At 43.5% G+C, this 57,671-nt stretch carries 53 protein-coding genes and 1 pseudogene (2 of these 54 running past the window's edge); 13 read left to right on the top strand and 41 right to left on the bottom strand.

Features of this window, described 5'->3' with window-relative positions; genetic code table 11:
• The 3 genes from kduD to AC4EHJ_RS11965 all read right to left on the bottom strand — a co-directional run.
• Nucleotides 1-356, bottom strand: partial view of a 2-dehydro-3-deoxy-D-gluconate 5-dehydrogenase KduD gene (gene kduD / locus AC4EHJ_RS11975; protein ID WP_490975855.1) — the start only. 400 nt of this gene lie to the left of the window's left edge; 356 of the gene's 756 nt are visible here — the first part of the coding sequence; its start codon is at nucleotides 354-356; its stop codon lies off the left edge, out of view.
• Between the two features lie 249 nt (nucleotides 357-605).
• The gene (locus AC4EHJ_RS11970) at nucleotides 606-2,561 is read right to left on the bottom strand and encodes a phospholipase D-like domain-containing protein (RefSeq protein ID WP_490975854.1); all 1,956 of its coding nucleotides are present in this window, start codon (nucleotides 2,559-2,561) and stop codon (nucleotides 606-608) included.
• Nucleotides 2,562-2,966: 405 nt separating this feature from the next.
• Nucleotides 2,967-3,953 (bottom strand): aldo/keto reductase, encoded by a 987-nt coding sequence (locus AC4EHJ_RS11965; RefSeq protein WP_490975853.1) that lies wholly within the window; start codon nucleotides 3,951-3,953, stop codon nucleotides 2,967-2,969.
• Nucleotides 3,954-4,229: 276 nt separating this feature from the next.
• Here AC4EHJ_RS11965 and arr point away from each other — a divergent pair, with 276 nt between their 5' ends.
• On the top strand, nucleotides 4,230-4,646 hold the full coding sequence (arr, locus tag AC4EHJ_RS11960) for an NAD(+)--rifampin ADP-ribosyltransferase (RefSeq protein WP_490975852.1): 417 nt from the start codon (nucleotides 4,230-4,232) through the stop codon (nucleotides 4,644-4,646).
• Nucleotides 4,647-4,755: 109 nt separating this feature from the next.
• On the opposite strand, the gene AC4EHJ_RS11955 is transcribed toward arr, so the two are convergent.
• From AC4EHJ_RS11955 to AC4EHJ_RS11935, 5 genes are all read right to left on the bottom strand, one after another.
• Complete coding sequence (locus AC4EHJ_RS11955) at nucleotides 4,756-5,268, bottom strand: isoprenylcysteine carboxyl methyltransferase family protein (RefSeq protein WP_490975851.1); 513 nt, start codon at nucleotides 5,266-5,268, stop codon at nucleotides 4,756-4,758.
• Complete coding sequence (locus tag AC4EHJ_RS11950; protein WP_490975850.1) at nucleotides 5,265-6,335, bottom strand: type III polyketide synthase; 1,071 nt, start codon at nucleotides 6,333-6,335, stop codon at nucleotides 5,265-5,267. Before AC4EHJ_RS11950 ends, AC4EHJ_RS11955 begins: the two co-directional genes overlap by 4 nt.
• Before the next feature lie 64 nt (nucleotides 6,336-6,399).
• Entirely contained in the window at nucleotides 6,400-7,116 is a 717-nt protein-coding gene (locus AC4EHJ_RS11945) for a type 1 glutamine amidotransferase domain-containing protein (RefSeq protein WP_490975849.1), read from the bottom strand.
• A 278-nt stretch (nucleotides 7,117-7,394) separates the two neighbouring features.
• Complete coding sequence (locus AC4EHJ_RS11940) at nucleotides 7,395-7,784, bottom strand: MazG nucleotide pyrophosphohydrolase domain-containing protein (RefSeq protein ID WP_490975848.1); 390 nt, start codon at nucleotides 7,782-7,784, stop codon at nucleotides 7,395-7,397.
• Nucleotides 7,781-8,284 (bottom strand): Lrp/AsnC family transcriptional regulator, encoded by a 504-nt coding sequence (locus AC4EHJ_RS11935; protein ID WP_490975847.1) that lies wholly within the window; start codon nucleotides 8,282-8,284, stop codon nucleotides 7,781-7,783. Before AC4EHJ_RS11935 ends, AC4EHJ_RS11940 begins: the two co-directional genes overlap by 4 nt.
• A gap of 217 nt (nucleotides 8,285-8,501) precedes the next feature.
• Here AC4EHJ_RS11935 and AC4EHJ_RS11930 point away from each other — a divergent pair, with 217 nt between their 5' ends.
• On the top strand, nucleotides 8,502-9,431 hold the full coding sequence (locus AC4EHJ_RS11930) for a DMT family transporter (protein WP_490975846.1): 930 nt from the start codon (nucleotides 8,502-8,504) through the stop codon (nucleotides 9,429-9,431).
• A 135-nt stretch (nucleotides 9,432-9,566) separates the two neighbouring features.
• On the opposite strand, the gene AC4EHJ_RS11925 is transcribed toward AC4EHJ_RS11930, so the two are convergent.
• A complete protein-coding gene (locus tag AC4EHJ_RS11925; protein WP_490975845.1) occupies nucleotides 9,567-10,886 on the bottom strand; it encodes a short-chain fatty acid transporter in 1,320 nt (439 codons plus the stop codon).
• A gap of 283 nt (nucleotides 10,887-11,169) precedes the next feature.
• On the opposite strand from AC4EHJ_RS11925, the gene AC4EHJ_RS11920 reads away from it, so the two are divergent.
• On the top strand, nucleotides 11,170-11,904 hold the full coding sequence (locus tag AC4EHJ_RS11920) for a sulfite exporter TauE/SafE family protein (RefSeq protein ID WP_490975844.1): 735 nt from the start codon (nucleotides 11,170-11,172) through the stop codon (nucleotides 11,902-11,904).
• Between the two features lie 247 nt (nucleotides 11,905-12,151).
• On the opposite strand, the gene AC4EHJ_RS11915 is transcribed toward AC4EHJ_RS11920, so the two are convergent.
• The 9 genes from AC4EHJ_RS11915 to AC4EHJ_RS11875 all read right to left on the bottom strand — a co-directional run bounded on the left by AC4EHJ_RS11915 (nucleotide 12,152) and on the right by AC4EHJ_RS11875 (nucleotide 23,225).
• Nucleotides 12,152-12,721, bottom strand: coding sequence for a hypothetical protein (locus AC4EHJ_RS11915; RefSeq protein WP_490975843.1), 570 nt, complete (start codon nucleotides 12,719-12,721; stop codon nucleotides 12,152-12,154).
• 74 nt (nucleotides 12,722-12,795) lie between these two features.
• Nucleotides 12,796-13,830, bottom strand: a complete 1,035-nt coding sequence (locus AC4EHJ_RS11910; RefSeq protein WP_490975842.1) for a zinc-binding alcohol dehydrogenase family protein — start codon at nucleotides 13,828-13,830, stop codon at nucleotides 12,796-12,798.
• A gap of 253 nt (nucleotides 13,831-14,083) precedes the next feature.
• Complete coding sequence (locus tag AC4EHJ_RS11905) at nucleotides 14,084-14,572, bottom strand: DUF1648 domain-containing protein (protein ID WP_490975841.1); 489 nt, start codon at nucleotides 14,570-14,572, stop codon at nucleotides 14,084-14,086.
• Between the two features lie 103 nt (nucleotides 14,573-14,675).
• The gene (locus AC4EHJ_RS11900) at nucleotides 14,676-15,452 is read right to left on the bottom strand and encodes an ABC transporter permease (RefSeq protein WP_490975840.1); all 777 of its coding nucleotides are present in this window, start codon (nucleotides 15,450-15,452) and stop codon (nucleotides 14,676-14,678) included.
• Between the two features lie 3 nt (nucleotides 15,453-15,455).
• The gene (locus AC4EHJ_RS11895) at nucleotides 15,456-16,373 is read right to left on the bottom strand and encodes an ABC transporter ATP-binding protein (protein WP_490975839.1); all 918 of its coding nucleotides are present in this window, start codon (nucleotides 16,371-16,373) and stop codon (nucleotides 15,456-15,458) included.
• Nucleotides 16,374-16,570: 197 nt separating this feature from the next.
• Nucleotides 16,571-19,786: a M36 family metallopeptidase gene (locus AC4EHJ_RS11890; RefSeq protein ID WP_490975838.1), complete on the bottom strand. Its 3,216-nt coding sequence runs from the start codon at nucleotides 19,784-19,786 to the stop codon at nucleotides 16,571-16,573.
• 410 nt (nucleotides 19,787-20,196) lie between these two features.
• Nucleotides 20,197-21,468, bottom strand: coding sequence for a serine/threonine transporter SstT (gene sstT / locus AC4EHJ_RS11885; protein ID WP_490975837.1), 1,272 nt, complete (start codon nucleotides 21,466-21,468; stop codon nucleotides 20,197-20,199).
• 644 nt (nucleotides 21,469-22,112) lie between these two features.
• A complete protein-coding gene (locus tag AC4EHJ_RS11880) occupies nucleotides 22,113-22,481 on the bottom strand; it encodes a YciI family protein (RefSeq protein WP_490975836.1) in 369 nt (122 codons plus the stop codon).
• Nucleotides 22,482-22,796: 315 nt separating this feature from the next.
• The gene (locus tag AC4EHJ_RS11875) at nucleotides 22,797-23,225 is read right to left on the bottom strand and encodes an OsmC family protein (protein WP_490975835.1); all 429 of its coding nucleotides are present in this window, start codon (nucleotides 23,223-23,225) and stop codon (nucleotides 22,797-22,799) included.
• 208 nt (nucleotides 23,226-23,433) lie between these two features.
• Between AC4EHJ_RS11875 and AC4EHJ_RS11870 the strand changes: the two genes are divergently transcribed.
• Entirely contained in the window at nucleotides 23,434-23,631 is a 198-nt protein-coding gene (locus AC4EHJ_RS11870; protein ID WP_490975834.1) for a hypothetical protein, read from the top strand.
• A gap of 194 nt (nucleotides 23,632-23,825) precedes the next feature.
• Here the strand turns inward: AC4EHJ_RS11870 and AC4EHJ_RS11865 are convergent, their stop codons facing one another.
• Nucleotides 23,826-24,797, bottom strand: coding sequence for an NAD(P)-dependent alcohol dehydrogenase (locus AC4EHJ_RS11865; RefSeq protein WP_490975833.1), 972 nt, complete (start codon nucleotides 24,795-24,797; stop codon nucleotides 23,826-23,828).
• Between the two features lie 188 nt (nucleotides 24,798-24,985).
• Between AC4EHJ_RS11865 and AC4EHJ_RS11860 the strand changes: the two genes are divergently transcribed.
• Together AC4EHJ_RS11860 and AC4EHJ_RS11855 are read left to right on the top strand one after the other, a co-directional pair.
• Entirely contained in the window at nucleotides 24,986-26,647 is a 1,662-nt protein-coding gene (locus tag AC4EHJ_RS11860) for a DUF2207 domain-containing protein (protein WP_490975832.1), read from the top strand.
• A gap of 280 nt (nucleotides 26,648-26,927) precedes the next feature.
• The gene (locus AC4EHJ_RS11855) at nucleotides 26,928-27,569 is read left to right on the top strand and encodes a peptidoglycan-binding domain-containing protein (protein WP_490975831.1); all 642 of its coding nucleotides are present in this window, start codon (nucleotides 26,928-26,930) and stop codon (nucleotides 27,567-27,569) included.
• Nucleotides 27,570-27,814: 245 nt separating this feature from the next.
• Here the strand turns inward: AC4EHJ_RS11855 and AC4EHJ_RS11850 are convergent, their stop codons facing one another.
• From AC4EHJ_RS11850 to AC4EHJ_RS11830, 5 genes and pseudogenes are all read right to left on the bottom strand, one after another.
• Nucleotides 27,815-28,624, bottom strand: a complete 810-nt coding sequence (locus AC4EHJ_RS11850; RefSeq protein WP_490975830.1) for a TspO-related membrane protein — start codon at nucleotides 28,622-28,624, stop codon at nucleotides 27,815-27,817.
• Between the two features lie 84 nt (nucleotides 28,625-28,708).
• Nucleotides 28,709-30,979: an excinuclease ABC subunit UvrA gene (locus tag AC4EHJ_RS11845; protein WP_490975829.1), complete on the bottom strand. Its 2,271-nt coding sequence runs from the start codon at nucleotides 30,977-30,979 to the stop codon at nucleotides 28,709-28,711.
• 268 nt (nucleotides 30,980-31,247) lie between these two features.
• Nucleotides 31,248-32,090, bottom strand: a complete 843-nt coding sequence (locus AC4EHJ_RS11840; RefSeq protein WP_490975828.1) for an aldo/keto reductase — start codon at nucleotides 32,088-32,090, stop codon at nucleotides 31,248-31,250.
• A 289-nt stretch (nucleotides 32,091-32,379) separates the two neighbouring features.
• A complete protein-coding gene (locus tag AC4EHJ_RS11835) occupies nucleotides 32,380-32,889 on the bottom strand; it encodes a YfiT family bacillithiol transferase (RefSeq protein WP_490975827.1) in 510 nt (169 codons plus the stop codon).
• A gap of 153 nt (nucleotides 32,890-33,042) precedes the next feature.
• Nucleotides 33,043-33,339: pseudogene (locus tag AC4EHJ_RS11830) on the bottom strand (VWA domain-containing protein); the annotation flags it as partial.
• Between the two features lie 120 nt (nucleotides 33,340-33,459).
• Between AC4EHJ_RS11830 and pnuC the strand changes: the two are divergent.
• From pnuC to AC4EHJ_RS11815, 3 genes are all read left to right on the top strand, one after another.
• Nucleotides 33,460-34,197: a nicotinamide riboside transporter PnuC gene (gene pnuC, locus AC4EHJ_RS11825; protein WP_490975826.1), complete on the top strand. Its 738-nt coding sequence runs from the start codon at nucleotides 33,460-33,462 to the stop codon at nucleotides 34,195-34,197.
• Nucleotides 34,198-35,250 (top strand): multifunctional transcriptional regulator/nicotinamide-nucleotide adenylyltransferase/ribosylnicotinamide kinase NadR, encoded by a 1,053-nt coding sequence (gene nadR / locus AC4EHJ_RS11820; RefSeq protein ID WP_490975825.1) that lies wholly within the window; start codon nucleotides 34,198-34,200, stop codon nucleotides 35,248-35,250.
• 833 nt (nucleotides 35,251-36,083) lie between these two features.
• Nucleotides 36,084-36,938, top strand: coding sequence for a DNA/RNA non-specific endonuclease (locus AC4EHJ_RS11815; RefSeq protein WP_490976019.1), 855 nt, complete (start codon nucleotides 36,084-36,086; stop codon nucleotides 36,936-36,938).
• 195 nt (nucleotides 36,939-37,133) lie between these two features.
• Here AC4EHJ_RS11815 and AC4EHJ_RS11810 read toward each other — a convergent pair whose 3' ends face one another.
• Together AC4EHJ_RS11810 and AC4EHJ_RS11805 are read right to left on the bottom strand one after the other, a co-directional pair.
• The gene (locus tag AC4EHJ_RS11810) at nucleotides 37,134-37,928 is read right to left on the bottom strand and encodes a hypothetical protein (RefSeq protein ID WP_490975824.1); all 795 of its coding nucleotides are present in this window, start codon (nucleotides 37,926-37,928) and stop codon (nucleotides 37,134-37,136) included.
• Between the two features lie 420 nt (nucleotides 37,929-38,348).
• Entirely contained in the window at nucleotides 38,349-38,930 is a 582-nt protein-coding gene (locus AC4EHJ_RS11805; protein ID WP_490975823.1) for a TetR/AcrR family transcriptional regulator, read from the bottom strand.
• Nucleotides 38,931-39,082: 152 nt separating this feature from the next.
• Here AC4EHJ_RS11805 and AC4EHJ_RS11800 point away from each other — a divergent pair, with 152 nt between their 5' ends.
• Nucleotides 39,083-40,012: a DsbA family protein gene (locus tag AC4EHJ_RS11800; protein ID WP_490975822.1), complete on the top strand. Its 930-nt coding sequence runs from the start codon at nucleotides 39,083-39,085 to the stop codon at nucleotides 40,010-40,012.
• A gap of 252 nt (nucleotides 40,013-40,264) precedes the next feature.
• On the opposite strand, the gene AC4EHJ_RS11795 is transcribed toward AC4EHJ_RS11800, so the two are convergent.
• Nucleotides 40,265-40,720 (bottom strand): hypothetical protein, encoded by a 456-nt coding sequence (locus AC4EHJ_RS11795; RefSeq protein WP_490975821.1) that lies wholly within the window; start codon nucleotides 40,718-40,720, stop codon nucleotides 40,265-40,267.
• Between the two features lie 168 nt (nucleotides 40,721-40,888).
• On the bottom strand, nucleotides 40,889-41,563 hold the full coding sequence (locus AC4EHJ_RS11790) for a metallophosphoesterase family protein (RefSeq protein ID WP_490975820.1): 675 nt from the start codon (nucleotides 41,561-41,563) through the stop codon (nucleotides 40,889-40,891).
• Between the two features lie 516 nt (nucleotides 41,564-42,079).
• Here AC4EHJ_RS11790 and AC4EHJ_RS11785 point away from each other — a divergent pair.
• Complete coding sequence (locus AC4EHJ_RS11785) at nucleotides 42,080-42,268, top strand: hypothetical protein (protein ID WP_490975819.1); 189 nt, start codon at nucleotides 42,080-42,082, stop codon at nucleotides 42,266-42,268.
• Between the two features lie 613 nt (nucleotides 42,269-42,881).
• On the opposite strand, the gene AC4EHJ_RS11780 is transcribed toward AC4EHJ_RS11785, so the two are convergent.
• From AC4EHJ_RS11780 to AC4EHJ_RS11750, 7 genes are all read right to left on the bottom strand, one after another.
• A complete protein-coding gene (locus tag AC4EHJ_RS11780) occupies nucleotides 42,882-43,031 on the bottom strand; it encodes a hypothetical protein (protein ID WP_490975818.1) in 150 nt (49 codons plus the stop codon).
• Complete coding sequence (locus AC4EHJ_RS11775) at nucleotides 43,028-43,360, bottom strand: hypothetical protein (RefSeq protein WP_490975817.1); 333 nt, start codon at nucleotides 43,358-43,360, stop codon at nucleotides 43,028-43,030. The genes AC4EHJ_RS11780 and AC4EHJ_RS11775 overlap by 4 nt, the downstream gene beginning before the upstream one ends.
• Nucleotides 43,361-43,689: 329 nt before the next feature.
• Entirely contained in the window at nucleotides 43,690-44,757 is a 1,068-nt protein-coding gene (locus AC4EHJ_RS11770) for a hypothetical protein (RefSeq protein ID WP_490975816.1), read from the bottom strand.
• A 114-nt stretch (nucleotides 44,758-44,871) separates the two neighbouring features.
• Entirely contained in the window at nucleotides 44,872-47,724 is a 2,853-nt protein-coding gene (locus tag AC4EHJ_RS11765; protein WP_490975815.1) for a TrlF family AAA-like ATPase, read from the bottom strand.
• A gap of 105 nt (nucleotides 47,725-47,829) precedes the next feature.
• On the bottom strand, nucleotides 47,830-48,093 hold the full coding sequence (locus AC4EHJ_RS11760; protein WP_490976018.1) for a DNA/RNA helicase domain-containing protein: 264 nt from the start codon (nucleotides 48,091-48,093) through the stop codon (nucleotides 47,830-47,832).
• Nucleotides 48,094-48,340: 247 nt separating this feature from the next.
• Nucleotides 48,341-49,951, bottom strand: a complete 1,611-nt coding sequence (locus AC4EHJ_RS11755) for a DUF2075 domain-containing protein (RefSeq protein ID WP_490975814.1) — start codon at nucleotides 49,949-49,951, stop codon at nucleotides 48,341-48,343.
• Between the two features lie 1,026 nt (nucleotides 49,952-50,977).
• Nucleotides 50,978-51,727, bottom strand: a complete 750-nt coding sequence (locus tag AC4EHJ_RS11750) for a hypothetical protein (protein ID WP_490975813.1) — start codon at nucleotides 51,725-51,727, stop codon at nucleotides 50,978-50,980.
• 360 nt (nucleotides 51,728-52,087) lie between these two features.
• Here AC4EHJ_RS11750 and AC4EHJ_RS11745 point away from each other — a divergent pair, with 360 nt between their 5' ends.
• Nucleotides 52,088-52,453 carry a DUF5412 domain-containing protein gene (locus AC4EHJ_RS11745; protein WP_490975812.1) on the top strand — a complete coding sequence of 122 codons (366 nt, stop codon included), beginning with the start codon at nucleotides 52,088-52,090 and terminating at the stop codon, nucleotides 52,451-52,453.
• 19 nt (nucleotides 52,454-52,472) lie between these two features.
• Entirely contained in the window at nucleotides 52,473-52,799 is a 327-nt protein-coding gene (locus tag AC4EHJ_RS11740) for a hypothetical protein (protein ID WP_490975811.1), read from the top strand.
• 284 nt (nucleotides 52,800-53,083) lie between these two features.
• Here AC4EHJ_RS11740 and AC4EHJ_RS11735 read toward each other — a convergent pair whose 3' ends face one another.
• The 6 genes from AC4EHJ_RS11735 to phnL all read right to left on the bottom strand — a co-directional run.
• Nucleotides 53,084-53,932, bottom strand: coding sequence for an ABC transporter permease subunit (locus AC4EHJ_RS11735; RefSeq protein ID WP_490975810.1), 849 nt, complete (start codon nucleotides 53,930-53,932; stop codon nucleotides 53,084-53,086).
• Complete coding sequence (gene phnE / locus AC4EHJ_RS11730) at nucleotides 53,932-54,720, bottom strand: phosphonate ABC transporter, permease protein PhnE (protein ID WP_490975809.1); 789 nt, start codon at nucleotides 54,718-54,720, stop codon at nucleotides 53,932-53,934. The genes AC4EHJ_RS11735 and phnE overlap by 1 nt, the downstream gene beginning before the upstream one ends.
• Before the next feature lie 13 nt (nucleotides 54,721-54,733).
• The gene (phnC, locus tag AC4EHJ_RS11725) at nucleotides 54,734-55,507 is read right to left on the bottom strand and encodes a phosphonate ABC transporter ATP-binding protein (RefSeq protein WP_490975808.1); all 774 of its coding nucleotides are present in this window, start codon (nucleotides 55,505-55,507) and stop codon (nucleotides 54,734-54,736) included.
• Nucleotides 55,508-55,599: 92 nt separating this feature from the next.
• Complete coding sequence (locus tag AC4EHJ_RS11720) at nucleotides 55,600-56,643, bottom strand: PhnD/SsuA/transferrin family substrate-binding protein (protein ID WP_490975807.1); 1,044 nt, start codon at nucleotides 56,641-56,643, stop codon at nucleotides 55,600-55,602.
• Nucleotides 56,644-56,742: 99 nt separating this feature from the next.
• Nucleotides 56,743-57,570, bottom strand: coding sequence for a PHP domain-containing protein (locus tag AC4EHJ_RS11715; RefSeq protein WP_490975806.1), 828 nt, complete (start codon nucleotides 57,568-57,570; stop codon nucleotides 56,743-56,745).
• A protein-coding gene (gene phnL, locus AC4EHJ_RS11710; protein ID WP_490975805.1) for a phosphonate C-P lyase system protein PhnL crosses the window boundary here: on the bottom strand, nucleotides 57,567-57,671 show its end. 612 nt of this gene lie beyond the right edge of the window; 105 of the gene's 717 nt are visible here — the last part of the coding sequence; the start codon falls outside the window, past its right edge — the gene reads right to left on this strand; it ends in the stop codon at nucleotides 57,567-57,569. The genes AC4EHJ_RS11715 and phnL overlap by 4 nt, the downstream gene beginning before the upstream one ends.

The raw sequence follows: 57,671 nt of genomic DNA, 5'->3' as shown, positions 1-57,671 counted from the left end.
ACAGCTTTTAAATTCACGTCGATCACCGCATCCCAATCCTCTTCAGGAAAATCGACTGCAGAATGCCGTTTTTGAATTCCAGCGTTGTTCACCAGAATATCAACTGACCCCATTTGTTCATTAATTATAGGCAGGATCACGCGGACATCGTTCAAATTCGTGAGATCACATTTGAAAATCTCACATTTCACACCCAGCGCTTCAATCTCTTTTTTTGTTTCTTCATTGTCTGAACGCTGAATGATCGCTATGTTTGCTCCCGCCTCCGCTAGTCCAACCGCAATTCCCTTTCCAATGCCTCTTGAACCGCCTGTCACTACGGCAACTTTATCTTTTAAATTGAATAAGCCAGTCAAACCCTCACTCCTCAGATGAATAAAATAGTCATTTCACAGAAACTGTTTGTTCCGCTCCTCCGGACTCAACCCGATTTTCATTTAGTAAAGGGTATCATACAAGAACGCCTAAATATAGGTAGTTTCCATTTTAATACAGCGATGACCGCATGAAAAAAACCGTTCAAAGAAAAGATGGCTTTCTTTGAACGGCGTTGCTTATTCAGCATTCTGCAGCATGGTTTCAGCACCGGGGACGCGGCATTGGACCTAGTTTACTGCTCCGCCAGCCAGTGCGTATCTGACGTTAAACTCCTGCAAAAATTGGTTTGTAATGGCTGCGTCATGGATAAACAGCAGGTTTTCGTCATTGATGTTATTGCCGTTATTGCTCCAGTTTGTGGATCCTACAATAACAGTCGGGTCACTGTTTGTGTCAGCATCGATCAACATCGTTTTGCTGTGAAGTTTGCGGGACTCATTGGCCTGGTAAACGGGTGCAGGATTGGCCCAGCGGGTATTCGGATTGTCTTCGCTGACCTGTGAAGCGGTGCGGCCCGTCATATCCACACTTGCAGACCACCATTGGTTCCAGAAACTTTGATCAAATACCCCTTTAATATCAAAGCCCGTTAACGTGCCTTCCAGGTCATTATAAGACCCTTCCCATAAATTTTTCAATTCATCGACCAGACCCTGATCGCTCCAGGCAAAAATGGTGAAGTAAGTATTTACATCGGCTGATGTTTTAACAAGTTCTCTCATTTTACCGACTGCATCATCACCTGCAGAAAAGTAAATTTCAACGATTTTTCCGTTCACGTCGACTTGGTGTGTCGTATTATCAATTTTTCGGGTGTTGAAGTTCGCAGCGGCTATGTCAGGCGATAGGGCAGAACTGCCCCACATTTCATTAAATTCAACTTCGAAGACATCAGCCATTACAGGCCAATTGATTTCGACTACATGCTGCTGGTTGCCGTCTAAAACGCCTTGTTCCATATTGGTTTCAGTGCCGTACAAGCCGGTTACTGTGAAGTTCCAGCTTCCTGTAAATACCCAGCGGTCATCAATGACTGCAAATTTGTTGTGCATTTGTGTTCCGGGGCTATAGTAGGCATCGGTGCTTTTTTCTTCAGCTTCCACAAACAAATGGCCGGATACGTCACCGCTTCCCACTGCCACGGTTTGAAGCGGGAAATCTTCCGGTGTGGCAGGCAAGCCGAAGTCCGCTCTTGCTGCACTGTCTTCTACAGCAAACATTGGAGAATCAGAGAATACATAAATATCATCCGCTGTTCCAACTTTTCCATCCTGTCCCCTTACCATTTTTTCCACTTGCAGCCGCATCGTTTTGAAACGCTCCGCATAATTCGGATCGGTTGCATCTTTGGCATCCGCGATGACACGCACATCAATGCCTTCAGCCGCTTTTGCGATCAACGCATCCACAATGCCTGGCAGATTGATTTCGTATGTTGCAAAATCGATGCTTGTCGTCGCCTGATTCAGGCGGTTGATCAGCCGGGTTTCCAGATTCACGTTATAGTTTGCTTCATTTCCTGAACTTGCGTATGTAGTATCGGCACATTTGTTAAAGTACACATTAATTGCACCTTCCGCTTCCGAAACGTTATTCAACTGTTCCGTTTTATCGGTGCAGCCTTTCACTTTTGAGTTAACTGCACGCGGAGTGCCGTTTCCTCCATCGTAAGTTTTGGCAGAATCAACCCAGTTAGTGGCTTCAGTGCCGGCCACAAGCGGATCGACTCTTTCCATTGTTGCCTTTGATATATTATCTCCTGCATACCAAGCATCTGCACTGTCTATTAAAGCACCGGCAGAATCTCTCAGTTCAAGTGCCTCATCGTTATTTTCCAGAGAGCCTGTATAAATCAGGTCAGCAGCAATCCCTGCGACGGAGCTGTCACTGGTTCTTTCCAATAAATAATAGCCGCCTGCCGCAATAGTGCCGGAGAGGCTGATTGCGGGGCTGTTATCAGTGGCGCGCAAAGTCCATCCGTTCACATCTACCACTGAATTCGTCGTATTATGTAATTCAATCCATTCGCTATTGTAGCTGTAGCTTGTACCCATCCAGGCAATTTCGTTAATGGCTATCGTGCTTGTCGTTGCTGCGTGTGCTGTTTGCCCTGTTTCAATACCAGGTGCCATAAAAGAAATAATAAGTGCAAAAACCATTGAAAGCCGTGCTGTATTCCTCATCTTCCCAACCCCTTTTCCATTTTCCCAAGGCTATTCAAGCCCTCTATTATTGTATATCTGTTTTATTAATTTAGTATTAATATTTAACAATAATTTCATTTTAATTTTATGTTTTACCTATTTTTAACATAAATAAGGTAATAGGCACTGAAAAGCAAGCACTTGATAAAATTCCAGTGATTGCTTTTTAAAACACATGTAATTAAAGCCATATGATTTTAGCGGTTTCGCATTTAAGAGTTCCGATCGCTGGAAGCACCACAATTCTCAAACAATTCAAAAGCATGAATAAAACAAAAAGCCGCTCAAAGGAAAGTTGAATTCCTTTGAGCGACGATTTAAGTAGAATAACTTTGGTTCTGATATTAAAAACGGAAATTTTTCCCACCTAATTCCCATAAAAGCTTACTTTCTTGGCAAAATAGCCTTGGAAGAAATGAGACCATTCTCCACGAGCTCTTGCCAAAAAGCAGCCGGAATCGTTGCAGTCATTGCCTCCAAATCTTCTTTGATGCGGTCAGGCCGTGTCGAACCAGTCACGACGGCTTTCACCGCAGGGTGCGCGGTTGAAAACTGGAGCGCTGCATCTTTCAAGTTCACACCATGATTGCGCGCAACATGAGTGAACTGCTCCACTTTCCTTTTGATTTCCGGCGTGATTTCTTTGTAATCGAAAAAGTCTCCGCCCAATAAGGCACCCGAGTTGAACGCTGAACCGATTACGAGTCCGCCGTCTTTCTCTAGTGCCAGCGGCATCATGCGTTCAAGGGCTCGTTCGTGCTGAAGAAGCGTATATTGTGTCGCAGACAAGCTCAAATCCGGATGTGCCTGTTCGAGCTCAAGCGCCACTTCAATCGGCGTCGTCGTGTTAACGCCAAGCCCCCATGCTTTAATTACCCCTTCATCCCGGAGCCGGTCCAAGACTTTAAAGGCACCATTGCGCGCTTCAACGAACTTCGTAATCCATTCATCTCCCAAAAAGTCCGGTGAAATATCATGGACAAAGACCATATCCAGGCGGTCCATTTTCAGGCGCTTCAGGCTGTCTTCAATCGACTTGAGCGTGCCATCTTCGGTATAATCCGTCAGAATTTTATTCTTACGGCCATACGCAAACAGCCCTTCTTTTTCCTCTTCTTCGTCAAGCACGATCCGGCCGACTTTCGAACTCAGCAAATAGTCATCGCACTTATACGAAGACAAGATTTCGCCTAGCCGACTTTCAGCCAATCCCGCACCATAAAACGGCGCCGTATCAAAATACCGGATCCCTTCGTCCCACGCTGTCTGGATTGTCTCCATCGCTTCCTTTTCAGGAACGTCCCGGAACATATTGCCCAGCGGCGCCGTGCCCAGGCCAAGTTTGTTCTCTATCGTCACATCGTGTTTCATGGATGAACACCTCTTTTGAATTTTTTTAATAAAAACACATACAATTATCTACCCGCTGTGAAATTGGATAAACGATGGAAGTTGGATCAAAGACTTTCTTAAACGCAAAAAAGCCTGATTCCCCCGGTCAATAAAAGGGAAATCAGGCTTTCATAATAGATAAATCGTTCTCTCTACCTCCATTATACCCCGAATAAAAAATAATTTGCAGTCTACTTTTCCCGAAATCCCTTCACTATACTGGTACTACACCCATAACACAGGAGGCAGATCCGTATGAATGACAAAAAAGATGTCTTAGATCAAGGCCCTTTCTTCCACGGCACAAAAGCCCAATTGAAGATCGGCGATTTTTTGGAAGCTCAGAACCTCTCCAATTACCAGGACAAAAAATCGAATTATATCTACTTCACGGCAACCTTAGAAGCGGCTAAATGGGGTGCTGAATTAGCTGCATCCGATGCCAAAGAACGCATTTACATCGTCGAACCCCAGAGCGATTTCGAGAATGATCCGAACTTGACCGACAAACGGTTTCCCGGAAACCCGACGCGCTCTTACCGGTCCAAGTCGCCTTTGAAGATAGTTGCGGAATTGGGCGCCTGGGAACGGCATTCCGAGGAAGAAATCAATCATATGCTTGGCTCTTTAAAAGCGCTGCGTGACCAGGGCAAGGCGATTATCCTGGATTAGTTTTTTAAAAAAAAGAACACGCCTGATTCTCTTCCCGTTAAAGAAGAAACGCCAACGTTGAAATCGATTGATTTCAACGTTGGCGTTTTTCATGATTAAGTTACAACTCTCAATCCTCTAATTCACGCAAAGCCTTTTCTTCCGCAGGAATCCGCACGAGAAGAAGCAGCAGTGCGTTGGCGATTGAAAAAACAATCGCGGTGCGCCATGCCCCGAAAATCAGAGGCAGCGCCGCAATTTCCATTGCCACGACAATATAATTGGGATGCGGAATCCAACGGTACGGCCCGCTATTCACTTTCTTGACCCCAGGCAGCACCAAGATTTTGGTGTTCCAGAAACGCCCCAATGAAGCCAAAGCCCAGACGCGAAGAATTTGGGCGACGATAAAGACTACGAGGAAAAACAGCCAGCCGCGTCCGTAACTTGGTTCCCATATCTCCACTTCCACGATCAAGGAAACGAAAAACAACACATGCAGCAGGACAATCCATTTATAATGTCCTGCTCCGGCTTCAATCGCCCCTTGCTGCTTCATCAAACGCTCGTTTGACCGCGCATAAGCCACTTCCAGCAGCCGCTGTAAAATTACAAATCCAACTAATAGGTAAAAGAACGTCATTGCGCTGTTTCTCCCCACTCAAGCCAAACCATCTCGGAACTGAAACCAGGGCCAAGGGCAGTGAGCAGCCCTTCTTCCCCGCTTTCCGGCTGTTTTTCCATGAAGTCTTTTAACACGTACAACACAGTCGGAGAAGACATATTGCCATACTGGGCAAGGACCCTTCTTGAGATCTCCGTTTTGTCCGTGGACATGCTTAGCGATGTTTCGTAGGCGGCCAGCACTTTCTTGCCTCCGGGATGGGCGATGAAATGGATGATGTCTTCCGGCGTTTTCCCCAGCTTGCCCAAAAACAAGTCGACGTTCGGCTTTAGCCATTTTTCAATAATTTTCGGGATATCCCGCGAAAAGACAACTTGCAACCCTTCATCTTTCACGTCCCAGCCCATGACGTCCTCTGAATCCGGCATGAGCGTCGATTGGCTATCTTTTATATGAAAACCGGCATGCGGTGCTTGCACATTCACGCCCGTCACCAAAGCGCAGGCCGCGCCGTCAGCGAACAACGACGTTCCGATTAAATTGCTTTTCGATAAATCCGAGCGCTGAAACGTCAAGCTGCATAATTCCAGGCACAGCACGAGCACTTTGGCATCGGGATAGGCCTTGCAATAATCATGTGCGCGGCTGATGCCTGAAGCGCCCCCGGCACAGCCGAGCCCCCACAACGGCATGCGTTTGATATGGGTCGGCATCCGCAGCTCGTTCATGATGCGGACATCAATTGTCGGCGTGGCCATGCCGGAACTCGACACAAAGAAAAACGCATCGATTTCTTCCTTGCCTACATCCGATTCCGCCAAACAGCGCTTAACGGCACGGCTGCCCATGCGAACGGCTTCTTCCACATACAAGCGGTTTCGTTCTTCAAGCCCGCGCTCTTTTTTAAACCAATCTAGCGGCGCGGCAATATAACGCCCTTCAATCTCGCCGTTGCCAAACACCCGCAGCAACCGTTCGATGTCGGTGAAATGTTCCCCGAACAAATCCCGGACCACACTGACGGTTTCCTGTTGATCCACATAATATGGCGCATTTTCAGTGACTACCTTTCGAATAAACGACACAGGCTCTTCCCCTCCTTATGTTCTAGGCTAAAAAGCCACCCTATCCAAAGGATGGCCAGCTCCATTAATCAACACTTTTCAGTTTCCACTCATTCTTCATCCATTGCCATTGTTCCTTCAATTTTAACGCGACCCCTTTGGCCGAAGCCGGATTTTGCCCCGTGATCAGCCGGCCAGACAGGACCACACATTGCGATAACGGCACAGCTGCCTGTTTATACAAAGCTCCCCGCTCCCGCAGCTTTTCTTCAAGTGAAAAGGGAATATCTTTAAACAGCCGCATCATTTTTTCTTCCCGGTTTGAAAACCCGGTTACGACATGGCCGGCCAATAGATACCTGCCGTCAGCCAGACGGACATTCGGCAAAGCGCTCTGGCCGTGGCAGACCGCTGAAACAATGCCGCCATTTTCATAAATCTTTCGGGTCAATTCCTGCAGTCCTTTGTTGTCCGGAAAATCCCACATCGTGCCATGCCCGCCAGCAAAATAAATGGCTGCGTAATCATCGGCATCCACTTCCTCAGGCACAAGCGGCTTTTTCAACCGGTCCATCATCTCGTCATTCATGTAATAGGCACGGGTTTTTTTATCCGTCAGCACCGCCATGACACTTCTCGGGTCAAGAGGCACCCGATGTTTTGACGTGCTGACGATATCGATATCAAAATCATCCTTTATTTCATGATAAAAATCCGTTAACTCCCGAAGCCATAACCCTGTTTTTTTGCCTCTTGTCCCGAGTGCGGCGTGATTTGTCACGACAATCAGTATTTTATCCAAGATGCGTTCCTCCCATGGATTCAATCTCTTTTTTATAGGTATTCCCCGCCTCTTGGGTTTTAGTCCTTTAGGATGTTTTAAGGAGCATCACAATTCGTAAGCATAAAAGCACCACTTCGTAGAATTGCGATGCAACAGGCGCCACGAATGGCGAAAACGGATAAAAGCTGCTACAAAAAAAGAAAGAACAAGGCGCACATACCTCGTTCTTTCTTTTTTCCTTGGCAGTCAGTTTCACGCGGAAACAAGTGCCTTGATAAGAATCTATTTTATTCTAATCACGTCCGGATTTCTCTCCGGACAGCATCTTTATTCTTGCGATTTTTCACTTCTTCCATCTTTGCATAAAAACTATCTTCCATCTCGATTTCAAAAAAATTGGCGAACTTCATCATATAGGCGAGGCAGTCGGCAAGCTCTTTCCCTATATCTTCCTTGACCATTTGGGATGCCAGTCGAAATGCTTCTCCTTCGTCCATTCCTTCTTCCACGTAGCGCTGCGTCAGATTGAAGGCTTTGCGCAATTCCTCAGCCACCTCGGCGACTTCCGTCGTCAGCAGCATATAACTATTCAACAGCGATGCCCGGCTTTCAGGAAAACTGTTTCCATTGATGCTCCAGCCCATTTCCTGCTGGTATTGTTTTGTAAATGCCTGCAACTCTTTCATCTTGCACCCCCGTTATTTTCTATTGCTTTCCCAATCGGCAGCACAGTCGAATATTTGACTTCCCGCAGCGCCAAGTTGGTCTGGATTTTACTAATGCCCAGTTTGTTCAACTTCCGAATAAACAGCTGCAAATCCTGGCGGTTTCGGTTGGCGACCTTTAGCAGATAATCATATTCCCCGGTGATGCATTGGCATTCCAACACTTCCGGCATTTTTTTCAACGCCTGTTCCAATTTATCCAATTCCTCTGCCTGATGGAGATCCGTAGTGATGAAGATAAAACACAATAAATCGAATCCCAGCTTTTCTGGGTTTAAAATCGCGACTTGCTGATTGATATAGCCTTCGTTTTCGAGACGCTTTATTCTTGTATGAATAGCTGGGGACGATAAGTTCACCCGCTTCGCTATTTCAGTATGGCTCAACTCCGCTTGCTTTTGCAGAATATCCAAAATCCGGACATCCACACCATCCAAAACTTTGCTTACGACCTTTTCCAACGTGCCCACCCCTTTTAATGTTTTTGTCCAAGGCTACAATCAATAATGAAAACCGAATAAAATTTCCTAGAAATAGATTTTTCTTTAAATTATTCTGAATTTCCTTTGTTTCACCGAATAATACTCATAATTATACCTTAAAATGTTAAAGTTATTAATAACTAATTCAAACAATCCGCTGACATGTTCTGAAGATAAAGCACGGAAAGGAGCCGTTATGCGTTATTTGTATTTTTTATTATTGCTATTGGTAAGCTTAATGTGGGCAGGGAATTTTGTCGTTGGGAAATGGCTGGTGGGCCATGCTTCTCCCATGACTTTGACCAGCCTGCGGTGGATGATTGCGGTGCTTTTCTTGATTCCCATGGTATGGGCGACTGAGAAAAAGATCCTGCCTCCGCGCAAAGCGCTTGTCCCATTATTTCTTATGGGTATTACCGGCGTCGTGCTGTTCAACATTCTGCAATTCATCGCGCTGAACCACACGTCAGCTACGAACATCGGGCTGATCTCTACACTGAACATGATTTCCATCGCCATCTTTTCAGCCATTTTGCTGAAAGAAAAAATCCAGCCGCTGCAGAAAGCCGCGATGGCCCTTTCACTTTTCGGCGTGATTCTCGTATTGTCAAAAGGAAGCAGCGATTTGCTTTTGTCTATGCAATTCAATAAAGGCGATTTATTTATGCTGGCTGCGGTTTGCAGTTGGGGCATCTATTCTGTCTGCGGCAGATGGGCAATGGCCTCAGTTTCGCCGATGATGGCCACTCTGTATTCCGGCGTATTCGGCATTGCTGTCCTACTGCCATTCAATTTCGCTGACTTTACAGTGACTAATATTAATCCTTCATTTATCTATTCTATTTTATATACGGGGCTAATTTCCACAGTGGTTTGTTTTGTCCTTTGGAATCTCGGCGTCCAGAAATTGGGCGCGACGACATCGGGGCTGTTCCTCAATTTCAACCCGATATTCACAGCCGTTTTGGCCTTCATTTTATTGGGCGAAAAAATGTCTGGCATCCAAGTTCTTGGGAGTGCCCTGGTGATCACCGGCTGTTATTTCTTCAGTTATTTCAAGACGAAAAAATTACTCCGGAAAAATGTTGCAGACAGAACAAATTCTCTATCAAGCCAGGCTCGTTAGAGGGCAATGAAAATTTCTTTTAGGGTTAGCGTTAAGGAATTCCGATTCAAGAAATTCTCCTCCTCGGAACACTTTACTCATCAAAATAAAAACGGCCTTGCCCATTCATTGGGCAAGGCCGTTTTTAGCTTTCATTTACAATAACAACAACCCAAGCCCAATCACAACGCCACTGACAAACAACACGATCAAACAAAAGCCCATGATGTCTTTCGCTTTAAGCCCTGCAATTGCCAGTGCCGGCAATGCCCAGAAAGGCTGAATCATATTCGTCCAGGCATCTCCCCATGCAACCGCCATTGCAACTTTCGCTGTATCGCTGCCGAGCATTTCCGCAGCTTCAAGCATGATCGGTCCTTGCACGGCCCATTGTCCGCCACCTGAAGGGACGAAGAAGTTGACGAGCCCTGCACTTAAAAATGCGAAAAGCGGGAACGTCTCTGCCGTTGAGATGCTAACGAACGCATCCGATAAGACAGCTGCCAAACCGGACGCCGTCATCATCCCCATGATTCCCGCATAAAACGGGAATTGGATGATGATGCCGCCTGCTCCTTTGACCGCTTCTTGTACCGCGATCAAATACTTCCGAGGCGTCCCGTGGAATAAAATCCCGAGGAACAAGAACATGAAGTTAACCAAGTCGAGCGTTAGCGCAAAACCATTTTGAATGAAATAATAAGCAACGAATGAAATACCGAGTACTCCGATGATAGCAGACAAGATCCAGCTGTTTTCCAAGCGCTCTGCCGGTGTCATATCAGCATTAGCTTTTTGTTCCTCAACTTCTGGTTCCATAAGCACTTTCGGATCCACAACAACGGTCTCTTCTTTTTTCGGCATCATCAAACGGTTTAATAATGGAAGAATGATGACTAATGCCGCAACGATAATCAGGTTATAGCTGGCAAAAATCGTTTCACTTGTTGGGATAATGCCGATTTGCTCCATGAATGGATGGCCGTCTGTCGCAATCGACAGCGGAATCGAACCCGAGAATCCGGCATGCCAAATCAGGAATCCTGAGTAAGCGCTTGCAATTAGCAGGCGATAATCGACATGCTCAACGCGTTTCGCCAATTCTTTCGCGAACAACGCACCAATAACCAACCCGAATCCCCAGTTGATCCAGCTTGCTGCTAGAGAAACCAATGTGACCCAGATAATCGCGCTGCCTGGCGTCTTTGCAAAACTCGCAAGTTTGCCTAGCCCCTTTTTGAAAATCGGGCTGCTGGCCAACACGAATCCGGTAACCAGCACAAGTACCATTTGCATCGAGAACGCTAACAGCGCCCAGAATCCTTCACCCCAAAACGACACCATTTCAACTGGTGACGAACCCGTCAATCCTAAGCCCATTCCGAAAACCACCAAGGTCAAGATGATGACGAATAAAAACGGATCCGGTAAAAATCGTTCCATTAAATTATTGGAAAAACGTATAATTCCTTTCAACTTCTAACTCCCCCTTTAGCCTAAATTTACAGTTCACTCTTAATGCTACCGCATTTCCCCTCTAAAATGCATAAAAATTGAAAAAACTTAAGGATTATTGGGATTTTTTATGTTGGGATTGATTTAGAATGGACTGAAATTTTGTAAAATCCAAGCCTCCCTTTTTCTATAGAAGAAAATAACCAGATAGGTGATTGGTTTTCCTTATGGACTTGTATAAAATACATTGAATTTATTTATGCTATTAATAGCGTTATAGTGAAAATGAAAAGAGGTGACAGGCATGGAATTTATCATGATGTTTTTTATCGGCCTTTGCGCAACAACGCTGGGAACGCTTGCGGGAGGCGGCGGGTTGATCAGCTTGCCTGCTATGCTGTTGCTGGGGATGCCGGTCCATTCCGCAATCGGCGCCAGCAAAGTTTCCAATACTTTTAGTTCGTTTTCGAGTTTCTTTTACCTTATCAAGAAAAAGAAAATCACCTTGAAAGAATCCGTTTGGATCGTTCCGGTCAGCCTCCTGGGCGGCGTGACCGGCGGTTTAATTGCATCGAACATTCCCGAGGAGCATATGTATGTCGTCGTCAGCGTCCTGCTGGTATTCGCTTTTATCACTTCGTTTATCGGGAAAAAGGGCTTTGCCGGGAAAGGTCCGCTGAAAATGAGCAAGAAAAGCATTGCGGGCTTATACAGCATTGGCATTTATGACGGGCTTTTCGGCCCCGGCCAAGGAACGCTGATGCTCTTTTTGTTCAGTTCCTTGAACATCGCCTATATACGCGCCGTCGGCTTTGTGCGTCTCGCGACTTTCTCCAGCTGCTTCGGTGCCGCCGTCACCTATATTGCAGCCGGCGACATCATTTGGCCGCTGACAATCGCGCTCTTATTGGGTTCCGTGACAGGTGCTCAGACCGGTGTGCGCATCGCTGAGAAGCTGAAGCCGGATTATGTAAAACCTATTTTGCGGGCAGTGACAGTGCTGCTTATCATTCAGATTGTCTCTGCCCGATTCCTTTAGAATAGATTTTTTTGTCCATCGTAATTTTTCCATTCCCTGGGAACCCCTCCCTTCTCAAACCGTTCATAAGCATGAGTAAAACAAAACGCCGCCCAAAGGAAAGTCAGCTCCCTTTGAGCGGCGAATAGATGCATGATAAATTGTATTGTAGTGATTTCCAAACCCATCGCTCTTCAGGTTTTTATGTGCCAAGGCCTCCCTGTTGCTAAGCGCTGCTGGTTGGCCCAGTTTCATAACACTGCTCCTTTTAATCAGCGTCGTGGTTAACTGCAAAGCTAAAAACAAGCTTTATAACATATAAGGCAAGCAGCGTATTTAAAGCGAAATGAGATTCAGCTATTACAAGTAAGAAACAAGTTCCTATTAGAGCCATTGCCATTCCAGCAGTGCGCTGAATCCCTTTTCCTTTAAGTTTTGTAATGATCAATGCAGCCGTTATAGTTAAAACCCACACGATTACAGCCAATAGAAAATTGCCAAGCAGCCATCCTAATAGCAGGGGTTGGACATGTATTGCTATAAAAATTAATCTGGCTCTCTGATTTGCTTGATAATATTCATTTGTAGCTTTCGTCACATTGGCTACAACTCCACCGGTGATGTCTGCTGTTAAAATGATTAGTAATATCTTTTTCCAAACCGTAAGCTCATACCATTCGTTATAGGTATGTACTAACAATAAAGATGAGAGAACGAGGCAACAGAGTAAAACAATGGTCAATTCAACCTTTGTGGTTCTCTTTCCAAACAATTCATGCAGAAATTTAGGCATTTGCAGAGATGTATATGAACCTGGACTCCGTTTCATTAAATTCATCAGAGCTCCTTCTGCCTTCAATTTACTACCTTATTTAACCGCCATTCCTTTTCCGGAACGGCGGTTAGATAAGGTTATTCGAAAGGCCCTTCCAGCACGATCTTGCCGATCGTCTTGCTTGTCAGAAGATGGGCGTATGCTCTTTTTAAATTCTCCACAGAAATCGGGGTAAAGTGTTGGGTCATGGTCGAACGGATTTTTCCTTCATCCACCCAATCCGCCAATTTGTTCAGCAGAAGATGCTGCTGCACCATGTCCGCCGTCTGGAAAAGAGAGCGGGTGTACATGAGCTCATAGGCGAAAGTGACACTTTTGCCAAACAGCGCCATGTCGAGCGGCTTGAATGCCGGCAGAATCGAGCAGATTTTCCCTTGAGGCAAAATCACTTTTGCCATTTCGGCCATATGGTCATCCACATTAGTCAGGCAGAAGATGTATTGCACGCCCCCTATGCCCAAACTTTCCAGCTGAGGCCCAAATGCTTCATGATGATTGATGGTGTGATCCGCCCCACGGTCTTTGGCCCAATCGATTGTCTCGGGACGGGAAGCGGTGCCGATTACCGTCAGGCCGGCCAGTTTGGCGATTTGTACAGCAATGGAACCCACGCCTCCCGCTGCTCCGATGATCAAGATCGTCTTGCCTGCATTCTCCGTTGCGTCTTTTGAGATACCCAGACGCTCAAAAAGCGCTTCGTAGGCGGTAATGCTGGTCAAGGGCAATGCCGCTGCTTGAGGAAAACCAAGGCTTTTTGGCTTTCTCCCTACGATCCGTTCATCCACCAAATGAAATTCACTTTGGCCGCCTGGCCGATTGCTGGTACCGGCGTAAAATACTTCGTCCCCTGCTTTAAACAGTGAACATCCTTCCCCTGTTGCCACAACCACGCCTGCTACATCACGGCCAACGACAGTTAGGGACTCATCGTCTTCCTTTTTTCCGTCGCGCGTCCGAAGATCCGACGGGTTAATGGATATCGCTTTTACTTCAACGAGAAGATCGCGTCCCGTCGGTGTCGGCTTATCCTGCTCCACCAGTTTAAAGTCCATTGCTTCCTCTTTTGAACCCGGTTGGTAAAACCCGAATGTCTTCATTGTTTCTGAACTCATTTTGCATCGCCTCTCCTTCAATTTCTGAATTGCCAATCATGTATGATTTCCATTTTACACATCCTGCCAAAAGCATTCAAAAATAACGGGCCGCTCTCCATTATTGAGCAGCCCGCTTTATTAGCTTGTTTTAATTGGGGGCAGCCATAGATATACAACTAGCCTGTCTAAAATTTATGGAGGAACTTCTTCCACTGATTTTCTCTTTTCATATTCATTTTCCTAGGACGCGCCAAAAAGAAGTTTCCCCCCTTTACATTCTCAACATCCTGAACATAAACACGAACATCGAGCCTAGGATCACCAATAGATAAACCGGAAGAAATGCTCCGCCTAAACCTTCTGCCGCTCCTCGTGCTATTTGAATCGTTAAATAAGTGAGCATGCTAAAAAACAGCACTATTTCATTTTTAAGGACATTCAGCATCAATCTGCCATTTTTATATTGCCTCTCTATATTGTCCGCTCTCAAATTAAGATAGTTGAATATATGCGGATATTTCTCCAGTACCGTGATAAGAAACCAAAGCCCTCCACCTACACTCGGCAAGATAATCAGCTCCATTTTACTGCCCCATCGATCCGCTTCCCCAGCAGCATTAAAATGGCCGGGTACCCGATCTGGCAGGTTCCCAAATTGGGCAGCCAAATAAATAAGAGCCAGTATGTAAAAAGTGATGCCGACTGCATCAAAAACGGTTTCAAATCGGGTTTTGGGAATATGGATTTTAGGTTGCTTCATAGGAAACTCCCTCCTCTCCCCTTATCCTAAGGCATTTGATAGCTGATTGCCTCTTGCGTGGACGGCGCCTCTTCATGTAGGACGCGCCGCAAACCTCTCTTATTCATTGCTGATCGGCAAAAAGCCACCAGGCCACCGTTGCTGCAAAACCGGCAATAGCCATCAGAAGGACAAGGATAAAACTGATCCATTCCAAGCCTCCTGTTCCCGCCATGCCGCTAAAAAGTGCCGGAACCGTCCACGGAAAATAAGCGCCGTAGCCGATGGCTGCAATGATCTGCGCGATGACCACCATAAAAATGACAAAGCCGATTGGCGCTAAAAACCCTTTGCCGAAACACGCAAAAAAGGCGACTGGCGGGCTTAACGCCAAGGTCAATAAAGTAGTTGCGGCTAGGAGGTAAACGCCTTCCCTGGCTGCTGCCGCGGACCACTCTGGCAAGCCGACGAACATGCCTATCAAACCGCCAACGACAATGACATACAAACTTAACAGCAAACACGTTAAAAAAATGGCGATAAACTTGGCAAGGACGATAAAGCTTCGTCGAACCGGCAAGGCCAGCAGATCTTTGATCGTCCGATCGGCGTATTCCCTGCCGAACACCCAGCTGGTGACAAAGCCGAAAACGATCAGTCCGCCGACCGCAATGATTTGGGCGAGCAAGCTGAAATATGCTGGCCATGTCGCTTCTCCCAGAATCTGCGCTTTGTCTCCGAGCAGCCCGGTCGTTCGGGCAAGCTCCGGATCTTTCAGTACAAACATGAAAAATCCTCCCATTAACGGCGCTACTGTAAAGATCGCTAGTGTAATCCAAACCATTTTCGACTTCCTGATTTTTATGCTTTCCGCTTGCAGCGCCGCTATGAAATAGCCCATTGGTTACCCTCCTTCCCTTTGGATAACTCTCAAAAAATAGGCTTCCAGCGATTCCACTTCGACACTCAAATATACAGGCGGAAATCCCAGTTCCACGAGCTTGCCCGACACAATCTCCGGCTGGTCAAGCAAGGTTTTTTCTCCGATTTCAATGAGCCCGTCCGGATTCACACGGCATGAAATCCCCTGTTCCGCCAGAGCAATGGCCGCAGCGCTATTGTGCCGTGTATCAGCAAGCAGCTTCCGTTCGATCAGGCTATTCAAATTGTCCGTTTCAAACTGTTCGACCAAGCGGCCGTGGTGAATGATGCCGATTTTATCAGCAATCAGCACCACTTCGCTGAGCAGGTGGCTCGACAGAAAAATGCTTACGCCTTTATTGGCAGCCAAGTCCCGCAGCAATTTTCGGACCTCCACAATGCCTGCAGGATCGAGGCCGTTTACCGGCTCGTCCAAAATAAGAATTTCCGGCTGGTGCAGCAGCGCTTTGGCAATCCCGAGGCGCTGTGCATTTCCAAGTGACAGATGCTTGGCTTTCCGTTTCGCATATGGGACCAATTGCAGCTCGCCGATGATTCGATTGACGGCGCCAGGTTCTTTAATCTGACGCAAACGGCGGAATAAATCCAGGTTCTCTTCAACCGTCAGTTCCGGGTAGGCATAAGGCGTCTCCACCAGATAGCCGACCTTTTCCCACACCTTATAATTCGAGAGCCTGATTTTTTTTCCGAATAGCCTACACGACCCTTCAGTCGGCTTGATCATGCCAAGCATCATGCGGATGGTGGTCGTTTTCCCAGAGCCATTCAGCCCGATGAACCCGTAAATCTCTCCCTTCTTCAATTCCAGCGAAAGATCTTCCACAGCCTGCACGTCTTTATACCGTTTCGATAATTTTTCAATTGCAATGACCGTGTCCATCTTCACCCTCTCCTTTATCTCTAATTATTCGATGAAGATTTCGGAAAACCTTTTCGCACAAAAACTCGCTTTTATGATTCCTTGCATGAAATCTTCCGCTCCTACGGCACACCACAACTCTCCTAGACTTTATGAATATGCGTAAAATAAAAAGCCCCTTCAAAATCTTGATTTGAAGGGGCTTTTCTGAACTTGCCTTAATATGGGCTGACTGCTGTAAATGTGAAAGGTACGTTCGCACCACTGTACAATCCAACATAGACATAAGCAGTGCCGCCAGGAATGACTCCCGTTTCGTCAGCACCTGAAGTGGCTACCGACCCGATGACTTCAAAGTTTTTATTGTAGAAGTACACATCGTAGTCAAAGGCGCTTTCCGATGAACCTGTCAGGTTGAACGTATGAATCCCATCTCCGTATGGTGAAGGCAGGGAAACAACGTAACCGTCGACGCCTTGTGTGCTTGGCGTTGGATTTTGTGTTGCCACAAATTCATTTTCTGTAACCGCAAGCGTCGCGCTAACTCCGGCTAAACTGCCAATGCCGGTTCCAGCATTGCCCGCTGCCACTGTACCTGCAGCAACAAACGGCTCTTCGGGCTCCAGGACAAGGGGTTCGATTTTCGTTCGGCCTGGTCCGAATGCTTGAAGTTCAGCAACTTGGATATAGCCAGAAGCATTATTTTGTGCATTTTCTGCAACCAGTTTAAGGTATTTCGCTTGGACCGGTGCGGCCAACTCATACTCTTTGTAATGCAAGTCAGGTGATGCCGGGCGAGGTTTGGCGGCAGTGAATTCACTGTCGACAATCTCTGTCCAGTTTTCTCCATCGACTGAAGAAAGTACCGTAAAGTCTTTGAGCGTAGCGAATCGCCCTTTGGAAATGTCTTTAAACGCACTGACATTTACCGTAGAGATTTCTACTGGCTGATCCGTTGCTAAATCGACCACGAATTCAGCTCCTGTAAAGCCTTCTTCCTGTAACTCAGATGCATAGACGCTCGCTTCTGTATCATCAATAGCCATTTTCACCGGATTGCTGTCTGACTCACTCGACACATTCGCAATGCTTGCACCATTAAAAGAAGAAGCAACGTTCGGCTCCAATGAAATCTTAAAGGCTTTGTTTTCCCCTGCCGCCACTTGGACATCTTTCAGCGTGCGTGAACCAAAGCCTTTTGCCTGAATCGTGATGTCGTAAGTGCCAGCAAGCATTGGGACGCCAAATGCACCTTTTTCCGCTGTTGTACGGACGGCACTTGTGCGCGCTTCATACTCGCCGACGATGATGCGAACATCTTCAACCGGTTTGTTGGTGCTGGCATTGATGATTTTTCCGGCAAATAAACCGTTTTTCTCTTGCGTAGGGTGGTTGTAGCCAGGCGTCGGATCCGTATCGTTTCCGCCATCTGAAGCTGCCTCCGTCCCTAAGCCGCGACTCGCAAATGCGGACCACAGCACGTCGTAATGTTTGCCGCCGAACCGTTCCGTATCGGCTGCAAGGATGGCGTCTCTCATATCCACCATCGACGGATTCGGCGCCGAAATCGGCATCGCGTCAATGACCAATTGCTCCACTACTTTTTCACCCGCTTCTTTGCCAAGCGACGCGAGCAGGTCTTCTCTTACTTTCCAAAGGATCGCTGCCCAAATCTCACCGTCTGCGTGCACTTCAGGGCCGATGATATCAAAGCCGACATCGCCGTATTGCAACGGGCTGTCTTCCAGCGCCCAGCTGCGAATTCCGCGTTCTTCGTTCCCTGTTACATAAGCACCCACAACGGCTTTGTCCTGCAAGCCATTTTTGATCAGGTAATGCATCGCGAACCAGTCGCCCCATGCCTCACCCATCGAGCCTGCTTGGTGGCTGCCAAGTGCTTCTCCGCCAGCAACCAAGCGAGTTGACAATGCGTGGGAATATTCATGGTAGATAATCCCCGCATCGTAATCTCCGTCTGCGTATTCGCCTTCAAATGCACCTGCAATCGGCTCCCAGAGGAACATGCCGCTCCATGCTGGAAGTCCGTCTGGAAGGGTTAGCATATAGGCGTTATCGCGGCCTGTATACGTCGGTTCCCCTCCGGAAAGCGCCCCTGCTTGAACCAATCCCATAATGGCATCGCCATCCGATCCGCCTTTTCCAAAGTTCGTTGTTTGAAGATTGCCTGCGCCTTCAACCCATCCGAGCTTATAGAAATAATCATGGAATAAATTATGATGGTAAAACAAGTTGGTCGTTGCGCTGTTTGCATCTTGCGCGTAGGAAGGCGGCAGCGTTTGCCCTTTGGATTTTTGCCAAGCATTCAGGAATGGGTATTTAAATTGCCCTAATGGATTGACTGGCCGAATCGCTTGGTCGGCTGGTGCAAGGAAGTTGCTCCAATTTGCAAACGAACTCGCATTGTTCCCGAATGTCGTGACGCCCAGTTCACTTGTCGGCAGCAGCCAGCCGTTCGGTGAAGCGGCCGCGTCCCCTTTAAATGATTTATTGACCAAGGCGCCGCCTTTGCTTGCATTCGGATAGTTTTCAAATACCGCACCTTCCGGATTCAAGTGCTGGACAAGCGAACGTTCGTATAGCCGTTCCCCCGTTTTTGCATCGATGATGACTTCCGCACCTTCTTGAAGTTCCTCAATGTACAGAACGCGGTAGACCGGCCGGATTTCATCACCTTTGGCAAACACGGCTTTTTTCACGTATTGCTTCGTTGGCAGAACATCCGCTCCGTCAAACACTTGCCAGCCATTTGCTTGCTTCAATGTTTTTGGCGTATACGACAAACTCGGCTGCTCCAAAGAGACGACTTTCTTCAATGCATCCGCTTCGGATAAAGCAAAATCATTGGTAAAGGATGCTGCTTTCGACAGATTGCCCGTGACCGATAAAATCTGTCCATTTTTATTGACAGACACAATTACACGGCCGCCGAAAATCGACTCGATCCCGTCAAATGATTGCTGGAACGTAACGGGCTGCAGCCCTGTTCCAGGCATTTTATAATTTCGAATAACCTGCAGCGAGTCGATGTCCTTCGCCGTTAATCCGAATACTTCTGCATTCGATTTTAACCAGCCGCGCGCAATCGTTTCCGCTGATCCTGAAGCGGGAGCCGTTAAATAGCCTTTATCTTTGAAGATGGACGAAGGAGTTCCAAACATCTTGTTCCACTGAACTTTGGCACCGCTTCCAATGGAATCGATTAAGTTATTTGCCGCAAGCAATTGTTCGCCTGTGGGGATGACACCATTCAGCACATTCCGCGCATCATACAATTGTTCATGTTCGTGGCTTTCCAAAACATTTGTTGAAGCGATTGGACCTGTCACTTTCATGGCGCTTGCGTTGTAAGGCATAAACAACGAACTTGCTAATACGGCTGAACCCAATACGGAAAACACTTTTTCCTTCTTCATATTACATCCCCATTCCTTAGTATGATCTTGAACCTCTGTACTTGTTCTTCACTATAAGTTAAAGTCCTACCGAATAGTTGATAAACACTCAGGAAGCAGTAGTAAAATTCATACAAGGTAGTAGACAGGGATAGACCATTGGCATTAGATTTTCGAGAAAGAAAAAAACCGTTAATCTCGGTTGGGAGATAAACGGTTTTTTTGGATTTTAGAAATCGAAAAGCCAGTTTGGATATTGATTAATCTCGAAACTGGCTTTTTCCATTCTCAGCATTCTACAAATAAAGACAAACACAGAACCCAGGATCACCACTAGAAAAAAATCAGGATTCTAGCAGCCTAAAGATGAGTTTTTATATATCTCAGATCGCTTCCGATCTATATGGAGAGTCAAAAACCAGGTAAATAATTTAGCTTTTCACCAAGTCTTCAGCAGGTTTATTGGTATCAAAAGCTTTCTCGGCACCAATGCTCCCACTTTCTTTAAGACGCTTCTTGTATTCAGCAGTAGCTGTGAAAAGCACGTCTGTTGAAGAGTTCAAAGAAGTTTCAAATGAATCCTGCAATACGCCGATGATAAAGCCTACACCGACTACTTGCATTGCCACATCATTAGGGATCCCGAACAAGCTGCACGCCAGCGGGATCAATAGCAGTGAACCACCAGCAACGCCAGAAGCGCCGCAAGCACATACAGCTGCCAAAACGCTGAGGATGATGGCTGTCGGGATATCCACTTGGATGCCGAGTGTATGGACCGCAGCAAGCGTCAGAACAGAAATCGTAACCGCTGCTCCGGCCATATTGACTGTAGCTCCTAATGGAATCGATACCGAATACGTATCTTTATCCAAGCCCAGCTTTTCACATAAGGTCATATTGACCGGAATATTTGCTGCAGAGCTGCGTGTGAAGAATGCCGTAATACCGCTTTCCCGCAAGCACTTAAAAACAAGTGGATATGGGTTCTGGCGAATGTTTATAAATACGATGAGCGGATTGACCACAAGAGCCACAAAAAGCATACATCCGATCAAAAGTGCCAACAGCTTTCCATAACCCAATAGCGATGAAAGTCCGTTTGTCGTAATCGACTCGATAACAAGGCCCATGATGCCGAGCGGCGCGAACTTGATGACCCAGCCGACCATCTTGGCAACAGCATCGGAGAAATTCGTGATCAACGTTTTTGTTGTATCCGAAGCAGCCCGTAATGCCAATCCAAGAACAATCGCCCAAGCTAAAATACCGATATAGTTCGCATTAACAAGCGCGTTGACCGGATTATCAACAACATTCAAGACTAAGGTTTTTATCACTTCAATTGCATTGCCAGGAGCAGTCAGATCTTCAACTCCTTGAGTAAGCGTTATGCTTACTGGGAAAATAAAGCTGGCAATGACCGCGACCAATCCTGCTAAAAATGTTCCCATTAGGTATAGGAAGACGATGGATTTCATATTTGTTTGCTGGCCGCTTTTATGCTGAGCGATCGATGCCATGACCAAGAACAGCACCAAGACAGGAGCAATCGCTTTTAATGCACCTACAAATAATGCGCCAAAAATGGTTAAAGATTTAGCTGCTTCCGGAATCGCAACAGCCAAGATAACCCCTAAAACCAAGCCGATCAATATTTGTTTTACAATACTTATTCGATTCCACTTTTTCAATAATTTCATATCCATTCCCCCTGCTGATTTCTTCTCATGCTGCAATTCAACCGCTGTTCTGCACCCCTTTGCTGTAACAACCAACTTTCTATAACAGCGGCTATTTTTCAATCTATTCCTATTCTATACAAAGAGATGAACGAATAAAACAAATTTTTTATAAAATCAAATTCTTAATCCATTAGAACCTCTACCAAGATGATAAAGACCGACCATATTGACTGCTCTCTGCTTAAATTATCCTATGTGAATGATGGTTTCATTCATAGGCTAATAAGCTTGCACAAGATCTTGTGAGGCGTTGTCAGTAAACTTGTTGTTGCATCCTATGGGGTAAGCACACCATAATGAATAATTTCTTTTCTTCATATAAATACAATCGCCATTCCTTATTTTATGGAGAGTGGCATCTAGTGTAGACCGCTTTCTGGCATACCGAAAATTGTGTTCAGCACAGGATCGCAATTTCTTCAACTAGCTTAAATAAAACAAAAAACCGTTCAGTGGAATGCTGATTTCCACTGAACGGTGACGCATGAGGTATAAGTTAGCGTGTAGTGTCAATATCGTTTAGAATTTTTTATTTTCCAAGGACGCGTCTTTTATGCTGCACCAAGTGAAGCGTACGCCTTAAGCGGAATCGGTTCGGAACTTTACTCCTCCAGCGGCCCTTCGAACACCTGATGCAATTCAACTTCCCCTTCGCCATGCCCGATCGGATCCGGCATCCGCATTGCCCATTCGATAGCCGCTTCCCTCGATTCGACATCAATCAAGATGAACCCGGAAATGGTTTCTTTCGGATTGGCAAAGGGACCTTCTGTAACTATGGGTTTTTCACCAGGCTCTGCATACGAAAGGCGAAGTGCTTTCGAACTGGGATAAAGTCCTTTTGCCATCACCCGAACGCCTGCCTCGACCAACTCCTCGTTATACTTCGACATGGCTTCCATCCCTTCCAAGCTGGGGAGCGTTCCGGCTTCCGAAGTGGGTGATGCTTTGACAACCAACATAAACAGCATGATGTTCCCTCCTTTCCGAGGCGATCGCCTCGCAGTTTTTACTCTTCCTTTATAAAATTCAAGACAACTGGCCCCTATTCCTTTTTCCGCTTAAGTTTTCAGCTCAACTTAGACACCTGCTCTTCTTGCCAGTTTTTCCTACAAAAACGGTCAAAAGAACGTTATATTTATTAGGAAGCTTTAAAAAGCGGGATATCCATTGATTTTTTACTAATAAAATTAATAGCGCGGGATTCTCAATTTAGAGAATCCCGCGCTATTTGTTTATCATAGCCCTGCTGCTTTCACCGCTAGCACCTGCCTTAACTTGCAAGTTTATGCCTCCACTGTTTCAATCGGCTCATCATTCAATGCATAGTGGTAGCTAAGGGTTGAATTCAAGGAATGCGTGACCGAACAATAGGTCTCCCTGGATAATTTAATGGCCCGCACGACTTTATCTTTAGGGAGATCCCCTTTCAGATGATAGGTGATGGCGATATCCGTAAAGCGTTTCGGGTGTTCCGTTGCACGCCTTCCCTCGATATCAATGAAAAATTCCTCCACGGTCAAACGCATCTTACTCAGAACCATCACGATGTCCATTCCTGTACACACGGCCGCTGCGTGCAAAAGGAGTTCAGTCGGCCGTGGCCCGCTATTAGCCCCGCCGCTTTCAGCGTCGGCATCCAAAACCACCCGATGCCCCGATTCCGTCAATCCGTTAAAAGCCATACCGCCATCCCAGTCCAACCTTGCTTTCATCCAAATCACCCTTTCTTCTTTCTCTTAGTATATCCCTCTCTCTGGAGTGCTAACCTTTCCACACTAAATGGCCTGTTCTTCATCAGGCATTTTTTGCGACTCAATTAGGAAGGTCTTATCAGCACAGTGGCGCTCTTTATTCCCTGCCAGCGTTTATCTCTATTGCCTCCGGGAATACAAATAAAAACAGCTAAGAGAGGGGTATTTTATGAGCCAGGACAAGCCATCTACCAAAGAAACAAACATTGAAAAAATGAACGAACTCCTTGAAGAGAAGAACAAGGAAACCTCAGAACAGCAAAATTCCAATTCACAAGAACAAAAGAACCAATCGTTAAAAGACCAGACGCGCACCCCAGGTGAAAATAATAAACTAATAAACAGCAACAATAACCGAACTCCCTGATCTTTCATTTAGATTAGGTTGAAAAAATTCATTTGAGCAGCAAGTTCCGTTTCTTGCAGCAAAACATAAAAAATAAACAGGACGACTACCAAATTGCATCTTGATTTGGTAGTCGTTATTCATTTTAAATGTTAATGGTACAAAAAGGGAGCATGAGACGCTTTAAGAAGTGGATTATACAACTCGGCAATTTTTCATTGATGGCTGATGGCGACATTGCCTTTTTTCGATCCACTCTCTACATAATGGTGCGCTTCACGCAGCTGCTCAAAAGGGAAGATCCGATCAACGACCGGCTTGATCTTGCCAGCTGCCAACAAGTTGCTGAGATAGCGTAAATCATCGGCTTTATAGTCCGTCGCTCCAGCTATAATTTTCCGGCCGCCTGTCATTGTCGGCAAAAACCTCCGGAACAGTTGGGCCGGGCTCGGATTTCCCATCAAATAGAAGCCTTTTCGTTTCACGGATTTGAGGGTTTTCGAAAATGGGCTTTTCCCCGCAATATCGAAGATCACATCATAGGTTTCGCCAGTTGCGGTAAAGTCTTCCTGCTGGTAATCAATTACTTTGTCCGCTCCAATGGATAAAAGCATGTCCAGCTTTTCGCCGCTGTCGATGGCCGTCACTTCAGCTCCCCAATTTTTGGCGAGCTGAACGGCTATCACGCCTATGCTTCCGCCGGCTCCGATGATCAGAACTTTTTGGCCGGGTTGGATTCTGGCTTTCCTGAGAAAAAACAGGGTATTCATTCCCCCTGTCGGGATGGTGGCGGCTTCTTCAAAACTAATCCCTTCCGGCATACGGGCGATCGCATAGCTGCTCGGAAGACAGAGAAAGTCGGCATATGCGCCAAGCTTCAATTCAGTCGCGCCGAAAACACGGTCTCCTTTCTTGAACTGCGTCCCTTCCGTTCCCAGGGCTTCAACTTCTCCCGCAAATTCCTGCCCCAATACGCTCAGCCTAGGTTTCCGCAAACCGAAAAACAGCCGCAGTGGAATCCACAGCAACACCGGAAATTGGAAGCTCCGCATCTCGCAATCCCCTGCTGTTACGGTAGATGCTTGAACTTTTATCCCAATTTCATTGGCTTTCGGCACCGGCTTCTCCAGCTGTTGAAGCTCCAAAACTTCCGGAGGCCCATAACGTGTGCAGACCATTGCTTTCATTTCCTGTCCCCCCTCTTGTTTTGAAAATATGGATTTTAGCTTACCTCATAAAAACTTCTCTTTCCTCTTCCTACGGATAAACGCCTAAATGGTTTCAGAAACCATCCCCGCCTCACCTTCCCACTACCATTCTCTTAATGAAACCTTTTCAAACGCCGTCCGTATTGTTATGCAAGAGGTGATGGATCATGGGAAGCAAAAAAATCCTTCCGTATTTGCTGGCTGTTGTGTTGGTCGTGCTCGTTCCGACGCAGGTCTACGCGGTGGACTTTGACATTACGGAAGTCCGGATCGATGCGCAGTTAAATGAAGACGGCACTGCGGATGTCACGGAACAATTCACGTATGAATTCGAAGATGATTTCAACGGCATCACGCGCGGTCTGATTGCCAAAAAAGGCACGGCGATCGAGAACTTCTCCGCTGTGGAAAACGGCAAAGCGTTGAAAGTTGAAATGGAAGACGGCGTTTACCAGATTTACCGCTCGGGTGAAGACGACGAAACGATTGAGATCGAATTGAATTACGAAATTACCAACGCTGTGGAAAAATTTGAAGACGGCGCGCAATTTTACTGGGCGTTCTTTGATGAAAGCAACGAAAGCGAATACGGCGACATGACAATTTCCATCACACCGCCCGTTACGGCCAACAATGTTGAGGCATTGGGCTACGGGGAAGCATTTGGGACGGAACGCATCACAGATGACGGCACTGCGGTTTTCGAACTTGGCTCTGTGCCTGACGGCGAAAACGCCAATGTCCGCGCGATTTTTGCACCTAAGCTGTTCCCGGATGCTGCTGTAGTCGGTGGAACGATTCGTAATGACCTAGCCGAAGACCGCGAAGAACAGGAAAATGAAGCGGCGGTATTTGCGCAAAATCAGCAAACCGCGCGCGTTATTGCGATTCCAGCGATTGCGGTTCTTGGTGCCTTGCTGCTGGGTGGAATTTTGCTGTCGTGGATGCGCGCTTCTCGGCGCAAGCGACAAATCCGCAATTACCCGTATGAATTTTTCGTCCCAAAAGAATCGATGAGCATTCCTGCACTGCTTCATTTCACCAACTCGGCGTTCCTGTCGCCGAACGCTATCTCGGCAGCAATCCTGGAGCTCATGCGAAAAGGCAATATCAAGCAACTCTCAGAAGATCAGTTCGAGTTGATCAATCGAAAAACCGACCTCGCCCATGAAGAAACCTTGATTGGCTTATTATTCGACCGTATCGGCGACGGCCGTGAATTCACGCTGGGGCAAGTGGAACAATACACGGAAAATGTCGAAAATCATTTAGCGTATAACGAAGCGATCGCCGAATGGAATAAAGGCATCACCGCCGAAGTAAAAGCGAAAAACTTTTACGAAAAGCATCCGGTGCTGCGCTGGACAGCTGGCATCATGAGCATGCTGTTTATCGGCCTCGCCATTTATACCGGAGTCAACGTGCTTTTCCCTGCCATGGCAGCATCCATCGTTTTGGCGATGCTCGCGTTCGGCTTTGCCATCGGCTATGCGCCGATCGCATTTGACGGGCTCGAAATCCGCCATCACTGGCGTCAATTAAAAGCGGCGATGCAAAACTTGCCTGAAAGCCAGTGGCACGCTCTGACTTCAGACGAACAGCAGCGTGCTTATGCCTACCTGCTTGGCAGCGATCCGAAAACCGCCGAACGGAAAGCGGCAGCGTTCATGTCCGCGAATACGGCAGATGACTCCAGCATTGTTATGAATCCGGTGTTCATGACGGCAATCTTCGTGTCAGCGGGTTCGACTACTGCCAGCGCAAGCGGCAGCTCGGTTGGTTCTGGTGCAGGAGTCGGCGGTGGTGGCGGTGGATCTGGGGCGTTTTAAAGAGAGCGGCGGAAAAACACTTTGAGTCGATCGCTGCGGACCACACATTTCCCTTAACAATTTATAAGTTTGAATAAAAAATAGCCGTTCCAAGGAATATTGATTTCCTCGGAGCGGCTATTTTTATGATGTAAATTGGAGGGCGTTATCAAATTCCATTAGAACTGTTTCTATCCTTGGGAAGCGATTTTAATAATTTTTTGAACGGCTGAATTGTCGTTTTATTTATTAATAGGAGGGGGTAAATAAGAGGCAACTAAACATTCTGGAGGGAACAGGCATGAAGAAGAAATGGATTCCAATGTTTCTGGCATTCGGGTTATTGGTTGCATCTCCCCTCTCTTTTCAACCGGTGGAAGCCACAAGCCATGCATCTGCAGTTAACCAGGACAAGCTGCCAGCCAACCTTGAGAATCTAATGAACATCGCACCGGAACATCAGTTTATTCTGCGCGAAGGAAGTGCGCGCATTGAAGTGGAACTTCTCCAATGGACATTAAATCAGTACGGACTAAAAACAGCGATTGATGGAATCTTTGGACCTGAGACCCAAAAAAATGTTCGGCAATACCAAGCGGACAAAGGCTTGAAAGTCGATGGCGTTGTAGGCACGTATACATGGGTGGCACTATACGGGGAGCATAAAAAACCTTTAGATCAAGAAGGAAAACTGCCGGCCAACCTCAGGAATTTAATGAATATTGCACCGGAACATCAGTTTATACTGCGTGAAGGAAGTGCGCGCATTGAAGTGAAACTTCTCCAATGGACATTAAATGAGCTTGGACTAAAAACAGCAGTTGATGGAATCTTTGGACCTGAAACCAAAAGAAATGTCCGGCAATACCAGGCAGACAAAGGCTTGAAAGTCGATGGCATTGTAGGCACGTATACATGGGCGGCCATATACGGAGAATATTAGAAAACGGTACTTCCATCGCATCGTTCATGAAGGAAATACATTTAATTGTGCACTGTGTACCCAAAATAAGACCTGCCCACCCAAAAATCGGGTGGGCATTGTCATTTTCAATTAGTCTCGCTTCCTAGGGAGCGACACAATTCCCGAATAATTTATAAGCTTGAATAAACCAAATAGCCGCTCCAAGGAATGTTGATCTCCTCGGAGCGGCTATATATGTGCCTGCTTATATTTAGTGAACGCTTTTAAAACGTATGCCTTGGAAAAAGTGCCTTTCCATTTTTAATAAATCTCCATACCGCTGCGATCAAGAATATGACAATACCAGCAATCAGAACCCCTTGAATGGCCGTCGACAACTCTGGGTTCACCTCTCCGCTCGTATACGAAGCGTAGATCCCGAAGAACGCCCATGCCAAAGGAAGCGGGAAGGCAGCGTTTTTGTACTTCGACAAGTAAACGAGCACAAACGCGATGGCAACTCCTAATATGATCAGCGTCCAGATCGAATAGGAAATGCCGAAACCGCTCCATTCCAGCTGCACCAAAAGCAATCCAGTGTTGACGACGGTCGCAATGGTCACCCACGCAGCGTAGAGCGTAAAGCTGATTCCTGCTAAGGTCGAAGGAACTTCGAACCGGTGGGTATAGATTTTTCCGATGATGAGGAACAATGAGAACAGCAGGCCGATGATCAAAATCGTAGAGATGCCCAACCATTCATAAGAGAATGCGACGATCCAGGCCATGTTGAACAGCGAGCTCAGGATAAACCATGGCGAGATTAACAGGATCAAGCGGCTGACGTTCGCATCTTTTCGTTTGATGAACAGATAGACCAGCGTAACCAGCACAAGCGTATAGATCAGTCCCCAAATCGAAAACGTAAACGGCGCCGGGGAAATCAGCGTCATGTATCGGTCAGAGATGTCTTTCTGGCTATTCCCAGCGAAAAATCCGGAAGAGCCGAGGTAATTGACGCCGAGCGTCAGAAAATAAGCAATCAGATTTAAGACGGTAAATAATTTTGCTTTCTTCAATGTGTTTTCATCCATAGTGAACTCCTCCTCCCGATAAATTTTTTCTTTTCCTTCACAAGAAATTGATCAACTCCAACTTCGCAGTACCTATTCACTTAATTACCCCTTGATCCCTTTTCTTAGCCACTTCGCCGTCAATGTTTCCGACCCCAGCATGCTTTCCGGTGTCCCTTCAAACAAGACTTCTCCGCCCTTTTTCCCGCCGCCTGGACCCATTTCGATTACCCAGTCGCTCGCGGCGATAAAGTTCAGATTGTGTTCGATGAGGATGACTGAATTCCCTTTGTCTACGAGGCCTTGGAAGACGTCCAATAAATGAGCGTTGTCTTTCGTGTGCAGACCCAACGACGGTTCATCCAACAAATAGATTTGCCCTTCTTTTTTCAGGTGGCTGGCAAGCTTTAGGCGCTGCACTTCTCCTCCGCTCAACGAACTTGTCGTCTGCCCTAATGTCAGGTAGCCCAAGCCTACATCTTTTAAGGTATCAACTTTTTTGACGATTTTCGGCATTTTTAAATAATGATTGGTTTCGTCGATCGACAGTTCCAAAATTTCCACGACATTTTTTCCTAAGTGGCGGTGGGACAGGGCTTCGTCTGAATACCGCGTCCCTCTACAGGCTTCACACGTGACGGTCACGGGATCCGCAAAAGCGACATCCGGCGTAGTGACGCCTTTGCCCTCACAGACCGGGCAGGCTCCCGATGAATTAAAGCTGAACAAGCCCACCGGCTGTCCTGTTTCTTTTGAAAGAATCGACCGAATGTCATCCATAATCCCCATATAAGTAGCGAGTGTCGAACGGCTGGAAGTTCCGATGCTGCCCTGGCCCACTGAAATGGTTTCAGGATAGTTGTCGGTAAATGCGTCGAACATTAACGAACTCTTGCCGGAACCTGAAACACCGCATACCGAGACAAGGACATTCTTCGGAATGTCCACACTTACATTTTTCAAGTTATTGGCCGAAGCATTTTTGATTGAGAAACTGTGTTCTGCCTGTCGCGGGGTTTTATTCACGCTGACCTTATGATCCAAATCGGTGATGGCTGAAGCCCTCTTTAACCCTGCCTGTGCGCCTTGATACACCACTTCACCGCCGGTCACGCCCGCGCCCGGACCCATTTCAATGATTTCATCTGCCGTTTTGATGACGGCTAAATTGTGTTCGATGACAACGACAGTATTATAATTGTCTCTTAAATTTTTCAACATGTGCGTCAACATGTCGATTTCTTCCGGATGAAGCCCTGCACTCGGTTCATCGAAAATATACGTGATGTTGTTTAGGCTGCTGCCCAAGTGACGGGCGATTTTCACGCGCTGCGCTTCGCCGCCCGACAGCGTGCCCACTTTTCGCGCCAGACTCAAATAGCCCAAGCCCAGATCCACCAGCTGTTTGACATTCGGGAAGGCCTGTTGAGCGATGGATGTACCGACCGGGTCTTTTATGTTCGCCAGTTCCCCCAACAAATCCGTCATTTCCAAGTGGTCGTATTGGGCGATATTGAGCCCGTTGATTTTGCATTCCAGTACTTTCGGGTTCAATCCTGAACCTTCGCAGGTCGGACACGGTGTATTTGTGGTCATCGCCAGCACATCATCCTGGGACGTTATTTTCAGTTTCGTGAGGTCCCGGTTAATGTACAGGCGAATAAACCTGGGAAGGATACCGTCCCATTCAATGTCCCTGTTGCCTACTTTGTAATAATAAGTGCTAAATGCCCGCTCTCCTTCCGGCGGCCCGTAGACCAGAAGATTATATTTTTCTTCCGTAAAATCTTTGATGGGGAGATCGGGTTCGAACAATCCGCCGTCCACCATCCATCTGCCCTGCCAGCCGGGCGGCGCAAGCGGCTTGAATCGCACTGCAGAGTCCCGTAGTGACTTCGTGTGATCGATGAGTTTGTGGATATCCGGCGCCACGATTTCTCCGAAGCCGCTGCATACCGGACAGTTGCCGAAAGAACTTTCACTCGAAAATTCGGTAGCTGAGCCGATTGGCGGACTGCCGATCCGTGAAAACAACAGCCGGATCAACGGGTCGATATCCATATAAGTGCCGACGGTCGAGCGCGAATTACTCCGCACCGGTTTCTGTTCCACGACGACGACCGGGCTTAAGTGCTGCATCAAGTCGGCATGCGGCCTTTCGTACCTAGGCATCTGATGCCGGATATACAGCGGGTAATTCAACGTCATTTGCCTTCTGCTTTCTGTCGCTAAGGTATCAAATACCACTGAGCTTTTCCCTGAACCTGACAGGCCGGTAAACACATTGATTTTTTCTTTCGGGATATTTAAATCGATATTCTTCAAATTATTTTCGCGGAGCCCCCGCAAAATGATTTCATCTCGTTTATGTGCCATGTTGATATGCTCCTTTTCCAATTAAATCAAGGAATTGTCCTATTAGTAAATGGGTTCCCTGTTTTGGACCCACTCACACAAATGGTTATCACGATTTTCCCCTGGGTCCCACCCAATTAATAAAAATGAATAAACGAAAAAAGACCCATCCGCAATCAAGTGATAACGGATGTGTCTTCGTATGGAATCTAAATTGTCGTGTATTGGCAGCAATGCTGTTCACACAAGGCCTTCACTTACTTGGAATATTGTGCAGCCAGTGTTTATTTTAAAACTCCTCATGAGTAGCTGGATCCATATCAAACAGTCTGCCATCTGGGCGCGACATGCCTGCAATCGCAGTCATTTCCGTTTCGCTTAAGGCAAAATCAAAAATATCTATGTTTTCACGCTGCCGCTGCGGAGAAGTGGAGCGCGGAATCGACACAGAGCCGATTTGGTATTGCCAGCGCAGCACAACTTGCGGAACTGTCTTGTTATGGGCCTCGGCAATTTTGCTGATCGTTTCATTCGACAGAATATCTGCCGCCCTGGCGATTGGGCTCCACGATTGTGTTTGGATCTTGTGTTCTGCGTGCACTCTCCGCTGTTCTTCCTGGTTAAAGAACGGATGCAATTCCACTTGGTTCAGACTCGGCGTCACCTCGGTCTCCTTCACAATGCGCTCTAGATGCTCAGGCAGGAAGTTACTCACGCCAATCGACCGGACGAGCCCCCATTTCTTCGCATCAATCAGTGCCTGCCAAGCTTCTACATAGAGGTCTTGTTTCGGAATCGGCCAGTGGATCACGTATAGGTCGAAATAATCCAAATTGGAACGGTACAGCGATTCCTGAATCGCCACCAACGCTTTTTCGTAAGTATGATAACGGCCGGGCAGTTTAGAGGTAATCCACAGCTCTTCACGGGAAATGCCGCTGCGCTTGATGCCTTCCCCAACCGCTCCTTCGTTCTCATAATTATATGCCGTATCAATCAGCCGATACCCGGCATTGATCCCACTGCTGACTGCGTTCGCCCCTGCATTGCCCCACAGTCCATATGTACCGAGTCCGGTAACCGGCAAGGTGGTTCCGTCGTTCAAGGTCACTTCTGGTATCGTTTTTTCCATTCATTGTCACTCCTCTCATATCTATTTTCAGATTACTCTTACATCATCGCAAACTCAACCTATTCGTCCCTTGAAATCCATGCCGCCATCTCCAGTAGAACAGAATTGGCTTTAAATGAAATTCCTGCTGCCCCGTACATTCCAGAGTTTGCACTTTCGAAATCAGTCTTGTGCAAGGCGTAATTGCGACTCTTCAGCTTTACCGATGAAACATAAATAGGAATCCGCTCCATTGCTGAATGGGGCGGATTCCTTTTGTGTACTTATTACTTAAATTACATTTAACGGCTTAATTTCCCAAGGCAATCTTGATATGTTCCAAATGATGCTCTTCATGCCAGCACAGTTTCGCCAGTTTCGTGGCGACGCTGATTTCACCGTTCGTTTCATGGGTGAAGACGCGTCCCAACTCCTCGTCCGTTACCTGTTGTCCAAGTGCGACAATCCGTTCGTTCAAGCCCTCCAGCATTCGGATTGAACTTTCCACCGGCAGTTCGTTGTCCGGAAGCGCAGCCCATTTTTCTTGATCAAAAGGAGGAACGGTCGGATTGTCATCCGTTAAAGCCAGTTTCAGGCGCTGGTACATATTCAATTGCGAATCCGCAATATGATGCACAAGCTGACGGACTGTCCAGCTGCCTTCCCTGTACTTCTTGTTCAGTTGCTCCTCGTTCAATCCATCGACCACTTCCCTCAGACGTGTGGTATAGCTTTCGATTTTCCCGAGCCATTCCTGAACATGCTCAGCTTTTACGTTTTCTGGAACCTGTAATTGTCCAATAGGAAATTTCACATCCATTTTTCCAACCTCTTTTCCTTATCCGTATTTTTGGGCTATCGCATCCACGCTCAATATACCAATGAGGTGAAGTTTTGTAAACTGGAAGGCCGCGTGCTTAAACCGCGATTGTCGATTGCAGAAGCTTTCATTTATAAGACTGATATCACTTCTTTACTTCAAAATACGCTTTTCTTTCGCTTCCTTCAGCCACATCGGAAATTCATTTAACAGCTGATCGTATAATTCTTCATCTGATACTTGGCTGATGTCATCGAGATGGGAAAAGTTCGCGTTGTCGACCACGCGCCCGTCCATTGTATCGAGTCTTCGCCACACATCAAAATTTGAGTCGCCAATCCCGATAAACTGCCAAAAAATCGGCTGATCCGATGATTCCACGATGAATTTCTTGATGCCCGATTTGCATCCGCCATCATTGATGAAGACAAGAAACACCGGCTCGTCGCTCAATTGCCAGATAAACAACTTTTCCATTTCCGGACTCGCTTGTTTCTTCCTATGATATTTTTGTATAATTGGAAATATATTTCAAAAAGAAACGCGATTTAAAAATTGGAGGATAAAATTATGGCCATCTTCGCCGCTGAATCAAAATCACAGCGATTCTTGAAAGATTGGAGCCTGTTCGAAAAAGCCTGGCTCCTCATTTTCACAGCGATTAATATTTATTTGTTTATTGCTTGGGATGACACGCTCCTTGGCCTTATCAGTTCTCTCACTGGCATGCTGTGTGTTGTTTTGGTGGCAAAAGGCAAGATCAGCAATTATTACTTCGGCATCATCCAGACTTCTACTTATGCCTATATTTCTTTCACTTACGGGTTATATGGAGAAGCGATGCTTAACGGACTTTTCTACTTCCCTGTTCAATTTATCGGATTATACTTATGGCGCCGCAACACGATCAAGAATAAAGACAGTGTCCAAGGCGAAGACGTGGTTGTTAAAACGATGAACCTGCGTTCTTGGCTCTACACCGTAATTGCCATCATCATCGGGACGATTCTGTATGCGATCCTGCTTCAGGCAATCGGCGGCCGCTCTGTCGGCCTTGATTCTGCTACAAATGTATTATCAGTCACCGCTCAGATTTTCATGCTGAAACGCTTTGCTGAGCAATGGCTAGTCTGGATTCTGGTGAACATCCTTTCCATCATTCTTTGGATCGTTACGCTGGATGCAACAGCAGGCAACGACTATACCTTGGTTGTAATGTGGACCGCTTTCCTTGTGAACTCAATTTATGGATACTACAATTGGAGAAAAATGGCCCAAAAACAAGCGTTAACAGAGGAGATTATTTAAATGGTGATAGGGAAAGTTGGAATGTACGGCGGCAAGTTTTTGATTATTCACCAAGGGCATGTGAGTGCCATGATCCGTGCCAGTACGATGGTAGAGGAACTGCATGTCATCCTTACTCACGACGAGGAGTATGAACGCGAATTTTACTTTAATGGCACTACTATGAAGCCTATACCCTTCCATCAGCGGCTCCGCTGGTGGAACGAACTCACGAAAGACCTTCCTCATGTCAAAGTTCATGCCATTGCTGAAAAGCAGACTGGTGAATTTTATGACTGGGAGAAGGGCTCCATTGCCATTAAGGCAGCAATCGAAAAAGAAATCGATACAGTGTTTAGTTCTGAACACGCATATGGCGAACATTTTGAGAAACTTTATCCTAAAGCGAAGCACGTTGTTCTGGATGCAGAACGCCGGACCTATCCGATCTCGGCTACGCAAATACGAGAAGAAGGCACCATGAAACACTGGGCGATTATCCCACACGTGGTCCAGCCTTACTTCGTTCGCACGGTTGTCGTAGTTGGAACGGAAAGCGCCGGGAAATCGACGTTGGTTAAAAATCTCGCGAACTTGTATAACACAAGTTATGTAGAGGAATATGGGCGCAAGTTTTATGAAAACATCGGGGCCGAAATCACCATCGAATCAGATTTCCCGAAGATTGCTTTCGAGCACAAATACCATGAAGAAGAACAAGCGAAGCGCGCCAATAAGCTGCTGTTTATTGATACCGAAGCAAATGTCACCCAGTATTTCTCCTGGGCCTATCTAGGTTTCGAGCAACCTGTCTTAACTCAAATAGCGGCCCTTCAAAACTATGATTTGTGGCTCTTCCTGGAGCCTGATGTGAAATGGATAGATGACGGCACTCGGTCATTCGGCGAACAGAAGATTCGAGAACGCAACAACGACTATTTAAAAGCCATACTTGACCGCCAAAATATCTCTTACCATTCGATCAGCGGAAACTACTACGAACGTCTGGAGCAGGCGATCAAGCTCGTTGACGAAGTTTTGGAAGAAAAACTTTTCAGCATTGCAACAGAATAAATAATTTCCATTTTCTATTCATCAATAACCGAAATCCCTAGTACGCATTTTAAAAATGTAAATAAAAACGACCAGCAAATTACGGACTAATTTGCTGGTCGTTTTTAAATTCCAATCCCAAGAATGAATAAAAAGAAAAAACCATACTGCGGATGCTGAGGCATCCGGCGTGGCAATATGAAGTATAGGTTGTAATGTCTTGTTAAAATCGTTAAGAATTTTTTATACAAAGTAACGATTTTCTAGAATTGATTTTATTATAACGAATGTAAAAATTAATTAATAAATAAAACTAAATATTTCCAAACAAAAAATTATCATACCCTAGCATTTTCCTTCTAAATCGTGGTATATTCATCTTTAGAAAGTAGCAATATAGATCTAGAAAGAGAGAAATCAGGGGGAAATATTAAATGGATGTCGTATTTATTTTATTGATGCTGGTTGCCTTACTGGCTTTTGCTGCGAGCATCGTCATGTTACTCGTCAGCGCTTTGTTCAAAAAAGGACTGACTGTCAAGCAAGCTGGCCTTGCGATTGGTCTTTCATTCGCAGTAATAATTGGTTCCGGTATTGGAGTCGCCTCTACAGCAGAAGATGTTGAAACTGCAGCTGGCGTCGAAAGTGAACAGCTGGAAGCTCAGAAAGAAAAAGCGGACGAGGAAAAAGCTGAAGAACAGCGTATTGCCGAGCAAGAAGCTGAGAAACAGGCAGCGGAAGAACAGAAAAAAGAAGAAGCTCGCCTAGCAGCTGAGAAAGAAGCCGATGAAATAGCGGCGCAAGAAGAGAAAAAAGAAGAAGCTCGTCTGGCAGCTGAGAAAGAAGCCGATGAAATAGCGGCGGCTGAGAAGCTTGCAAGAGAAAAAGAAGCACAGGAAATGGCAGCTAAAGAGCAAGCAGAAAAAGAAGCAGCCCGACTAAATAATGAACTGTTCGCCGGATACAAACCCTTCGAAGTTGATGGCGGTGATTTGTCTGGATATCGTGAAGCCAACATCGTCGTTGATATTGGGTATGGGGACCGTGAATATTGGGCCTTTACGAATGAACACGGCCAACTGGAACGTGTCATTGCTGCCGAAATCATTGTACAGGATGATGATAACGAACCTGTATTATCGACCGGCCGATATTACTCAGATGAGGCAAAGGTTCCCGGCGTCGAAAGTGACGTTTTAGATGAAGGGCATGTCATTGCTGATTCTCTCGGAGGGGTATCGAATGCCTATAATATTACCCCGCAGGAAATCACGCTCAACCGGCATGGTGATCAAGCTTATATGGAAGACGTAATCCGCGACGCAGGTGGAGCTACTAATTTTGAAGCCATCATCACCTATCCGAATACGGAAACGCAGATTCCTTCAAGTTACCAGTATACGTATACAGTAAGGGGCAACGAAGTCGTTGACACTTTTGACAACGTAAACCCTGATGAAGTAAATGCATCCCTCGGTTTAACAAACAGTGAGCCTCCTGATTCAAGCAGTTCAACTACAGACAGTGCGCCTGCCGAATCAACCACCGCAAATACAGGCGGAGATGTTTCCAGTGTCGATACAAATGGCAATGGACAGGTAACGATCAAAGAAGCAGAAGTAGCTGGTTTTAGTATGCCGATCATGAGCGATCATTGGTTATATCCCTATATGCGGGATAACGATAATGACGGTATGGTTGGAGAGTAATTCTTAAGGATTTCAAGCACAATAAAGGAACAAAAGAACAGTTTGCTTGTTGGACGACTACGAGCTAAGAATTACAACCCGGAAAGAATAAACTGATGTGTTATATATTTCTCCAAAAAAGAAATCCGCCCTCTAGTTGAATAGGGCGGATTTTTTGTATGTGTAGAATTCTATCTGACACAAGGAAAGGATTTCTTAGTCGGCATCACGATATTTGTACAAAGATTCATAGGACTGGGTTCGATACTCGGTTTCAAAGGAAGAGCGGCTCCAGATGCTCGCCTTATCAGATGATTCTTCCGTCTCGACCAGCTTTAATTCTCCTGCTTCCAGCGTCATGACATCAGACTCTACTAACTTCATTTCTTTTTGATTGGAATCTAGGGCTCGAATACGCACTTGAACCTCTTTTTGTATATCAAGATTGTTTTTGAGGAAAAACGAGTTTTTGTACGTCGTTGAGTTGCAATTCGATGTTGTGGTCCGGAAACAGTTTTTTTCGGAACTCATGAACACTACGGTGATTTCTTCGGCGTCTTGTTGCTCCTCTGCTGCAGCTAGAGCACTTTCAACTTTTTGGATATAAGATGCTTTTTCCGCCAACGGGTAAACCCACATGGTGAAAAACAGGATCGTTGTACAGAACACCGCTGTAAAAACCCACACCACCTTAGGGTTATGAAATGATTTCGGGGCGCCTTTGAAAACGATGCTTACGATAACGTTGATGATAGATATAACTAACAGAAACGCTAAAGAAACAATAATGGCCACTTTGCTTTCAAACCCATTTTGGAAAAAAGAAAGCTGATATGTATTGGAAAAATAGTAATTTAAAACAACACTGATAAGGATCAACGCAAGAAGAACGGCCAGCGATTTTTTCCAGCGCGGTTTTTCGGCTTTGCCGCTTTTCGTACTCAAGCTGGACCAGAGAAACCAAGCGTACGGAAGAAAAAAGAGTAAGATGACAAGTGAAATGGTGCCCATTGAATCATGCCTTTCGCAAAGAGTAAGTGAGAAACGAAATTTTAAAAAATTATTAAATCAGGTGAACACTTTTCTATCCCACTTTAATTATACGGAACACACGCTAAAAAGATTCAAAAGTTTAGCGCGGGCCTAAATGAGACAAACATCAGCACAGGGATTTGAAAAAATCTTATCATGCTATTTCTTTTGGCCGAATTTAGGAACTAGTTTAAAACCAAGTTTTCATTTGTCGCTTTCTAGCTCCATTAGGGATTTTCAAGTCACTTCCTGATAATTTCTTACTGTAATCAAGTAAGGCTCGTAGCATTCTTCAATAAATCCTATATTCAACAGCACCAGCTCATCGTTGATTCACTGGGAGGGCCGGTGTGTGCTGTATAAATTATTTTGTACTGCCAGAATCGTCCGGAATTTTTTTCACAGGGAAGTGTCACTTTTTTTAAAATCAAAATAGATGCCATGCAAGAGATAAGGGATAGCCGTTCGGATAAATTCTGCCGGCGGCACTGTGCTGTTTCGTTTCCACTCGAGAGAGATTCCGTAAATTCCCCAGCTCAGCATGACCGCCGTGATCTTAAGGGCTTCATCTTTTTCTGCTCCATTTTGTACCACCAGCATTTTGTATAAAATCACCTCAAGCTGATCTCTGATGATCCGGGCAATCGTGTCTTCGTATCCCCGGTGGCAGCGGTTGGACAAAGACTGCTGGAAATTGGTAATCGCTTTAAAGAGGTGGATGAACACGTCCTCGTTCAGTTCCTTTTGCTGGTATTCAGCCGAATTCAAGTTGACCAACAGCACTTCCGACAAGGCTTTCTCCAGTAGATCGTAAATATCTTCAAAATGATAATAAAACGTTGCCCGGTTGATCATGGCTTCTGCCGTGATATCCTTTACCGTAATGTCCTTGAACTCCTTGCTTTCCGAAAGTTTAATGAAAGAATCCATAATCAATTTACGGGTGCGGACGACCCGGGGATCCACTTTAACTTGCGTCATGTGCGCCACTCCTTTTCCGACAATAGTTCCAGCGTGTTGGATAAGCGACACATTCTTGGAATTATCGGTGTTGTTGCTTTTCATTATGGCTTAGAATTCAAGTGTAAAGCAAACAAGCTATCTTCCAAAATTCAAGAAATGAGGGGAACCCAATGACAAACAAATTAAATATGGTATGTGATATGGAAACAGGTGTATGCGGACCAGTTGAAGAAGAGGAAATGGGACTGCTTGATTTTAGCCAACCGAAAAAATCGGTTACGCTTTATTATGTGACCGATCCCATCTGTTCGCATTGCTGGGCGATTGAACCGGTATTCCGCCGTTTTACTGAACAGTACGGCAACTATTTCAAGTTTCAGACTGTGATGGGCGGCTTGCTGGAAAAATGGCATGACGGACCGATCGATCCGGCAAATGGCATTTACAAACCGGCGGATGTAGCGCCTCACTGGCGGGAAGTGGGCGAACATTCCAGAATGCCAATCGACGGATCGTTAATGATCGATAATCCGGTCCGGTCGTCCTATCCCCCTTCCCGTGTCTTTAAAGTGATCCAGGAAAAATACAAGGACGCGAAAGCGAACGAATACTTGCGCCGTGCTAGAGAAGCCCTTTTCGCTTTCAACCAAAACATCTCTGATGACCCCGTCCTGGCCGGCATCGTCAATGGGATGGGTCTCGACGGAAAGGCGATCATCCGTGAAGCCAATGAGGCGACTGGCCAGCAGCTCTTAAGCGAAGATTTTAGTTTAGCGAGAACCCTCGGTGCCCGGGGGTTCCCTACCATCATCATGGTCAACGAAGAAAATAAAGGCGTGAAACTTGTAGGCGGCCAGCCGTTTGAGGCTTATGTCGACGGCTTGAAGAAAGTGTTAGGCGAAAAAGAGCTGCACGCAAAACAGCAGCCGGCGCTTTCCGGCTTGCTGCAACAAGAAAAACTTCTTTTCTCCAAAGAAATTGAAGTGATGTACGACGTTGCCCCAACCGATATCATGGCTTTTATTGAAAAAGAACTTTCGCCTGGCCAATACGAAGCGAAGGAAATCCTGGGGGAATCTTATTTCACCTCAGTAAAATAAGAAAGGTGCAAAATGGTTGCTATTTTGCACCTTTCGTATAAACTCTGCTCACCCTTTGTGTCGCTCCCAGGGAACCACACAATTCCCAAACATTTTACAAGCATGAATAAAACAAAGCGACGCTCCGTGGAATCTTAATTTCCTCGGAGCGTCGTTTTATGTAGTATAACTTGGAGTGTATTGTCAAAATCGTTTAGAATTATTTCTTTCCTTGTTACATCAGGGAGCTCCGCCATTCGGCTATGTTTTCAATTATTGATGAACATCCGTGATCTCTTTCATCAATTGAATCCAGTCTTCTCTCTTGAAATCATACAAGTCCAGCTCCGTTTTTCTCAGAACTAAGTGAATGCTGTCGAATTTCTCGTCTGTTCGGAACCTCCACCAGCTTTTCACGTTTGAAGTCTTTGTGCCTGGCTCGTAATACATCAATGTTCTTTCAGGATTTATGACTTCCTCCACCCGATCAGCATCTAAATAATCATGCGGGAAATCAATATAAAGAGCCAGCGACGCTTTATGAGGCGTAATATACCCAATTTTATGCGACGATTCCGCGTCACTCTTTTCTAGAGCGCCACTCCAAGGAACCGGTTTATTGCTGGCGATTAAAAGCCGATCGCCAACATTCGGTTCAATTCGGCAATTCGGAAGATTGTTAAACACTTCGAGCATCTCGCCCATTTTTTGTTCTACGGATTTGTTCACTTTGCTATCCCATCCTTTTCAATTCATCTATCAGCCATGAATGCTGCGATTCCTTATAGGCAAGATCATACCGCTTCCTATAAGAAGATTTAACGTCCCACTAACTGATATTCTATCACGTCCGCGTGTTTGCTCCATGTTTCATTTTCTGTTTCCCATTTCTTCCCTTCAATGCTTCTTCACGCTATATACTTTTCGGCTCGGCAGCTCCAGACAATTCAACTGTCCGCCATAAGCCGCGCCTCCGTCGATGCCGATAATCCGGTTGTCGCCAAAATAGACATCATTATTACTTGTCCCTCGCAGCATAAACGCCGGTGTATGGCCAAATACCACCGTCTTCTCTCCCGAATAGGCTTCATAAAATTCATCGCGGATCCACATCAAGATAGTTGGGTCGGTCTGCCCAACCGCTGTACCCGGCTGAACGCCCGCATGCACAAAAATAGAGTCTTCCGTTTCATGGTAATACTCCATTTCCTTGATGAAATCGACGTGCTCCCAAAAGACAGCTATCGTTGGAAGCGTCATGTCTTTTATGGATGGATCGTAGCTTTGCAGTGTCGGCAATGCCCCATTTCTTGCCCAGATTTGCTTCGCACCGGGTTCGTCATTTGCAGCGTCCAGCATCATTTGATCATGATTGCCCCTCAATACAATGGCACCCCGCCTTTTCAATTCGATGACCCGCTCCAAAACCCCTTTTGAATTCGGCCCGCGGTCTTCGTAATCCCCCAGTAAAACCAGCCTGTCTTCGGCGTCGTCATATTCCGCCTTCTGAAGCAGCTCATCAAAAAGTTCAAGCTCTCCGTGAATATCGCTGATGACCAAGATTCTTTTCATCGTCTGCACCCCTCTACTCAAATTCTTACGAAACTGCTCGTAAGCACCCAGCTTTAAGTTAATAGGAATCTGTCCTTTTATATTTTTTTACACTACTGCTCTTGTTATTCCTTCTATTCCTTTTTTGCCGGATAAAAATGTCTCTCGGATTAGATTTTAGTTTCCGCCGGAGCGCCACAGCAAGAATCGTGTAGAACTTTCTCTTTGCTTAGAGCTCGATTCTTTGGATTTTCAGCAACTCCTAAATCGCCCCTGTGTAAGAACCAATTATGGCTATTTGCTATGAAAATGCAAAAGGAATCTGCCTCATTTCTGATTTTAGCGGATTCCTCATGCAGGTTTGTTGTATATTTTGAATTGTGTTGTTCACAGAGCATAATTCTAATAAAAAATGATTTAATAGACATGCTGAGGTAATAAATATAAAATTTAGTTATTGTCAAAATCGTTTAGAATTGCTTCTTTTCTTGAAAAGCGATTTTAGAGAATATAATTTATTTAAAAGGTGGAGAAGAAATGAGTAAAGGACATGACAATTGGGGATTGACAGAAGACGAATTCGATAGATTACAAGATGCGGTGGAAGATGGCATAATATCGCAAAAAGAAGTTATGGCTAATCGCGAAAATTTAAAGAAGGGACTTTTATCAGTTAGCGAACTGATCAATATATGGTCTAACGACGACGATGATGATGAATATTAATTCTTGAGCTGTAAAATAAATTCCCAATAACTTGAAATTAAAATTCCTGGTAACTTCAAAATTCATAACAATTTCTATAACTGTCTAAATATCAAAATCGTTTAGAATTGATTCTTTCCCAGGAATGCGATTTTTAATTCGAACGGCGCATTGCATGTTGGTTGCAGCACAAAATGGAAATCGTATCATTTATGATCGAATGGTGAATAAAGTGATCGAGGAAGAACTGTTGTATATCCCCTCGATTTCTTCTATTTCCCGGCCAACAGAGGCGTCAGTTTTGGGACAAAAAGAACTGTCAATTTCCAGACGAAATCTGGCGTCAATTACAATTTTGGCTGAGTACTTTACTTTTTACTTCTCCAAACTTCCTATATTTCACTTTTTCATATATTTCCATTTTCCCCTTGTGAACAGTGCAATTATAATATTCCCCAACGTTCGTAAACATGCAAAAGCCATCCTCGAATACGGCTGACTTCATTGAGGATGGCTTTTGGATTATTCAATTGTAGTGAATAAACGAAATCTTTTCATACACAGGGGCGCGATTTTTAGAATTGTCTCTTACAAAGAAACGCGGTTTTCTTCCTAGGATGAGATTTTTTATTCACTATAAATTTTTATCAGCTTTATTTTGAATTCTAGCAATAGCTATAATAGCCAACAACAATTCCCATAAAGCAACTTTTATTGGTTCTTTATTAACCCAAATCCAATTTTTTATAGCAGAAAAAAATTTAGTCATACCTTCCATTTTCATTTATTCCACCACTTTTCATTTAACATTTCTAATGCCAGCTTTCTCATAAATTTATTTTTATTGTTGCGAGAAATTTCCCCCAAAATTCTTATGGCTATATCTTCATCTTTGATTTGATTGTCATTATCAATTATATTCATCGCTATACTGTATAACTCATTGGTGTCTACTCTTATTTCTTTGTGCAAATCTATCGTTGTGAGCTTATAGTTTATTACTTCTTTTGTATTACTATTATCTACTATCGCCACATCGAATACTTTATTATTAAAGTTCTTTTCTAAGGAATCTATTTCCTTTTTTATTTTTTCATGAGACGCTACAGACATTATAATCCACCCCTAAAGTTATTTTTTATCAGCATTAACTTCCAATTCTGTTTCCCTGTGTTAAACATAACTATAAAAAAGCTTATACAGATGAATTCAAAGAAAAATCTATTATAAGTGTTGATATAGCAGCCACGACTATGTATAAATCAAAATTATAGTATATTGGAAAAATCGTTCATAATTGTTTCTTCCCCTGGGTTTCGACTATTTTCGCAGATAAAATATTAATTTCATATTCTCTAACTCTCGATTATGCTGGATATGACATCATCTGGATGCAGTTGTAGTTTTAAAAATGAACTGAGTTTGGTAAAGAAAGATAAATTTTAGTTGTGTCCGAATTCACCATATTTAAGACTCACAAAAAACTCCTCTTCTTCAATCTTAGTAAAGAAAATAAATCTACTTAAATATTCTTCCTTTGAATATCTTGCTTTTAATAAATTTTCTTCTTCATCATCGCTTTTGAATATTAACTTCTCGAGTAATGTAGGAACTTTAAAAGTTAAAATTATATTTTGATCCAATTCACGCTGTCTTCGATTATGATGCGGTTTAATATACCAAGTTGTACTATTATCCTCAGTTCCAGTGCGGTCCCAACTTATAGAAGCCCTCAAATTTTGTTTTCGTGTAATCATTTCCTTAAATGCCTTTGGATTATTAGGTTTTAATAGGATTACAAAAGGAGTATTATTAGAAGCTAAATAAAGGTCGCTATAACCTTTGATAAAATCAGCTAATTTATTAATTATTTGTATACCTTCCTCTGAAAGAGTAATGGTATCTCCCTCAATTAGATTGTGACTTGAAAATAATTTTTCTCTAAGTTTCTTTCTAAAAATCCGTACTATTTCAGATGGAATATTATCATTATATAAGTTCATTAATGAATCTGCTGCCATTTCTATCTCTTGTCGTAAATCTGAGTACTCTATTCCACTTAGGTCCACAAGATGTATTTTATGAGCAATTGCCAGATTTGTAGCATTAGATGAAAATCCACTGGTCGAAAAGATAGAATAATTATAATTGTATCTTTGTATTAATAGTTCTCTTTCATCTGTCACTAATGCTGTCTTATAATTGTGATTTAAATCTTGAATAATTCCAATCCCCTTACGTACTACATCAATCCCTGTTTTACTTCCTTGAAATTTTGCTTCGACAAATAGTCTAATTGGGTAAGTGAAAGGATAACTAAATGGAAATTGCCCTAGAACATCAGCTTGATGTAAACCACCTCTTCCTATGACGTTTAAACCATTGCCTTGCACTTTTAAGTCATTTGAATTCCCAACACTTGTTAATAGTGTATAACCACTATGGTGAATCAACTTTGATAACACCTCTTCTAATAAATAACCTTTTAATGAACTTACATTAACTCCCATTGAATTTTCTCCTCATCTAAAGAACTTTTTTAAAATCTTCCTTACAAAACTTTAATTATAATTACGATATTTTTTTGTGAATTTTATAAATCTTTAAATTAAAAAATCATTTTTTTATACTAAAGATTGATATTTACTTTCACGCAACTTAAATGCTGGTTGAGTTCCTTCCAAAATTTCTACTATTTTATTATTAATTCTTTCATTTTCAATACTTCCAGAAGAGTAGCTTATTAAACGTTCTGATTTATCAATATCTGCAACGATTATCTGTTCAGCATCACAAGCTATAGCGATATTGGGATTATGAGTAACAATTATAACTTGTCTACGTTTTTTAGCTTTTTTGATACAAGGTACAAGTCTACTAAAAACCGATTGGTTATCTAAATTATCTTCAGGTTGATCAATAATTATTGGCATCTCATCTTTACTTAATGCTAGATAAAAAATTAATAGTACTAAACCTCTTTCACCTGGCGATAGTTCTGATAAATTACTTCCATCGTATGACAGTTGATAGTCAACATTTAAATAGTCCAAACTAACAATAGAGTTATAAAACTCATTTTTCTTAATAATCACTTTTTCTAACTGATCAAAATCATTATTTAAACCGCATGATAAAGTTTTTTCAATAAATTTATATACACTCTCAAAATCATTTATATCAGTTTGATGAATTAATTCTAATAGTGAGTGGCCAGATTCTTGAACACCTTGAAAAAGACTTTTTGGTCTCTTATTAATATAATTTAGACTACTGAGTATCACTTCTTCATTAAATATAAATCTAGTTTTGAACTCGACGTCTTCTTTTATATCTCCTAAGTTCTTTGAAAGTTCAATATCAATGGGTTTATATATTTCTTCATACAAATTTCTTATCAAGACTTTTGTTTCAAATATTTTAGCTATTTTTTCTTTTCTTCTCTTTAATAAACTTTCATACTCGGAATTTAATATTTCATTAATATACTTTTTTAATTTAAGATAATATTTCAAAGTCCCTTCTGTATTTTCATTCCCTTCTATAACACTTAATGATTCTCTCCAATCACTTAAGTTTTTTAAATATAATTGATATTTCTGAGATTTCTGGGTACTCATTGTAATTAAACTTTCTCTCTTTTTCTCCAGTGTTTCTTTAATAACAATTAATCCAGTAGACGAGTTCAAAGCAGAATAAATTTCTTCTATTTTACTATTCATCTTCTGTATTTCCTCGGACAATATTTTATTAGGCAAAGTATACGAGATTTTAATTTTTTCCAAAGGAATTTCATCAATAGGTTCTAGTCTTTCTCCAATTCTTATATTTAATGCATCTATAGTTGAAGAAATATTTTTTAAATCTGATTGGATATTCACGAGTTCTTGAACCTGAGTAGAGAGTTTAAGAGAAGATTCTTTTTTATCTTTTATTTCTAAAGCTAGCTTCTCAATTTCAATATTAATTGCGCTAATTTCAGTATTAAATAGTAAACTATCTTTATCTTCCGGTTCCATAACTTCTTGAGGTTTGTTTTTAACTTGCCTTTCTAAATCTGAGCGTAATCGTTCGATTTGTTGAGTAACGTCATCTGAAAAGGATTTCGTTTGCTTGATTTCTAGCTCAGTAATTTTTTTATTGAGCTTTGCTACCTCTGAACCTAATGCAACTAATTCATTTTTTAGTGGAGTGGTTTTAAAGCTTATAAATTCTTCAAAATTTATTGCTTCTAATCTATTTTCGATTGGTATATATGAGAAAATAACTTTATTAATTTCGTCTTGAAAAACTTTATTCTCTATATCTCCACAAATATTCTCTATATATGTCTGAGGAAGATATTGAGCTGTCGGACTATTTGAAAAAGAAAAATTAGGTTCTACAAATAAGCTTTCCAAGGACTGTGTCTCTCCATCAAACCATTCCAAATTTGCACTATAATCTTTTCCATATTGTTGTGGAATCTTATTGAATCTATCGCTTCTTAAAAATGCTAGATTTTCTAGTCTAGTTGAAAAATTCGCCAACCCTAGGATGTCTGAAATTGCACTTTTTCCACTACCTTTGTTTCCAATAATTGCAGTCATTGATGGATTAAGAAATAATTCGGATTGAAACCATTCCTCAGAGTTCGTTGCTGTATCTTTTTTTGAAACAGATAATTTCTTCATTATCCTTTTTGGATTAGTTTCTACATGAGAAATTTTTTCTGGTTTCTCCCCTACAAACACTCTTTCTTCTGAATGCAAAAACGCTTGTTTTAAGCCTTTAAAAGTAGGATCAGCCTTTATCCAGAGATTGGTTGACAACTCATAATTTAAGATATTATGATTATCCGAACTTGTAATTACAGGAATGTCTTTGTGTAGAGCTTTTTTCACATGTGGAATAACATGTTTCTGGTATCCTTCATAGCTCTTTAAATTATTCACTTCAAATGCATCTATGATATTGGCATATTCTTCTTTTATAGCTACAAAAAATAAATCATTATTCATTTGTTTGTCTATGCCACTGTCTTTATTACCAGCATGCACTGTTAATAATCCATCGAATTTATATACTAATTCTTGAATGTCTTCTAACTTCCAATATATCGTTTGAACATCCTTAGCATTTATTGCTTTAGCTAATGTATTATATTTATAATAGTTTCCTAAATCTTCAATATTAATTTTCTCTGAGAACAAAGCTATAATATGTACATTCTTAGCACCTTTATCAGTTCTAAATTCAATACCTGGAAATACAGTGATTCCTACTTTAGCTGCAAGCAAAGTAAGATTTTTTATTCTTTCAATATCTATAACAAAATGATCTGTAATTGCTACTGCTTTAAAATTATGTGCTACCCATTGCTCAACTAATTTTTCATCAGTATACTCATGGCCATCTTTTAATTGATAATCAAAAGATGCAGGTGTATGTATATGTAAATCCCATTTATTCCATAAAGAACCTTTTTCACTATTCATAATTTCAATCTCCTTTTTAGTAATAATTATATTAAAGAAAAAGCTACTTAATGCTTCAACCATTACAGTACGTTTTATCCCTTCTTTGAAATCGGCATCAACACCTTAAACGTAACAAGCTTTCATCCCCCACTTCATTAAGGTCATATAAGCATTCCTTACAAAATAATCAAACAAATCAACCCGATACTTCCTATCCGGCTTAGCCAATCTGGCACTTTTATATTTTAAATTCCCAAGCTTCATTTCGATTGATTGAGTTTCCGGGTCATAAGTAACATCGTTTCTGATAAAGATACCAACATATTCTATTTTTAATCCATGGGCGTTAGGGGTACAGGCAATTAAATCAATACCTAGTGGATGAATGACCCAGTCGGTGTTTGTTTACATCACTCCATGGCATGGTGAAATCATGAATTTCACTAATGGGTCCTTTAAAAGTTCTTCGCTGATTCTTTTTGTTTTCCACTCCCAGCCTTAACTTGCTAGCAACCTGCCCTCATTTTCATTGTTGCATTACTCATAAAGTCGACACGGAGAGTCGACAACTAGGAAATCAAAATCATCATTCATTTATTCTATGGTCTGTCTTACAGAAAGATATACATCGCTACTATATTTCTACAAGTCGCTCCCTCAACCCCTCATTACTAGCATAAATATAGAGCCCCTTTATCCCCCTCTTCATCAACACATTTATCGAATTCAATATAATCTGTTCTTTAGCTTTCTCAACATCATCAATGCCTTCTTTTCCTCTGAAAGCTTCGGTATCACTATATTTTTCAGTCATAATCTTCAAGCAATCATTTTGCTCATCATAAATAACTGATGGCCCCAATATCACTCCCACATAATTCAAATCGAAGCCTTGAATCGTATAGTTGGATCCCGCTTCTTTGATTGTCTCCGGCTTTTCCGCCCAGGTGTTTTTGGTATCGGTTGAATTCCACGGGATTTCAAGACTGTCTTCTTTGATGTAGTACTGCTGGCCATCTTTTTTATGTTCATAATCGAATGTCGAAACCACTCTGGAGAGTCCGTGTTCTTTATTCTTTTCCACTATGGCTTCATGCATTTCCTTAGCAGAATCGAATATTTTAAAGTCATAAAGCTTATCTTTCGGAAGCTTAACAATTCGCTTCTCTACAAAATTATCGATCCAGTCAATCACATCGTCTCCAGCATCCATGCGGAACTGTTCTCTTAAAACGTAGGGCTCTTCTCTTTGGTAGCCTGACACTATTTTCTTGAGCCGCTCCTTATCCCAATAATTTTTCAGTTTTAAGACCTGCTTTTCATCATAGACAACGATGACTACTTTGCTGTGCTTAATAATTTCTTCCAATTGATTGTCTTCATCAAAATTATTGAAAACATCAGCTCTGCTCAGCAACAAATGAGCTTCGTCAACCAAAACAATATCCGCTTTTTCTGATGTTCTCTTTTGCTTATTAATGAAACTTGTGGGCTTATCGAAATTATTCTTTTTAAGAAACTTCACATTGGCAGCAATGTTTTTATACGTTTTCAGCATTTCCGAATGATTTACGAGCAAATAATTTTTTGTTTGATGAAGGTTAGAGTTTTTATCAGCCGCTCGTTCCTGGATGCTATTGAATACGGAACTCAGGACCACGCTCTTCCCTACACCAGCTTCACCCTTAATCATGTATACAAACGTCTCATCATCATTGATGTGCTCTTCACATACTTCAAGAATTTTTGTTTTAAGCTCGAGTTGCGTCATCGACAGCTCTTTAAAAGGAGAAAGTTTAAATATATCCCTGTTTTCAATTACGTGAGCAGGGTTATTTACTACCTTCCTTTTCAATAATTCTTTCCATATATCATTGAATATCTGTTTGTCGTAAAATTCCTTGTTGTGATAATTGTGCGTTACGCTTTGCGCAGTCTGACTCTTATTCTGCAGCTTGTAACGATTATCGCCCAAGAAGTAATTAATTAGTTTAGTTTCAATATTGTATGTAGCTGAGCGGTGAAATTCTTTATGAATAATCAAAGTCATCTTTTCTAATTTCTTTCTTTCAATATTATTCAGATGAGACTTCATACGATTTTTAAAGGCTACAGTTTCCCCGATATATACCGTAGTATTATTGTTCAAAAAATAAACTACTGGATAGTTAAAGTAAGTATCATTCTTGATACTTTCCAGGGTAGATTTATTAAAATCCCAGGTTTTTAGTTCGGTCTTACCCATAAATATTCACCCCTCTGGATATAGCAAATTCAGTGAATCCAATCAAATAGATAATTCAAGCGCTTAGAGTATGGTTCAATATATTGATTCTAAAATACAGGGAAAATGCTAATGTCTTAATATTAGCATTTTTTAACTATTAATTGTCTGCATTTGGAAAATTTAATCGTTACTCATATGCTCGTTAGGATACACCTGAACCTTCTATTTGAACACGGAGCTTGAATTTTAGAAGACACATGGCAGATTCATATTGATTTTGGCGAGGAAGGTCGATATCCGAAATGTTGTTCAGATTCCATGGTGAATTTTGAGCACCAGATGAAATTCAAAAAGACTCAAGGCTTTTCACCGGTTGAAAAGATTCAGTTGCAGCTTCAATAAAATAAACTGGACGAATGCTATGGTCAATAACCTAAATGATCGAAGCGACAATCAATAGATATTCTCGTGATTTTACGTATTTGTATTCTAACTTATGGGGAAATCATAAAGAAAAGGCGGATCCATTTGGATTCGCCTTTCAATCATTCCCGCTTTCTCTTAAAGAAAGCCTTGAATATACCAATATTCACGAGAATCATACCAGCAAAGATCAGAAAGAAAAGGAAATAGACCAGCATATAGGCAAACCCTTCCCCAAATCCAAATAGCTCACCCATGGCCGGAATTCCGCCGGCAAATATGAATAGCGGCGGGAACAGGATCAAAAGGAAACCTATGATTAAAATCTTTTTTTGCTTTTGTAGCATTGTTGAATCTCTCCTTACAAATTTTTAGGGTTGCCCTTTCTATCTTCTGCTATTGTTGAACAAGCTTCTAAATAATAACACCAATCCAATTACCACTACGATTAAAATAAGCGTTCCTAGAATTCCTACGCTTTCTAACACTTTACATCTCCCCTTTCGAATTATTGAGTCAACTAGGCTTCATACAGTAATGGCGCATTGATTTCGGCACGCCTTTGATCTCGAGCGCTCCGTTATCCACGAGCTGAGCGTTTCTTTAGTCAATCATATTCAGTTATTGATTTTCAGCTACGATTTGCTTTAAGTAACCTTCAGGAATTTCTAGCGTTGTTTCTAGATGCTTTGTATAATATTTTCCGTCAGTGGTTTCAATCTCCAGCAGAAGTTCGTCGTTCGACGCCATTTTATAGGGTCCACTGAAGAATATGTCGATCGATTCCCCTTGCTTTAGTTGGGCGGACTGAGTTGAATCGCCGCCATTTTTTGAAGCGCTTACTGTGGCAACTGAATCGTAATGCCCAATTGTTTGAATATCCATTGGTTCGTCGGCTGTAAACGTATAGTGTAGATCGTCGCCTTTTATGATTCCCTCTGCAGCCTCATCTTCACTCAATACAACGAGGATGGTTTCAACAGGTGCATAATCTTTATACGAGACAGAAACGAGCGGTGCGCGTCCGGATAATTCCATAAAATAAATTAGTTCTTCCTCAGTTAGTTTAATCACGTCTTCTCGAAGTTGATATCCGTTTTGACTAGTAAGAATTTCAGAAGTACCATTTTTCTCGTCTTGTTCTGCTGAATTTTCAGTTGGGTAAAAGCTTCTTTCATTTACTACTGCTTTCGTCAAAGGCGTCTGATCTCTTTTAGTCGTTATGTACGAAATGGCAATCTCTCGATTCTTTTCATTCATCTGCACAGATACTACGACAGGCTTTTCGACACTTGCTCTCGGCCAGAAAAAATACACACTTGCTCCAATTAGAAGCATAACCACAATGCCTATCCCAATCCACTTTTTCATCTAGCTGCCCCGCTCCGTTTATTTTTTTCTCTAGTTTCTAGATTGAGTTAAAAGAATTTTCAATCAAAATACCAATATTATAAATTTTACCATTTTTTGTTTATCTTTTATCTAGCTTATAAAAAAATAATTTGAGGAATAATAAGTCCTAGCTTTCCGACTTGGTTACTCCTTTGACCCTCCATAGTGGCTCAATAGCTCAGTCTCTTCACTGGGCTATTTTCATTGCCCATAATTTTACCATAGATGACTTGGACAATCGTTTTTCATCTGAAAGCTTCCGCACAGAAAATTTTGTTTACAGATAATTAAACAGAACTTATTCCATTTATTTCCGTTATATGTAAAGAGGTGTTGGCTATGAGAAAAGCTTTGTTCATCGCTCTTGGCGTTTTATTTATTGTGGCTTCACTGTTGGGCTATGGCGTCTACTGGGCGTTCTTCGATATGGAGCGTTTGCCTGAAGGGGAATTTCTAACCGAAGCTGTGTCGCCCGACGGCACGTATACCGTCCGCGCTTATGTGACGAATGGCGGAGCGACAGTGGCTTATGCGGTTCGAGGTGAATTGATTTTTAACGATGAAGATGGAAAAGAAAAGACCATCTACTGGAGGGACCGGGAAGATTCGGCAACGATTTTTTGGGTCGATAACGATACGGTGGAAATCAACGGGAGCAAGTTGAACATTCCGCAGGAAACCTATGATTTCAGAAACAGCGAGTAAGAGATAGGAGGAGTTTGTGTTGCCTGGTTTGGAAATATATTTTTTCATTCGCTTTATTTTTGTATTCTTTATTGTCTGCTCGCTGCTGTTGCTGGCGTTGACGGTCCGCCCTTTTAACCGCTTCGGGCTCGTGAACGGCTTCACGATTGGCTTGTTCGTTTTGACCGCGATGGTCGTGTCGGTTACGAATGGGCTGATTGCGGGGTATTTGTCAGATGGCATTTACCCAGGCGGAGACGAAGTCATTTTTTATATGTTTTTCATCTTGTTTTTCTTATGTGCGTTGAATGTGCTGCTTTACGTGATTTATTCTATACGGAAACAACAGCTTTTTAAGAAGATATGATTTAAAAATAAAAATAGGAAAGCACCGGTATGGCTGCCTTCCCTTTTTTTTGCTGTTCTCCAAATATCTTCTACGAATTCCGTTCGATCAATCAGCAATCAAGTATTTCAATTTGTTTTCAAAGCTTTCGATAAACTCATTCGTGATCAATGTGGCTTCACTCAATTCAAACGCTTTGCAAAGGGTATTTTTTTGAACAAGGATACCTAAAACAAGAAAAAAGGCTTTCCTTTTCAACTGGAAAAGCCCTTGATGTTTTTCATAGTCCACTCTATTTATGCTTTTTAATTAGCGGAAGAAGCCGGGAAGTAGCGATTTTTTAAACGGGTTGACAAGATTTCTAAAACAATCGCCAGAACAAGGATCATATAGGTGATGAATCCTACTTCCCTCAAATCGAAGTAAAAGCCTGAAGCCATGAACAGTTCAAATCCGATTCCGCCTGCCCCAGCTGCCGCTCCCATAGCAACCGCTACGGCAAAGTTGATTTCAAAACGCAGGAACGTCCACGATAACAAATAAGTGAAGGTCGACGGCAAGACTGCATGTGTCACGATATGCCACCAGCTGGCCCCGGTTGCACGCAGCGCCTCCAGTATGCCTTGATCAACTTCCTCAAAAGACTCAGAGAATGCTTTCACTAAATAGGCAATCGAGTGGAATAGCATTCCAAGCACCGCTGCTTCACTTCCTAAACCAGCTGCAATCGCAAAGATTAAGACCCATAACACGGTAGGAACAGCACGTATAAAGGCAACCACGATTCGAATCGTTTTTGATACCCATACTTTCGAAAGGTTCGTTGCGGCCATCAACGCTAAAAAAAAGGCAATGACTGCACCTAAAATCGTTGACAGAAAAGCTAAACCGAGCGTAATGCCAACTTGGTAAAAAGCTTCTCCCCAACCAAAATGGCTGAGTGCAGGTTCCAGGAACATCGTTTTCAAGTTATAGACGGTGGCCGGAATCGCTTTCCCTAAATCCAGCCCCGTATAGTCGAAGAAGAGAAAGGCCATGATTGTGAGTGCAGTCAGCACCGCCAGCGTCCCGCTCATCACGCGCTCCGCTTTGTTGCCTGATTTAATCGTAATTCGGCCATCACGCGTCCTTTTTTTGTACGTTGTTGCTTCCATTATAGAATCACCTTCCGAATATGGTTTGAAATCAGTTCGATCATGATTACGGCGATGACGATACTGAATGTAACAAGCGCGACAGCGTTATAGTTCAGCGTTTTGTAATACAAATCGAACGCGAATCCAATTCCTGTCCCTGTTAAGATTCCCACTAATGTCGCATTTCGAATATTCGTTTCAACCATAAACAAGATCCAGCTGATCATCTGCGGCAGACATTGGGGAATGACCGCTTTATAGACAATTTGAAAGTATGTTGCACCCGTAGCTCTTAATGCTTCAACTGCGCTCAGGCTTGCTTCATCTATGGATTCTATAAACGCCCTCGTTAAGAATCCGACGGAACCGACGAATAATGCCAGATACCCTGTCATTGAATTTTGTCCAAAAGAAAGCAGCAAAATCAAAGCCCAGGCAACCACGGGGATATTCCTTGAAACAGAAGCGATGAAACGGGCAAAGACACCCATTGCACTGTTGCTTCCTGTGGTTTTAGATCCCATTAAGCCCAGAAAGATAGCGACAATTGTCCCTGTCGTCGTGGCGGCAATGGACATTAGAACAGTCTCGATTAATTCTTCCAAAATCGTCGGTAATTTTTCCAGTGATTCCTGTGTGATAAACAAATTGGAAAAAATCCACACGATCGCTTCAGGCAAGGTGGCCATTCCATGCAGGATATTAAAGTTCGTTATGTCTGCTGATAAATACGTCAATACGATAATAATGACAGAGACAATTACCGTCTGCTTTTTACGTTGGCTTCGCATCACTTTTTCATTCATTCGGTTTTGCTCCTCACACCGTAATTAACTTTCGGGTCTCTCTCGTTTCTGTGCCATAAATATGGTCAATATTTTCAGCCTGAAGCCTATGGCTCGGCCCATCAAATACAACTTCACCTTTTTTCAAACCAATAATCCGATCTGAATAGCTGCGGGCCATTTCTACTTGATGCAAGTTGACGATGCACGTAATATTGAGCTCCAACGTAATGGATTTCAAATGGTCCATGATAACTTTGGAAGCGTTCGGATCAAGCGAAGCAATCGGCTCATCGCATAGAATGATTTTCGGTTCCTGGATAAGCGAACGCGCAATGCCAACGCGTTGCTGCTGGCCCCCGCTTAACTGATCGCAGCGTTTATACGCATGTTCTTCTATGCCTAATTTCTTTAGCAGGAAAAACGCTTGTTCTTTCTCTAATTCCGTAAATTTCCCTAATACGCCTTGGAGCGTTGTTTTATAGCCAAGGCGCCCGTGCAGTACATTTTCAATAACGGATAAACGCGGCACCAAGTTATAATGCTGAAAGATCATGCCGATGTTCGTGCGCAATAACCGCAAATCCTTTTTATTCAGACTGCCTACGTCCGAATGGTCAAAATGGACTTTGCCTTCATCGATTTCAACCATTCGATTGATGCAGCGCAAGAGCGTGGATTTGCCGGCACCAGATGGGCCAATAACTGAAACGAATTCACCGGCCTCCACTTTAAAACTAACGTTATTTAATACTTTCGTTTCCGAATTGTATGTTTTACCGAGTTCTTCAACTGTTAATAAGGACATGTTTTTCGGCTCCTTTTTTAGCGCGTATTTACAAACTTAAAGCATGCATGTTGAAAAATGCATGCTCTAATTTTTCACTTTGGCAGTTGATGTTAGTTGTTTGATAGCTCTCGGATTGGATCGAACCATGCGTCTTCCACTACTGAAAATCTTTCCTTGCCTGATTTAAAGAACAATCCTGACTCTCCTGAATCTTCCGGGACAAAGATTTTTTCATTATTCGCAATGTCATCTGAAACAAATAATTCTTGCAGGAGATCAAAATCTTCTTGTCCTAGCACATCTGTATTCGCAACGAATGGTGCGTTTAATACTGGCGTTACACCCATCAATGTAAATTCACTGCCGGTCACCGAGTTAAAAGGCTCAGCGGCATCTTCTTTTACTTTATAGACGGAACCGACCGTGTTTTTTTCACCTTCAGCAACTTCCACATAGCTTTCAACACAAGTGTCACAGAATGCAGCAACCTCCGCAGCGCCGCTCAATAAATTAACTGCAGAACCTTGATGAGAATTACCGAATAGGACTTGAGAGAAAAGCGCTCCGCCTTGCATTAAATCTTCCTGGCTTAAGTCTTCAAAGCCCGGCTTTTCTGCATAATGTCCGATAATCGTTGACGCGGGTACAACAAACCCTGAGGTTGAGCTGTTTGATACAAAGGACATCTTTTTCTTTTCAATCGCATCGAGTGAAAATTCGCCGTCCACCTTAAAGTTTTCTTGATCGTCCTTATTTACAGCTAACCAGCTGTGATACATTGCATCATCCAAGGTGCCTGATTCGCCAGTAGGAACAACTAAAGGTTCGATTACTTCGTTGCCTTCGTTCGCTTCGATATAACCTTGTGCTCCCATAAATGCCAGGTCTGCATTGTTGTTTACTAATGTTTCGATAGCGATTGCATAATCCGTCGTTAACTGATGTTCTACTTCTTTGCCTGTTGTTTCTGTAATGACTTTGCCAATTTCTTCACGTGAAGATTTCATGTCTGTACCGGATTCATTGGGATACCAAACGATTTTGATCACATCATCCACTTCTTTTTTCCCAGCCCCTGCAGCTCCTTCTGAACATGCAGACAACATAAAGGCTGCTGCTAAAGACAAAGTGATGACAGACAAATTTTTCTTCATTATTTTTACTCCCCTTTTCCTAACTAAATTGGCCGTTCAAGGTCCTTAATCAGTTCTATTGAATCATGTATTCTATAGGCAAAGTGTATATTTACACGATTAGCACAGACTCTTAACGTTATTAACACCTTTTAGCTGGGTGGGGCTTACAATGTCCCCCACGTTAACCGCCGCTCCAAATGAACCGTGATAATCGGATCCGCCCGTCATCACCAGGTGATATTTTTCTGCCAACGCTTCCACCCGGTGGTGGTCCTCCACTGTATGATCCAAATGATTCCGTTCAATCCCGTTTAATCCGACTTCCACCAGTTCCGGAATCAGGTCATAGGAATCCAGCTGGCCAGGATGAGCCACGACAGCAACTCCTCCGTCTGCTTTAATCGCCCGGACCGCATCGAATGCATCGATGTAGCGAACATCCCCCGAAGCAACGCCATCTCCTTTAAACAAGCTTTTATACAATCGCTTATATTCAGGTGAAGCATAGGCGGCATCCGTCAAAGACTTCATAATATGTTGTTTGTAAATCGTCTTGGACGGCTTCGCAAGTTCGATAATCTCTGCTAAATCCAGCGCATATCCTGCGGCTTGAAGCTTCTCGATTTGCTTTAGTGAATGTTCCTGTCTCCGTTTCAGCAGCGGCTCGCATATTGACTTCATGTGCACGGCATTTGAATGGAAATTATACCCGAGCACATGTACTTTACGGTCCCGCTTAAAGTCATACGCTGAAATTTCAATCCCCGGAACAAGGTCAATTCCATATTTTTCACCCAGCCTAGTGAGTTCCAAAAATCCTTCGACCGAATCATGTTCAACAAAACTTAGTTGAGCCACGCCATTATCACGGGCCTTCTTAATCACCGCTTCAGCACAATCAGAACCATCTGAGTAACGGCTGTGGACATGCAAATCGGCTCTCATAAAAAAGCTGTTTCTTTTGCGGTTGTCAGCTGCCTTGTCTGCATATCGAACACCTTGTCGCAAAGTCCTTCCATAAATTCGATATCATGGAAAATGCCAAC

It is taken from the genome of Planococcus sp. TJ-301 (assembly GCF_058268475.1).
This window is presented reverse-complemented; position numbering and strand designations above follow the sequence as displayed.

Excerpts from the sequence above, each read along its gene's own strand:
- AC4EHJ_RS11840 (WP_490975828.1), bottom strand. The coding sequence starts at position 32,090 with ATGGAAAAAACGATACCAGAAGTGACCTTGAACGACGGAACCACCTTG.
- AC4EHJ_RS11910 (WP_490975842.1), bottom strand. The coding sequence starts at position 13,830 with ATGAGTTCAGAAACAATGAAGACATTCGGGTTTTACCAACCGGGTTCA.
- AC4EHJ_RS11940 (WP_490975848.1), bottom strand. The coding sequence starts at position 7,784 with ATGAAAGAGTTGCAGGCATTTACAAAACAATACCAGCAGGAAATGGGC.
- AC4EHJ_RS11890 (WP_490975838.1), bottom strand. The coding sequence starts at position 19,786 with ATGAAGAAGGAAAAAGTGTTTTCCGTATTGGGTTCAGCCGTATTAGCA.
- AC4EHJ_RS11750 (WP_490975813.1), bottom strand. The coding sequence starts at position 51,727 with ATGAAAAAGTGGATTGGGATAGGCATTGTGGTTATGCTTCTAATTGGA.
- AC4EHJ_RS11900 (WP_490975840.1), bottom strand. The coding sequence starts at position 15,452 with ATGGGCTATTTCATAGCGGCGCTGCAAGCGGAAAGCATAAAAATCAGG.
- AC4EHJ_RS11860 (WP_490975832.1), top strand. The coding sequence starts at position 24,986 with ATGGGAAGCAAAAAAATCCTTCCGTATTTGCTGGCTGTTGTGTTGGTC.
- AC4EHJ_RS11875 (WP_490975835.1), bottom strand. The coding sequence starts at position 23,225 with ATGAAAGCAAGGTTGGACTGGGATGGCGGTATGGCTTTTAACGGATTG.
- AC4EHJ_RS11715 (WP_490975806.1), bottom strand. The coding sequence starts at position 57,570 with ATGAGAGCCGATTTGCATGTCCACAGCCGTTACTCAGATGGTTCTGAT.
- AC4EHJ_RS11790 (WP_490975820.1), bottom strand. The coding sequence starts at position 41,563 with ATGAAAAGAATCTTGGTCATCAGCGATATTCACGGAGAGCTTGAACTT.
- AC4EHJ_RS11915 (WP_490975843.1), bottom strand. The coding sequence starts at position 12,721 with ATGAATTTAATGAAACGGAGTCCAGGTTCATATACATCTCTGCAAATG.
- AC4EHJ_RS11765 (WP_490975815.1), bottom strand. The coding sequence starts at position 47,724 with ATGAATAGTGAAAAAGGTTCTTTATGGAATAAATGGGATTTACATATA.
- AC4EHJ_RS11780 (WP_490975818.1), bottom strand. The coding sequence starts at position 43,031 with ATGAAAATGGAAGGTATGACTAAATTTTTTTCTGCTATAAAAAATTGG.
- AC4EHJ_RS11810 (WP_490975824.1), bottom strand. The coding sequence starts at position 37,928 with ATGGGCACCATTTCACTTGTCATCTTACTCTTTTTTCTTCCGTACGCT.
- AC4EHJ_RS11930 (WP_490975846.1), top strand. The coding sequence starts at position 8,502 with ATGCGTTATTTGTATTTTTTATTATTGCTATTGGTAAGCTTAATGTGG.
- AC4EHJ_RS11785 (WP_490975819.1), top strand. The coding sequence starts at position 42,080 with ATGAGTAAAGGACATGACAATTGGGGATTGACAGAAGACGAATTCGAT.
- AC4EHJ_RS11755 (WP_490975814.1), bottom strand. The coding sequence starts at position 49,951 with ATGGGTAAGACCGAACTAAAAACCTGGGATTTTAATAAATCTACCCTG.
- AC4EHJ_RS11920 (WP_490975844.1), top strand. The coding sequence starts at position 11,170 with ATGGAATTTATCATGATGTTTTTTATCGGCCTTTGCGCAACAACGCTG.
- AC4EHJ_RS11895 (WP_490975839.1), bottom strand. The coding sequence starts at position 16,373 with ATGGACACGGTCATTGCAATTGAAAAATTATCGAAACGGTATAAAGAC.
- arr (WP_490975852.1), top strand. The coding sequence starts at position 4,230 with ATGAATGACAAAAAAGATGTCTTAGATCAAGGCCCTTTCTTCCACGGC.
- AC4EHJ_RS11970 (WP_490975854.1), bottom strand. The coding sequence starts at position 2,561 with ATGAGGAATACAGCACGGCTTTCAATGGTTTTTGCACTTATTATTTCT.
- AC4EHJ_RS11865 (WP_490975833.1), bottom strand. The coding sequence starts at position 24,797 with ATGAAAGCAATGGTCTGCACACGTTATGGGCCTCCGGAAGTTTTGGAG.
- AC4EHJ_RS11855 (WP_490975831.1), top strand. The coding sequence starts at position 26,928 with ATGAAGAAGAAATGGATTCCAATGTTTCTGGCATTCGGGTTATTGGTT.
- AC4EHJ_RS11870 (WP_490975834.1), top strand. The coding sequence starts at position 23,434 with ATGAGCCAGGACAAGCCATCTACCAAAGAAACAAACATTGAAAAAATG.
- AC4EHJ_RS11905 (WP_490975841.1), bottom strand. The coding sequence starts at position 14,572 with ATGAAGCAACCTAAAATCCATATTCCCAAAACCCGATTTGAAACCGTT.
- AC4EHJ_RS11800 (WP_490975822.1), top strand. The coding sequence starts at position 39,083 with ATGACAAACAAATTAAATATGGTATGTGATATGGAAACAGGTGTATGC.
- AC4EHJ_RS11835 (WP_490975827.1), bottom strand. The coding sequence starts at position 32,889 with ATGGATGTGAAATTTCCTATTGGACAATTACAGGTTCCAGAAAACGTA.
- AC4EHJ_RS11880 (WP_490975836.1), bottom strand. The coding sequence starts at position 22,481 with ATGCTGTTTATGTTGGTTGTCAAAGCATCACCCACTTCGGAAGCCGGA.
- AC4EHJ_RS11775 (WP_490975817.1), bottom strand. The coding sequence starts at position 43,360 with ATGTCTGTAGCGTCTCATGAAAAAATAAAAAAGGAAATAGATTCCTTA.
- AC4EHJ_RS11965 (WP_490975853.1), bottom strand. The coding sequence starts at position 3,953 with ATGAAACACGATGTGACGATAGAGAACAAACTTGGCCTGGGCACGGCG.
- AC4EHJ_RS11850 (WP_490975830.1), bottom strand. The coding sequence starts at position 28,624 with ATGGATGAAAACACATTGAAGAAAGCAAAATTATTTACCGTCTTAAAT.
- AC4EHJ_RS11955 (WP_490975851.1), bottom strand. The coding sequence starts at position 5,268 with ATGACGTTCTTTTACCTATTAGTTGGATTTGTAATTTTACAGCGGCTG.
- phnE (WP_490975809.1), bottom strand. The coding sequence starts at position 54,720 with ATGAATGAAAAAGTGATGCGAAGCCAACGTAAAAAGCAGACGGTAATT.
- AC4EHJ_RS11735 (WP_490975810.1), bottom strand. The coding sequence starts at position 53,932 with ATGGAAGCAACAACGTACAAAAAAAGGACGCGTGATGGCCGAATTACG.
- AC4EHJ_RS11745 (WP_490975812.1), top strand. The coding sequence starts at position 52,088 with ATGAGAAAAGCTTTGTTCATCGCTCTTGGCGTTTTATTTATTGTGGCT.
- AC4EHJ_RS11720 (WP_490975807.1), bottom strand. The coding sequence starts at position 56,643 with ATGAAGAAAAATTTGTCTGTCATCACTTTGTCTTTAGCAGCAGCCTTT.
- phnC (WP_490975808.1), bottom strand. The coding sequence starts at position 55,507 with ATGTCCTTATTAACAGTTGAAGAACTCGGTAAAACATACAATTCGGAA.
- nadR (WP_490975825.1), top strand. The coding sequence starts at position 34,198 with ATGGTGATAGGGAAAGTTGGAATGTACGGCGGCAAGTTTTTGATTATT.
- AC4EHJ_RS11845 (WP_490975829.1), bottom strand. The coding sequence starts at position 30,979 with ATGGCACATAAACGAGATGAAATCATTTTGCGGGGGCTCCGCGAAAAT.
- pnuC (WP_490975826.1), top strand. The coding sequence starts at position 33,460 with ATGGCCATCTTCGCCGCTGAATCAAAATCACAGCGATTCTTGAAAGAT.
- sstT (WP_490975837.1), bottom strand. The coding sequence starts at position 21,468 with ATGAAATTATTGAAAAAGTGGAATCGAATAAGTATTGTAAAACAAATA.
- AC4EHJ_RS11805 (WP_490975823.1), bottom strand. The coding sequence starts at position 38,930 with ATGACGCAAGTTAAAGTGGATCCCCGGGTCGTCCGCACCCGTAAATTG.
- AC4EHJ_RS11770 (WP_490975816.1), bottom strand. The coding sequence starts at position 44,757 with ATGGGAGTTAATGTAAGTTCATTAAAAGGTTATTTATTAGAAGAGGTG.